This is a genomic window from Streptomyces sp. TLI_146 (genome assembly GCF_002846415.1).
In the GTDB taxonomy this organism is placed as follows: Bacteria; Actinomycetota; Actinomycetes; order Streptomycetales; family Streptomycetaceae; genus Streptomyces.
Map to the genome: position 1 here is coordinate 3930485 of NZ_PJMX01000001.1, position 57671 is coordinate 3988155.

A 57671-nucleotide genomic window follows, 5' to 3' on the forward strand; every position below is an offset into this window, starting at 1 on the left:
CCCCGACCAGGGCCTGGGCGCAGCCGAACTGGCCGCCAAGTACGGCCTGACGGTCAGCGGCGCCCGGCCGTCCCTGAAGGAGTACGTCCAGCAGCTCTGGGAGCGCCGCCACTTCATCTCGGCGTTCGCCACCGCCAAGCTCACCGCGCAGTACAGCGAGGCGAAGCTGGGCCAGATCTGGCAGCTGATGACCCCGCTGCTCAACGCGACGGTCTACTACTTCATCTTCGGCATCCTGATGGGCACCAAGCAGGGCGTCCCGGACTACATCCCGTTCCTGGTCACCGGTGTCTTCATCTGGACCTTCACCGCCAACTCGATCATGTCGGGCACGCGCGCGATCACCGGCAACATGGGCCTGGTGCGCGCCCTGCACTTCCCGCGCGCGTCCCTGCCCATCGCGCTCGCGCTCCAGCAGCTCCAGCAGCTGCTCTTCTCCATCGCCGCGCTCGCGATGATCCTGGTCGCCGTCGGCGTCTACCCGGCCGTGTCCTGGCTGATCGCCGTCCCCGCGCTGGTCCTCCAGGCCATGTTCAACACCGGTCTGTCGCTCGCCATGGCCCGGGTCGCCAGCAAGACCCCGGACATCTCGCAGCTGATGCCGTTCGTCCTGCGCACCTGGATGTACGTCTCGGGCGTCATGTGGAGCCTGCCGCAGCTGATGACCCGCAGCTCGCTGCCGGACGGCCTGGTGAAGGTCCTCCAGTACAACCCGGCCGCCGTCTACATCGACCTGATGCGCTTCGCGCTGATCCACAGCTTCAAGGCGAAGCAGCTCCCGCCGCACGTCTGGGCGGTCGCGGGCGGCTGGGCGCTCCTCGCCCTCGTCGCCGGGTTCATCTACTTCTGGAAGGCAGAGGAGACCTACGGCCGTGGCTGACAGCACCCCAACCGTGATCACCACCTCTACGAAGACCGGCGCCCCCACCGTGATCGCCGACGACGTCCACGTCGTCTACAAGGTCAACGGCGGCTCCACCAAGGGCAAGGGCAGCGCGACCTCCGCGCTCAGCCGGATCGCCTCCCGCAAGGCCACCCCGGGCATCCGCGAGGTGCACGCCGTCAAGGGCGTCAGCTTCGTAGCCCGCAAGGGTGAGGCGATCGGCCTGATCGGCTCCAACGGCTCGGGCAAGTCCACCCTCCTGAAGGCCGTCGCGGGGCTGCTCCCGACCGCCAGGGGGCGGATCTTCACCCAGGGCCAGCCCTCCCTCCTCGGCGTCAACGCGGCGCTGATGAACGACCTCACCGGGGAGCGCAACGTCACCCTCGGCGGGCTCGCCATGGGCATGTCCCGCGAGGAGGTCCGGGACCGCTACGACGACATCGTCGAGTTCTCCGGGATCAACGAGAAGGGCGACTTCATCTCGCTCCCGATGCGGACGTACTCCTCCGGCATGGGCGCCCGGCTGCGGTTCTCCATCGCCGCCGCCAAGTCCCACGACGTGCTCCTCATCGACGAGGCACTCTCCACCGGCGACGCCCGCTTCCAGCGGCGCAGCCAGGAGCGGATCGAGGAGCTGCGCGCCGAGGCGGGCACGGTCTTCCTGGTCAGTCACAGCAACGGCACCATCAAGCAGACCTGCGACCGGGCCCTCTGGCTGGAGTCGGGGGTCCTGCGGATGGACGGCCCGGCCGAGGAAGTCGTCGCCGCCTACGAGGAATACACCAAGAAGAAATAGGGCGAACCCTGCAAAACCAGTACGACTAAATATCACAAAGCGGTCTAAACTCCTGGTCGATGACGACCCAGCAGCTGCGCATCCCCGCCCCGTCCGCCGCCCCCGACCCGGGCGCCGCAGGCCGCCGCACCCGGTACGCCGCCGTCGCCGCCACCTGGCTCGCCACGCGCGCGGTGATGCTCTACCTCCTCGTCGACGACTCGATCGGCGTCGGCGGGGTGACCGGCGAGGTGTATGTCCTGTACCGCCAGTGGTACGAACAGCTGACAGCCGGTCACTTCCCATACGGCGACCCCACCTGGCAGTACCCGCCGGGCGCGGGCGCGGTGATCCTCGCCCCCTCGCTGCTGCCGTTCCTGACCTTCTTCCAGGCATTCGTCGCGCTGACCCTGGCCGCCGACGCGCTGATCGCCTTCGCGCTGGTACGGGCCGGGGCCCGGGCGGGCGGCAGCCCGGCGGGGGCGTGGACCTGGGTGGGCGGCCTGCCGCTGCTGCTGCACCTCCCGTACGGCCGCTACGACGTCCTGGTCACCGCCCCGGCCGTGGCCGCCCTGCTCTGCGTACGGCGCAGACCGCGGCTCGGCGGGGCGCTCGCGGGCCTCGGCGCCCTCGTCAAGGTCTGGCCCGCCCTGACCCTGCTCGGCACCCCGCGCGGTCGCACCACGCGCGCGTCGTGGACGGCGGCGCTCGGCGCGGCCGCCGCCCTGCTCGCCGTCCTCGCCCTCGGCTTCAGCCACACCCTCGACTTCCTGCGCCAGCAGGGGAACCGGGGTGTCCAGATCGAGTCCCTCGGCGGCACCGCCCTCCAGCTCGCGCACCTCTTCGCGCACTGGCCCGGCCGGGTCGTCTACCGGTACGGGGCGATGGAGTTCACCGGCCCGTATGTGTCGAGCGTGGCACGGCTGGCGCTCGCCCTGACCGCCGTCGCGTTCTGCTGGCTGCTGCTGTGGCGGGTCAGGGCGTGCCGGTGGACGGCGGCCACCCCGGCGGACGCGGCGCTCTGCGCTGTCCTGCTGTTCACCGTGACCAGCCGGGTGATCAGCCCGCAGTACCTGGTCTGGCTGCTCGGCCTCGCCGCCGTGTGCCTGACCTCCCGCCAGACCAGCCAGCGGCCCGTCGCCCTCCTGACACTGCCCGCCGCGGCCCTCAGCGCCCTCGCCTTCCCGACCCTGTACGACCAGGTCATGGCCGGGACCGCGGTGGGCACCTCGCTGATGGTCCTGCGCAACACACTGCTGCTCGGCGCCGCGCTGCTCTCCTGCCGCCGCCTGTGGACGGCGACGGTCGCGCGGCCCGTTGTCAGTGGGCCGCGATAGTCTCGTTCCCGATCGGCAGGAAGGCCTCGGCAGCACCGCAAGAGGCCCTGGGGGAAGGGGGATCGGGGTGTCCGACACGCGTTTCGCGCCGCTGCGCGCGGACGACCCGCGCCAGATCTCCGGCTATGTCCTCGAAGCCCGCATCGGCGAGGGCGGCATGGGCACGGCCTACCTCTCCCGCACCCGGGGCAACCAGCCGGTGGCACTGAAACTGATCCGCAGGGAGTACGCGGAGAACGAGGAGTTCCGCCGCCGCTTCGCGCGCGAGGTCGAGGCCGCCCAGCGGGTGTACGGGGCCCATGTCGCCCCCGTCCTGGACCACTCGGCGCAGGGCCCCCGTCCCTGGCTCGCCACCCGCTACATCCCGGGCATCCCGCTCGACGACGCCCTGGAGGCGCACGGACCGCTGCCGCCCGGGGCCGTGCTGCACCTGCTCGCCTGCGCGGCCCGCGCACTGGACTCCGTGCACCACGCCGGGGTGATCCACCGCGATGTGAAGCCCGGCAACCTGCTGCTCGCCGCCGACGGCCCCTGGCTGCTCGACTTCGGCATAGCCAAGGCCGCCGGGGCGGTCCGGCTCACCACCACCGGACGGCTGGTGGGCACCCCGAAGTACATGTCGCCCGAGCACGCCCTCGGACGTGAACTCACCCCGGCCGCCGACGTCTTCGCGCTCGGACTGCTCGCCGGTCTCGCCGCCACCGGGCGGCATCCGTACGGGAGGGGCAGCGCCCTGGCCGTCGCCGCGCGCATCGCCGGCACCGACCGCGAGCCGGCGGACCTCACGCCGTACCCCGAACCGCTGCGCGAGGTGCTGCGGAGCTGTCTGGCCGCCCGGCCCGAAGACCGGCCCGCGGCGGCCGAGCTGGCCGCGCTGTGCCGTCGGCTGTCCGGCCGGGGCCCGCTCGACTTCGCCGGCTGGCTGCCCGCGCCGCATCTGGCCGCGATCGCCACCAGGGAGGCGGCGGCCCGGCTGCGGATGGCGCTGCCGGACGCCCCGACGGTTCCGGCGATGCCCGCGACGGCGCCGCTGACGGTCCGTGATCCCGACGCGGCCGAGTTCATCCGGCGGGTGCGCGGGACCAGGCGTTCCGAAGCTGAGTAGTACCGGCGACCGCCGTCCGCGTAGGCTCTGCGCCCGCAGGAGTTGACGGCACGTCGGGTGCCACGATCGGGGGAGGAACCATCAGCAGATCCGGCGACACACTCAGTCCACTCGGGCCCGAGGACCCGCGCGAGACCGCCGGCTACCAGCTCCTCGCCCGTATCGGCGAGGGCGGCATGGGCACGGTCTACCTCTCGCACACCCGCGGCGGACAGCCGGTCGCGCTCAAGGTGATCCGCCGGGAGTACGGCCAGGACGCCGACTTCCGCCGCCGCTTCGAGCAGGAGGTGCAGGCCGCCCGCCGGGTGCAGGGCTACCACATCGTGCCGGTGGTGGACCACGACACCAGCGGCGCCCAGCCTTGGCTCGCCACGCAGTACGTGCCGGGCCTGTCGCTGCACGACGCGCTGACCTCGTTCGGCCCGCTGCCGCTGCCCGCCGTCTTCCAGCTCGTCGGCTGCGCGGCGCAGGCGCTGACCGCCGTGCACGCCGCCGGGGTGATCCACCGCGATCTCAAGCCCAGCAATGTGCTGCTCGGCTCCGGCGGTCCGTACGTGATCGACTTCGGCATCGCGCGCGCCGCCGACGCCACCCAGCTCACCGCGAGCGGCGGCATGATCGGCACGCCGCAGTACATGTCGCCGGAGCACGCGCTGGGCGAGCAGCTCACGCCCGCCACCGATGTGTTCTCGCTCGGTCTGATCGCCGCCGTCGCGGCGACCGGCCGCCACCCGTACGGCGACGGCGGCGCCATCACCGTGGCCGCGCAGATCGCCAACTCCGCGCACCGCCCGCCGGACCTGAGCGGCTACCCGGCCGAGCTGCGCCCGCTCCTGGAGTGCACGCTGACCGCCGACCCGGCGCAGCGCATCACCCCGGCCGACCTCGCCCCGCTCTGCGAGCAGGCGTCGGGGCGCGGTCTGCGCGACTTCACCGGCTGGCTGCCGCAGGCGGTGGCGGCGGAGATCGCCCGCAGCGAGCAGGCGGCCGCGGCGCCGCCGAAGCCCACCCCGGCCCAGCCCCCGCTGCCGCCCACGGCGGCCCCGGCGATGCCCCCGGCCCCGCCGCAGTCGGCCCCGCAGGCCCCGCCGACGGTGCCCCCGGCCGCCCATCCCCAGCCGATGCCCGCCCCGCAGACCGGCCCGCAGACCGGCCCGCAGACCGGCGCCGTTCCCGGATACGGCACGGCGGCGTACGGCGCCCCGTCCCCGTACGACACGGGATTCGGCGCGGGCTACGGCACGGCCCAGCAGCCCCCCGCGCCCACCCACCCCCAGGCCCACGTCCAGGCGCCCGCCCCGGCGCCGAGCACGCCGCAGAAGAAGCCGAAGCGCCGGATCCGTACCGTCCTCATGGCGGCCGCCCTGGTCGTGGCCGTCGGCGCGGGCGCGGCCGCGGCGGTCTGGTTCACCAAGGGCAAGAAGGACGACGACACCGAGGCCAAGGGCGGTACGACGCAGTCGCCCGCGGCGAAGAACCCGCCGAAGCAGTCCCCGGCGGCGGACTCGACGCCCTCGGACGGCGCGAGCGACGACAGTTCGGTGCCGCCCGCCAACGTCACGTACACGGTGGTCTTCCAGGACAAGCCGATCACCGTGCGGACGCCGGAGTCGCTCTCCACCACGCAGATCGACTTCGACGTCCCGGCGGTGGACCCGACCGGCAAGCTCGCCTACGACAACACCGAGTTCGAGGCGCGTGACGACCGGCTGGACTTCAAGCAGGCACTCGGCAAGGCGAACGGCACCACGCCGGAGCTGTGCCGCGAGGGCGCCCTGCAGAACCCGCTGCCCAAATCCGCCACGGCCCAGGCGCTCAACGACGACCACCTGATCAAGGCGGGCGACACCATGTGCTCGGTGACCACCAAGGGCAATCTGGCCATGTGGAAGATCACCAAGGTGACCCCGTCCACGGACAAGGACATCCCGGCGTTCGAGGGCACGGTGACGCTCTGGAAGGCGACGCGCTAGACGGGCAGCACGCCACGTACGCGTGAGGGGCGGCCACCGGTTTCCACCGGTGGCCGCCCCTCAGCCGTCAGCACTCAGCCGTCAGCCCTCGCTCAGCTGTGCGTACGCAGCAGCGTCCGCATCGTCCGCATCGCCACCGACAGGTTCGCCAGGTCGAACGCGTCCGACCCCTGGATCTCCTCCAGCGTCGTGCGCGCACGGCCGAGGATCGCCGCGTTCTTGTCCTCCCACGCCTTGAACCGCTGCTCGGGCGACGACGTGCCGTTGCCGACCGAGAGCACGTCCTGGGTGAGACCCGCGTGCGCCGCGTACAGGTCCTCGCGGATGGAGGCGCGGGCCATCGACTGCCAGCGGTCGGCCCGCGGCAGCTCGATGATCCGGTCCATCAGCTGGGTGATCCGCAGCCGGTCCGCGAGGTCGTAGTACACCTCGGCGACGGCCAGCGGGTCCTTGCCGGTGCGGCCCGAGATCGCCACGACGTCGAGCGACGGGAACGCGGAGGAGAACCCGGCGACCCGCCGCGCGAGCTCGTCCGGCACACCGGCCGCGGTGAGCTCGTCCAGGATCGACTGGTACCACTCCAGGTCCGCGCCCTTGAGCAGATTCGCCAGCTCGCCCCAGACCTTCTCGACGCCCTCGCCGAAGTCCGCGATGGTCTCGGCGATCTGGAGCGGCTGCGGCCGGTTGTTGAGCAGCCAGCGCGTGCCGCGCTCGACCAGCCGGCGCGAGTGGAGCCGGATGCGGGTCTGGACGTCGGCGTCGACCTTGTTGTCGAGCGCCTCGACCGCGTCCCACACCGCGTTCAGGCCGAAGATCTCGCGGGCCGCGGTCTGCGCCCGGACGATCTCCTCCATGGACGCGCCGGTCTCCTCCCGCAGTCGGTGCAGGAAGGTCGAACCACCGGTGTTGACCGTGTCGTTGACCAGGACCGTGGTGACGATCTCGCGGCGCAGCGCGTGCCCGTCGATGGCCTCGGGGAACTTCTCGCGCAGCTGCTTCGGGAAGTACGCGTGGAGCAGCTTCTGCAGGTACGGGTCGTCCGGCAGGTCCGTGTGGATCAGCTCGTCGGCCACCGTGATCTTGGTGTACGCGAGCAGGACGGCGAGCTCGGGCTGGCTGAGCCCGCGCCCGTTGCTGAGCAGCTCGCGGATCTGGCGGTCGGTCGGCAGGAACTCGAGGCCGCGGTCCAGGTGGCCGTCGCGCCCGAGGCGGCGCATGAACCGCTGGTGGGCGTGGAGCAGCGAGGGCGACTGCGCGACCGCGTTGGCCAGGGCCGTGTTCTGCGCGTAGTTGTTGCGCAGCACCAGCCTGCCGACCTCGTCGGTCATCTGGGCGAGGATCTTGTTGCGCTGCTTGACGGTCATGTCGCCGTCGGTGACCAGGCCGTTGAGCAGGATCTTGATGTTCACCTCGTGGTCGGAGGTGTCCACGCCCGCGCTGTTGTCGATCGCGTCGGTGTTGACCTTGCCGCCGTTGCGGTCGAACTCGATCCGGCCGAGCTGGGTCAGGCCCAGGTTGCCGCCCTCGCCGACGACCTTGACCCGCAGGTCCTCGCCGTTGACGCGGATCGCATCGTTGGCCTTGTCGCCGACGTCCGCGTTGGACTCGGCGGACGACTTCACATACGTACCGATGCCGCCGTTCCACAGCAGGTCCACCGGCGCCTTGAGGATCGCCTGCATCAGCTCGGCGGGCGTCAGCTTGGTGATGCCCTGCTCGATGCCGAGGGCAGCGCGCATCTGCGCGTTGACCGGGATCGACTTGGCGGTACGCGGGTGGATGCCGCCGCCCGTGGACAGCAGCTCCTTGTTGTAGTCCGCCCAGGAGCTGCGGGGCAGGTCGAACAGCCGGCGGCGCTCGGCGTACGAGACGGCCGCGTCCGGAGCCGGGTCGATGAAGATGTGGCGGTGGTCGAACGCGGCGACCAGGCGGATGTGCTCGGAGAGCAGCATGCCGTTGCCGAACACGTCACCGGACATGTCACCGACGCCCACGACCGTGAAGTCCTGGGTCTGGCTGTCGTGGCCGAGCTCGCGGAAGTGCCGCTTGACGGACTCCCAGGCACCGCGCGCGGTGATGCCCATGCCCTTGTGGTCGTATCCGGCGGAGCCGCCGGAGGCGAACGCGTCGCCGAGCCAGAAGTCGTAGCTGATCGCCACGTCGTTGGCGATGTCCGAGAAGGTCGCGGTGCCCTTGTCGGCGGCGACCACCAGGTAGGTGTCGTCCTCGTCGTGGCGCACCACGTCGGACGGCGGCACGACCTCGCCCGCCACCAGGTTGTCGGTGATGTCGAGCAGTGCCGAGATGAACGTCTTGTACGAGGCGATGCCCTCGGCCAGCCACGCGTCGCGGTCCACGGACGGGTCCGGGAGCTGCTTGGCGACGAAGCCGCCCTTGGCGCCGACCGGCACGATGACGGTGTTCTTCACCATCTGCGCCTTGACCAGGCCGAGGATCTCCGTACGGAAGTCCTCGCGGCGGTCGGACCAGCGCAGACCACCGCGCGCGACCTTGCCGAAGCGCAGGTGCACGCCCTCGACGCGCGGCGAGTACACCCAGATCTCGAACGCCGGGCGGGGCGCCGGCAGGTCCGGGATGGCCTGCGGGTCGAACTTCATCGAGACGTACGCGTGGGGGTTGCCCTCCGCGTTCTTCTGGAAGTAGTTCGTCCGCAGCGTCGCCTTGATCACGGTGAGGAAGGAGCGCAGGATGCGGTCCTCGTCGAGCGAGGCGACCTGGTCGAGCGCGCCGTCCAGCTCTTCGAGCAGACCGTCGATGAGCTCGGTGCCCGCGCTCTGGCGGCCCGGCGACATCCGCGCCTCGAAGAGCGAGACCAGCAGCCGGGTGGTGTGGACGTTGTCGCGGAGGGTGTCCTCCATGTAGTCCTGGCTGAAGGTCGAACCGGCCTGGCGCAGGTACTTGGCGTAGGCGCGCAGCACCATCGCCTGGCGCCAGTTGAGCCCGGCGCGCAGCACCAGCGAGTTGAAGCCGTCGTTCTCGGCGGCGCCGGTCCAGGTGGCGGCGAAGGCCTCCTGGAAGCGCTCGCGGGCGTCGTCCGCGAGGTAGTCGCCGTTGCCGTTGAGCTTCTTCGGCAGGCGCAGGCCGAAGTCGTAGATCCACGCGTGCGTGCGGTCGGCGCAGCGCAGCTCGTAGGGGCGCTCGTCGGTGACCTCGACGCCCAGGCGCTGGAGGACCGGCAGCACGGCCGAGAGCGAGACCTGCTCGCCGATGCGGTAGATCTTGAACCGGCGCTCGCCGGGCGCCGCGTTGACCGGCTCGTACAGCGAGAGCGCGAAGTCCTTGCGGCCGTGGGTGAGCTGCTCCAGGTGGACCAGGTCGGCCACGGCGGCGCGCGGCGAGTGGTCGGCCTTGTAGCCCTCGGGGAAGGCGTGGCCGTAGCGGCGCAGCAGCTCGGCGGCGCGCTCCTCGCCGCACTCGGCGTTCAGCGCGTCCGAGAAGCCGTCGGCCCAGGAGCGGGCGGCCTCCACCAGGCGGGTCTCGATGCGCTCGGTGTCGGCGTCGGTGAGGTCGGGCAGCTCGGTGCCGGCGGGCACCCGCACCACGAAGTGGAGCCGGGACAGGATCGACTCGGTGTTCCAGGCGGTGAAGTCGACGCTGGTGCCGCCGAGCTCCTCCTTCAGGATGTCGATGAGCCGCAGCCGCACGCCCGTGGTGTAGCGGTCGCGGGGCAGGTAGATCAGCGCCGAGTAGTAGCGCCCGTACTCGTCCTGACGCAGGTAGAGGCGCAGCCGGCGGCGCTCCTGGAGGTAGAGCACCGAGGTGACGATGGACCGCAGCTGGTCGGCCGGGGTCTGGAACAGCTCGTCGCGCGGGTAGGTCTCCAGGATCTGGAGCAGGTCGCGGCCGTCGTGGCTGTTGGGCGAGAACCCGGCGCCGCGCAGCACCTCGTCGACCTTGCGGCGCACGACCGGGACGCGGCGGACCGACTCGGTGTACGCGGCCGAGGAGAACAGGCCGAGGAAGCGGCGCTCGCCGACCACGTTGCCGTTGTCGTCGAACTTCTTCACCCCGACGTAGTCGAGGTAGGAGGGCCGGTGCACGGTGGCCCGGCTGTTGGCCTTGGTCAGCACCAGGAGCTTGTGCTCGCGGGCCTTGGCGCGCGCGTCGGCGGGCAGCCGCTCGAAGGACGGGCTCACCGGGTGGCTGTCGTCGCCCCCGTGCTGCGGGTCGGAGCGCAGGATGCCGAGGCCGGTGCCGGGCACGGCCGCCAGCGAGTCGTCCTCGCGCAGCTCGTACTCGCGGTAGCCGAGGAAGGTGAAGTGGTCGTCGGAGAGCCAGCGCAGCAGCTCCCGGGCCTCGTCCACCTCCTCGTCGCGCAGGTCGCCCGCCTTGGGCTCCTTGGGCAGCTCGTCGGCGATGCGCAGCGCGGAGTCGCGCATCTTCTCCCAGTCCTCGACGGCTTCCCGTACGTCGGACAGCACCCGCAGCAGGTCGGCGGTGATCTGCTTCAGGTCGGCGCGGTCGGTCTCGCGGTCGATCTCGACGTGGATCCACGACTCGGTGAGCGCGTCGTGCGGCAGGCCACTGGTCTGGGCGCCGGTGTCCAGGACCTCGATGAGCTTGCCGGTGAGGTCGCGGCGGACCACGACCTGCGGGTGGATCACGACGTGGATGCCGCGGCTCTGGCGGGAGAGCTCGTTGGTGACGGAGTCCACGAGGAAGGGCATGTCGTCGGTGACGACCTCGACGACCGAGTGGCTGCACGTCCAGCCGTTCTCCTCGACGGTCGGGGTGTGCACCCGCACGCTCGCGGTGCCCTGGGGGCGGTTTTCGGCCAGCCTGTAGTGCGACAGGGCCGCACCGAAGATGTCCTCCGGGTCGCGGCCGGTCAGGTCCTCGGGAGCGGTGTGCAGGTAGTAGCGCTGGAGGTACCCGAGGACGGCGTCCCCGCCGGGACCTTCCTCCCCCGCGGTCCCGGTAGTGGCTGCCCGGTCCTGGGGGGCGCCCCCCAGACCGCCGGGGCCCCCCACCGGGCTGTTCTCAGCTACCCGGGCGGCCCGTGCGAGCAGCTCGGCCTTGGCTTCGTCCAGCTTGGTCTGCATGTCCTCTGGCTCCTGTCGCGCGCCGTTGCGTGACGTAGGTAGAAGCAGCGCAACGCCACGACGCGGGGTGTCCGGTCGGAGTCGACGTTATGCCGCGATGAGAGATGCCCGGGTCGTTATTGGCCATTTTCGGCGAAGGGCCCGGGATACGGGAATCAGCGAGGGCCCGGGCACTGTGGCACTCCGGGCGCAGGGCAGGGGCGTCAGTGCCCCTGCGGGATATCGCGCTGATCACGGGTCAAGGCTATCGCCCCTTCCCCCCGAACCGTCATGAGCCGTATGTGTACAAAAGCAGGGCCCGAAGTTTGACACTCTGGACAGCGACGCGCGCCGTCCGCGTGCCCTCTTGGCAAACCGGCCGGGCCGGGGCACGTTTGCCCCGTACGCGCGGTGCGCCGAGCGGCACCGCGCGCCGCACCGCGCAGACCCCGAGGAACGGCGGGGCGAACAGCCCCGCGCACCCTGTACGAGCCAGGCACGCACGGTCGACTCCGGGAGCACCGATGGCAGCCAAGATCCTGATCGTGACCGGCGACGCGGCGGAGTCGCTGGAGGTCCTCTACCCCTACCAGCGGCTGCGCGAGGAGGGCTACGACGTCCACATCGCCGCCCCCGCCCGCAAGAAGCTCCAGTTCGTGGTCCACGACTTCGAGCCGGGCTTCGACACGTACACCGAGAAGCCGGGCTACACCTGGCCCGCCGACCTGGCCTTCTCGGAAGTCGATCCCGGCCAGTACGCCGCACTGGTGATCCCGGGCGGCCGGGCGCCCGAATACCTGCGCAACGACCCCGAGCTGCGCAAGATCCTCAAAGCCTTCTTCGACACGGACAAGCCGGTCGCCCAGATCTGTCACGGCCCCCTCCTGACCGCCGCGATCGGCGGCCTCAGCGGCCGCCGGGTCACCGCGTACCCCGCCCTCGAACTCGACATGCAGGCCGCCGGCGCCAGCTTCCGCGACGCGGAAACGGTCGTCGACGGCACCCTGGTCTCCGCCCGCGCCTGGCCGGACCACTCCACCTGGATGCGGGAGTTCCTCACCGTGCTGCGGGCGAAGGCGCCGGTGACGTAACCGGGGCGCGGCCCTCTCCGGGCACCCCAGGGCGCCCCGGAGGCCGGGCTCTCGCCGCCAGGCGGCCCTCAGCGCCGCGTGCGGGGCGTCTCCGGGCGTCCCGCACCACCCGGGAGCCTCCCCCGTGCCCGCAGAGCCCGCCACGTCCGTACGAGGCCGGTCAGCCCGCCAGCAGCTCCGCCGTCTCGACCGCCTCCGCCAGCGTGTCCACCACCGGCACCCCCGCCAGTGCGAGGCTGGCCCGGCTGTGCGACCCGCCGGTGAACAGCACCGCCCGCGCGCCGACGTGCGCCGCGGCCACGGCGTCGTCCACCGCGTCCCCGATCACCACGACCCGGTCGGCGGATATCCCCTCGCCCGCCTCTTGCAGCAGCGTCAGATGCCGGACCATGTGCTCGGCCTTGCTGCCGTGCGAGGGGCCGGTGCGCCCGTCGACGCGCAGGAAGTGCTCGGTGATGCCGTGCCTGTGCACGATCGGCACCAGGTGCTCGTGCGGCGCCATCGAAAGCAGCGACTGGCTGCGCCCGGCCGCGCGGCGCGCGGCGAGCAGCTCGGCCGCGCCCGCCGTGAGCGCGCAGGCGTCCGCCCGGAGCCAGTAGTGCTTGTGGAACGCCTCGTCCATCACGAGCCACTCCGCCTCGGTCGGCAGCCGCCCCATCAGCCGCTCGTAGAAGCGGGGTATCGGCACGCAGTACAGCTCGCGGTACCGCTCCAGCGTGATCGGCTCCAGGCCGAGCTCCGCGAAGGCGGCGTTGGTCGCCTCGATGACCGCGGTGATGTCGTCGAGCAGTGTGCCGTTCCAGTCCCAGACCAGATGCGTCGTGCGCTTCCCCATGCCAGAACGGTACCCACCCCCACTGACAACGGACCCCGCTCCTGCCCATCAGGTGCCCAAGAGCGCAGGTCAGCCGGGCTGTCGGCGGATCCGGCGGGGGATCTCCCGCACGCGGCCGAGGGGGTTCTGCCGCGCCCTCAGCCGATCAGGTTGGGGATCTCCTGCACCCCGAACCACAGCAGCTCGTGGTCCTCGGCGCCGTCGACCGTGAACTGCGCGTCGTCGTCGCCCCGGTCCGCCGCGCCCAGCGCGTCGGCCGCCGCGGCGACGTCGGTGACCGCGTCGTCCGCGTCCACGTGCACCGCGGCCGCCTTGGCCAGCGGCACCGGGCCGGAGACGCGCACCTCGCCCAGCGCACTCGCGTCCAGGCCGCGGTCGGGGTCCGCGGAGGCGGCCCCGTCGGGGACGTCCACGGCGACCACGACCCGGCGCCTGGCGGCCTCCGGGTCCCCGGCGAGGAGGCGCAGCGAGGCCGCCGCGGCCCGGCTCAGCGCCGCGTACTCCAGCTCCTCGATGTCGTCCGAGACGTACCACTCGCGCAGCCCGGGCGTGACGGCGTAGGCGGTCAGCGGGCCGGGGCCGAGCTCTCCCGCCGTGTGCGCCGTCGCGAGACCAGGGAGGGTCAGAGGAAGGTACACGCGCATGACAGGCCGCTCTTTTCTGGTCGGAAGACGCACTCAGGATACGTGCGGGAGTCCCCCTTCGGGTTGCCCGCGCGGCGTCCGGGATCTCGGGACGCGCGGCGCCGGATTCCCCGCCGCCACCGGCCCCGCAGGGCCCCGGATCACCCTGATAGGTGAATCTCCCGAGCCCCGCCCCGCCCGCCCCGCCGCCCTTGCGACCGGCGTCGCCGCCCCCGTACAAGATCCCCAACAGAAAGCTACTCGCCGGTATCAAAGGGGGCGACAGAGATGAACAGGACCGACAGGACGCGGGCCGACGTGCGGAGCGACAGGACCCGGCCCGCGGGGCGCAGCGACCGCGTGGGGCCCGGCAGGCCGGGCGCCGGCTCCGCGTACGCACGGCGGCAGCGGCTGCCCCGCTACTGGTTCGCGGAGCGCCTGCTCGCCGTCCTCAGCGGCCACCGCCCGGTCCACTGGATGCTGGGGCACACCGTCGGCGAGGCCTACGAGCAACTGGTGCTGCTCGCCCCGGCCAGCCCGCTGCGAGCCTCGTGCCGGCCGGTGGTGCGGCACTGCGACGAGTACGTGCCCCAGCCGGGCGTCATCGAGGCCTTCGCGCGCATCGGCGCGGGCGACCACGTACGCGCCATGGCCTTCCGTCTGGAGCAGGGCGCCGACCTGCGCTGGCGCTGTGCGGCCGTAGAAGTGGGGCCGGGCACCCGCACGGTGCCCGGCCCCACCCGGTGACTGCGCGCGCCTCTGGGACGCGCCTCGCGGCTACTTCTTGCGGCGGCGGCCGCCCGTGCTCTTCTGGGCCTTGCGGCGCTCCGCGCGGGTCATGCCGTCCGCCTCGGAGCGGGCCGGCTCGTCGCCGTTGTCGAAGTCGCCCTCGACGACACCGCCCTCGCCGTCCACCGTCGGGGCGGAGAAGTGCAGGCGGTCCGGGCGCTGCGGGGCGTCCAGGCCCTTGGCCCGGATCTCCGGACGCGCCCCGGCCGGCTCCTTCTCCAGGGACGGCTTGTCGGAGGGCGCCGCGTCCTCGACCGGGACCTCCTCGACCTGCTGCTCGACCTGGACCTCCAGGTTGAACAGATAGCCGACGGACTCCTCCTTGATGCCGTCCATCATGGCGTTGAACATGTCGAAGCCCTCGCGCTGGTACTCGACCAGCGGGTCCTTCTGCGCCATGGCCCGCAGGCCGATGCCCTCCTGGAGGTAGTCCATCTCGTAGAGGTGCTCGCGCCACTTGCGGTCGAGCACCGAGAGGACCACGCGCCGCTCCAGCTCACGCATGATCTCGGAGCCGAGCTGCTCCTCGCGCGCCGCGTACTGCTCGTGGATGTCGTCCTTGATGGACTCGGCAATGAACTCGGCGGTGATGCCCGCGCGGTCGCCCGCCGCCTCCTCCAGCTCCTCCACGGTGACCTTCACCGGGTAGAGCTGCTTGAAGGCGCCCCACAGCCGGTCCAGGTCCCACTCCTCGGCGAAGCCCTCGACGGTCTCCGCCTGGATGTAGGCGTCGATGGTGTCGTCCATGAAGTGCTGCACCTGCTCGTGCAGGTCCTCGCCCTCCAGGACGCGGCGGCGCTCGCCGTAGATGACCTCGCGCTGGCGGTTGAGCACCTCGTCGTACTTCAGGACGTTCTTGCGCGTCTCGAAGTTCTGCTGCTCGACCTGCGACTGGGCCGACGCGATCGCGCGCGTCACCATCTTGTTCTCGATCGGCACGTCGTCCGGCACGTTCGCCATCGACATGACGCGCTCGACCATCTGGGCCTTGAACAGGCGCATCAGGTCGTCGCCGAGCGACAGGTAGAAGCGGGACTCGCCCGGGTCGCCCTGACGGCCGGAGCGGCCGCGCAGCTGGTTGTCGATACGGCGCGACTCGTGCCGCTCGGTGCCCAGTACGTAGAGCCCGCCGAGCTCCTTGACCTCTTCGAACTCGGCCTTGACGGCCTGCTCGGCCTTCTCCAGGGCGGCGGGCAGCGCGTGCGCCCACTCCTCGACGTGCTCCACCGGGTCCAGGCCGCGCTGGCGCAGCTCCGCCTCGGCGAGGTCGTCCGGGTTGCCGCCGAGCTTGATGTCGGTGCCTCGGCCGGCCATGTTCGTGGCGACCGTGACGGCGCCCTTGCGGCCCGCCTGGGCGACGATCGTCGCCTCCCGGTCGTGCTGCTTGGCGTTCAGCACTTCGTGCTGGATGCCGCGCTTGGAGAGCTGCTGCGAGAGGTACTCGGACTTCTCGACCGAGGTGGTGCCGACCAGGATCGGCTGGCCCTTCTCGTGCTTCTCGGCGATGTCGTCGACGACCGCCTCGAACTTCGCGACCTCGGTGCGGTAGATCAGGTCGGACTGGTCCTTGCGGACCATCGGGCGGTTGGTCGGGATCGGGACGACACCGAGCTTGTAGATCTGGTGGAACTCGGCCGCCTCGGTCATCGCCGTACCGGTCATACCGCAGAGGCCCGGCTGTTCCTTGCCGTCGTGGTCGTGGCGCTTGTAGAGGCGGAAGAAGTTCTGCAGGGTGATCGTGGCGAGGGTCTGGTTCTCGTCCTTGATGTCCACCCCTTCCTTCGCCTCGATCGCCTGGTGCATGCCCTCGTTGTAGCGGCGGCCGGCGAGGATACGGCCGGTGTGCTCGTCGACGATCATGACTTCGCCGTCCATGACGACGTAGTCCTTGTCCTTCTTGAACAGTTCCTTCGCCTTGATGGCGTTGTTCAGGTAACCGACGAGCGGGGTGTTCACCGACTCGTAGAGGTTGTCGATGCCCAGCCAGTCCTCGACCTTGGCGACGCCGGGCTCGTGGATGGCGACGGTGCGCTTCTTCTCGTCGACCTCGTAGTCGCCGGTCTCCTCGATGCCCTTGAGCGGGTTGCCCGCCTCACCCTTGGTGAGGCGCGTGACCAGCTTGGCGAAGTCGCCGTACCACTTGGTGGCCTGGTCGGCCGGGCCGGAGATGATCAGCGGCGTACGCGCCTCGTCGACCAGGATGGAGTCGACCTCGTCTACGATCGCGAAGTTGTGACCGCGCTGGACGAGCTCCTCCTGGGACCACGCCATGTTGTCGCGCAGGTAGTCGAAGCCGAACTCGTTGTTCGTGCCGTACGTGATGTCGCAGGCGTACTGCGCGCGGCGCTCGGCGGGCGACATGTTGGCCAGGATGCAGCCGACCTCGAGGCCGAGGAACCGGTGCACGCGGCCCATCATCTCGGAGTCGCGCTCGGCCAGGTAGTCGTTGACCGTGATCAGGTGCACGCCCTTGCCGGAGAGCGCATTGAGGTACGCCGGGAGGGTGCCGACGAGGGTCTTGCCCTCACCGGTCTTCATCTCGGCGACGTAGCCGAGGTGCAGCGCGGCGCCGCCCATCATCTGGACGTCGTAGTGACGCTGTCCGAGGACGCGCTTGGCGGCCTCGCGGACGGTGGCGAAGGCTTCCGGGAGCAGGTCGTCCAGGCTCTCCCCGTTCGCGTACCGCTCCTTGTACTCGTCGGTGAGGGCACGGAGCTCGGCGTCGGAGAGGTTCACGAAGTCCTCTTCGATGGAGTTGACCTGGTCCGCGATGCGGTGCAGCTTGCGCAGGATCTTGCCTTCGCCTGCACGCATGAGCTTTGAAAGGACGGACACGGGGGTTGGTCTCCTTGCCGGTCGGGCCTGGCGCGGTCGAGTACGGTTGATTACTTCTGGGCAACGGCCATCGTATGCGAGGACCCGCCCGCGCCGGGAGGTCTGCCATGACGACAACGGACAGGGCGCCCGGAAGGTGCCGGGAAACACGAAAAGCCCTGGCGTCCGTTCCGGCCCGGCGCGGAGAATCAGCCGATGGACCCAGTCATCCTCAGCACCGAGCGCCTGCTGCTGCGCCCCGTCGGCCCGCAGGACGCGGACGCGGCGTACGCGGCCTGTCAGGACCCCGACATCCAGCGCTGGACCACCGTCCCCTCGCCCTACCTGCGCGAGCACGCCGAGGCCTTCACCGGCACCTTCGCGCCCAACGGCTGGCGGGACGACTCCGAATTCACCTTCGCGGTACTCCTCAGGGAGGCCTCCGGGACGTGCGAGGCCGAAGGGGCCACCGGGGCCGGTGAGGCTCAGGCGGCGACGCCGGAGGGCGCGCTGGTGGCGATGGTCGGCGTCATGCGCCGCGGCGAGAACGTCGCCGAGCTGGGGTTCTGGGCGGCCAAGGAGCACCGGGGCCGCGGCTATATGACCGAGGCGGCGGTGGCGGCGGCCCGCTGGGCCTTCACGTCGGCGGGCGTCGAGCGCCTGGAGTGGCGGGCGGAGGTCGGCAACACGGCCTCGCGCGCGGTGGCCGAGAAGGCGGGCTTCACCATGGAAGGCACCCTGCGCGCGGCCCTCGTCCACGGCGGCACCCGCCGTGACAGCTGGGTGGGCGGCCTGCTCCCCGGCGACCTGGGCCTGCCCACCACGCGCGCGTACTTGCCGTCCCGGGGGTGAGGCGCTTGCCCCGGCGACGGTGAGGTCGGCGAGGCGGTCCCGGGCTGGGGCTCTCCCCGGTGGATTGTCAGTGCCGCCGTCTATCGTGCGGAGCATGACCAGCCTGCCGCGTCCCGCCGCCCAACTCTCCGCCGACGAGGCCCGCCGCATCGCCCTGCGCGCCCAGGGATTCATGGGCGCCCCCGACCGCAAAGGCGGGGTGCGGGGCGTGCTGCGCCACCTGGGCGCGGTCCAGCTCGACACGATCTCGGTCCTCGCCCGGTCGCACGAGCTGATTCCGTACGCGCGCCTGGGCGCGGTGGGCCGCAAGGCGGTGGACGAGGCGTACTGGACGGACGGCCACGCCTTCGAGTACTGGTCGCACGCCGCCTGCATCCTGCCCGTCGAGGAGTGGCCGCACTTCGCCTTCCGCCGCCGCGCCTACCGCTCCCGCCCACACTGGCACCACGACCTGTCCGACGGGGCGTACGAGCAGGTGATCAAGCAGCTGCGGGCCGAAGGCCCGCTGACCGCGACGGACTTGGGCGGCGCCAAGAACAAGGGCGAGTGGTGGGACTGGTCCGAGTCCAAGGTCGCCGTCGAGCGCGCGCTGATGTACGGCGAGGTGGTGTGCACCGAACGACGCGGCTGGAAGCGGGTGTACGACCTGGCCGAGCGCGCCATCCCGGACGCCCTCCTCCACGACGAGCTGGACGACACCGAGTGCCTGCGCCGGCTCGTCGCGCTGGCGGGCCGCTCCCTCGGCGTCGGCACGCGCGCGGACATCGCGGACTACCACCGCCTGAAGGGCGAGCAGGTGGACGCGGTGATCGCTGACTCCGGGCTGGTGCCCGTCACCGTCCAGGGCTGGGACAAGGCCGCCTGGGCGGACCCTCAGGCACTGGCCACCGAGCCGCGCGGACGCCACCGCACGACGCTCCTGTCGCCCTTCGACTCGCTCATCTGGGACCGCGCGCGCACCGAGCGGATCTTCGGCTTCAGCCACCGCCTGGAGGCCTACACGCCCAAGCCGAAGCGGGTGTACGGATACTTCGCGATGCCCCTGCTGGCGGGCGGCAGGCTGCTCGGCCGCGCGGATCCGGCCCGCGAGGGCCGCACGCTGGTCGCCAAGCAGGTCTCCCTGGACACGCCGAAGGCCATAGCCCCGATGGCCCAGGCCCTGCTGGAGGCGGCGCGGTGGGTGGGCTGCGACGCCGTACGGATCGAGCGCGCCGACACCCCGGGGCTGGCCCGGGAGCTGACGGCGGCGATCGCGGCGGCCTGAGCCGAGGCGTCGCCGCGCGGTGGTGCTGCCCGAGCCGAGGCGTCGCCGCGGGCGCGGCGGCCGGGCCAGGGCGGCTAGCGGATCTCCAGGATCTTCTCGCGCATCGCGTACACCACCGCCTCCATCCTGGAGTGCAGTTGCAGCTTCTCCAGGATGTTGCGGACGTGGTTCTTCACCGTGTTCTCGGAGATGAACAGCTCCTTGGCGATGTCCCGGTTGTTCATCCCCGTGGCGACGAGCTTGAGCACCTCCAGCTCGCGGTCGGTCAGCCGCGGCGCGGGCACCAGCCGGCGCTCGTCGGTGCGCTGGATCATCGACTTGAACTCGGTGAGCAGCTTCGACGCCATCGACGGGCTGATCTGGGACTGGCCGTCCGCCACCGCCCGGATCGCGGTCGCCACCTCGTCGGTGGAGATCTCCTTGAGGAGGTAGCCCGTCGCGCCCGCCTTGATCGCGTCGTAGAGGTCGGCCTCCTCGTCGCTGATCGTCAGCATGATGATCTTCGCGCTGGGGGCCACCTCCTTGATGGAGGTGCAGGCCTCGATCCCGCCGCGCCTCGGCATCCGTACGTCCATCAGCACGATGTCGGGAAGCAGGTCAGCGGCCTTGTCCACGGCCTCCGCCCCGTCGCCCGCCTCGCCGACGACCTGGATGTCCTCCTCCGCGGCCAGCACGATCTCCAGGCCGCGGCGGAACAGCGCGTGGTCGTCGACGACCAGCACCCGGATCGGCTCCTTGCGCGATCCGGCCGCTTCCATGCCGGTGGGAGCCCCGTCAGAACCGTCCGCGGCCGACCCGTGGTGCACCGGCCCGAAGCTGTCTGCCATCGTTCCTCCCCCTGAAGGCCATGGCCCGAGTTGGTGTGGCTGCACCAACCGCGCTCCAGGGAGCAGCGGTTGGCGTGCGACGCCATGATTTCATGCCCGGCCGACAGAGCGGTGGTCCACCGGTCGCACAGTGGTGCCCCTGGGGGCGCACGCAAGCGCTCCAGGGGCATCACCGCACTCTGGTACGGCGCGCCGCACCGATCCGTTCAGCGCGCCGCCGACCTGGTCAGCCGCCGAGTGCTCCACCGGCGCCGCCCGCGTCCTCACCGGCGAGCGGGTCCGATTCCAGATGAATCACGCCGTAGTCGTAGGCGTGCCGCCGGTAGACCACGCTGGGCTGCTTCGTCTCGGAGTCGACGAAGAGGTAGAAGTCGTGCCCGACCAGCTCCATCTCGTAGAGCGCCTGGTCGAGCGTCATCGGGGCGGCCACATGGGTCTTCTCGCGGACCACCAGCGGGCCTTCGCCCTGTACCTCGACCGACCCCATCCGGGTGACGGGGACGCCCTCGTCCCTCGATCCGTCCACGAGCTCCCCGCTTCCGTTCAACTGGGCGGCGTCCGGCATCACGACGGCCACCTCGGCAGCCGACAGCCGACCGTTGCCCCTGCGGGTGTAGCGCTTGTCGTGCTGCTTGCGCAGCCGCGCCTCCAGCTTGCTGTGGGCCAGGTCGAGGGCTGCGTACGGGTCGCCTGCCGCCGCCTCCGCCCGGATCACCGGGCCACGCGAGTGCAGCGTGATCTCCACTCGGTCGGAACGGTCGGCCTGCCGCGGGTTGTGTTCCTTGGACACCTCGACGTCGAGGCTGATTACCTTGCCGTCGAGCTTCTGGATCTTCTCCAGCTTCAGCTTCTCGGCCACGTGCTTGCGGAACCGCTCGGGCACCTCTGTCTTGCGGCCCTTGACGACGATGTCCACGCAGAACTCCGTTCCCGGATCACTCCGCCTTCACTGCGGAGCATCTCCCTCTTGCACCAGACTCCGGTGACCACCGGAGTCTCGGACTGGGCGACTTTCACCTCCTCCTCCCCCGTGGGGAAGATCGCCACCCCACCGACTTCAGGGTCGGGGAAATACCCAGAAGCGGGGTCGTGCATTCAGCGAGGCCAGCTTTCGCCATTCCTCACAACCGAACATAGCTCGCTCGGACGGATGTCGGCACCCGCTACCCGCACGTACCTCCGTTCAGGTGTTTCCTCCCTCTCACTACCTGCAACGATGCAAGTTCCCTGTCAGTTCCGGTTTATTTCGAAAGATGCCGGAGTGGATGCGACGACCGCGGCTGCGGCCGTCCGTTGTGCGAATCCAGCAATTGCGTGCGCCGGGGCACCGCCGGCCGCCCGGGTGGCCACACCGCCGGCGCCCGCGACGGCCCGGGCCGCCTCCACCAGCGAGGCTCCCGTCGTCATCAGGTCGTCTACCAGGACCACCCGGCCGCCTTCCAGCAGCCTGTCACCGCCTGCCGACACCTCCAGCGCCCCGCTCAGATTCGCCAGCCGCTGCCGGGCGCTCAGCCCCGACTGGTCCGCCACCGCACGCCGCTGGCGCAGCACCGCCGCCACACGCGCGTCCGTGCCCGTACGCCGCAACTCCCCGGCCGCCGCCAGGGCGATCCGGCGCGCCGGATCATGCCCGCGGGCCCGCACCGCCCGCCGCGCCGACGGCACCGGCACGAGCAGCAGCGGCCCGTCCCGGGGCGCCGCCGCGGCCGCGCGCACCGCGCCCGCGAGCGCCTTCCCGAGGACCCCGGCCAGGCCCAGGGCGCCCCGTTCCTTGTGCGCGAGCAGCACCGCCCGCACCGCGTCCTCGTACACGGCCGCCGCGTACACCACCGGCAGTCCCGCGGGCTCGGGGGCAGGTCGGACCCGCCGTGCCCGCACACCGAGGAGCGCCGCCGCGCACCGCTCGCACAGCGCGGTACGGGGACTGCCGCAGCCGCCGCAGGCAACCGGCAGCACCAGCCCGGAGATCTCCTGCCACCATCCCCGCATGGCATCCACTCTGCCAACAGGACGGCTGCCCGGCCACCCCTGTGGAAAACCCACCGGGGCCACCGGGCCACTGCCGGAACCCTTGAGCGACCGCCCGGGCGGCGCGACCGCCGGTGCGCAGGCGAGGGTTCAAAGACAGGCTCTCAGCCCGGGTAGACGGGCGAGGATCCCTTCTTGACCGCCGTCTTCCAGTTGGCGCCCGGCGGGAGCCGGACGATGCCGTCCTCCCTGGAGTGCGCCACCAGCGGCAGCCGCTCGTCGTCCGCCGCGGCGATCTCGGTCACCCGGTTGGCGCCCGGCAGATTGCCCGCGGCCGACAGCGAACCGTCCGTCTGCATGTAGCGCAGCTGCTGCTGGAGGCCGCCGGACTCCTTGCCGACCACGACGAGACGGCTGCGACCGGCCCAGGAAACGGCCGTCACATCCTCCATCTGCGGCGCTCCGGGGCGCAGTTCCACCACGGAGACCTGCGGGTGCTCCGGGTCGCCGATCCGCTCCACGCGGCCGATCCGCAGCGTCGTGTGGCCGCCCTCGTTCACCAGGAGCGCGATGCGCACCCCGTCCGCCGACATCCGCACCTGCTCGATGCGCGCCCCGTTCAGACCGGCGACATCGACCTCCTGCGGCTGGCCCTCGCCGTTGTCGAGGCGGAGCAGCCGGGAGTGGCCCGGATCCCGGTCGGCCACCCACAGATCGTTGCGGCCGTCCCAACTCGGCGCCGAAAGGCCGTCCTTCGGATCCTTGCTCTGGCTGGTCACGAGCGTCTTCACCAGCTCGCCGTCGGACACGATCGGCGCCACGTACAGCGAACGGCCGTCGGCCGTCACTCCCGCCGCGCGCCTCTCGTCCCGCTCCACCGCGACCGTACGCAGCTGCTGACCCGTCCGGCCGAACGGCCCGGGCACCAGCTCGGTGACCACGTCCCCGTCCGTGCTGTCCGCGCCGTCGGTGCCCTCCGCGCTGTCACGCGCCCCGGCACGCATCCGCGCGAGGCGCCCCTGCTCGTCCACGAAGTACTGGCCGGGCTTGGGCGAGATGTGGTCCGGCGCGTACCCCTCGGCCTGGTCGCCGCCGAGCACGCACAGCTGCGAGCCGTTCGCCCGGTCCAGCTCCACCTGGCCGACCCGGGTGGCCGTCAGATCCCGCAGCGTGAACAGCAGTTGGGCCGCCATCTTGCGGCACTGGCTCCCGCCGACGTTGGACGCCCGCTCGTTCAGCGGCACCTTCAGCGCGTTGCGGTCGTCGAACGAGAGCGACTTGGTGCCGTCCTTCAGCGCCGTACCGCTCGGGAAGCGCGAACCCACCACCGGACGCAGCCAGTTGGTCGGCCCCTCCAGAACGGCCATGACCGTCTGGGTGACCAGGTTCATCTGCGTCTCGGGGTCGTTGCGCTGGCGCACGTACACCGGATCGGCCACCAGCCGGTCCTGCCCCGACGCGAAGTAGTACTTGTTGACGGAACGGTAGATCCGCTGGAAGTCCGACTGCCCCAGCAGCAGCCCCTCGGGCAGCGCGTCGATGCGCCACTCCTTGCCGCTGGGCGTGCTCTGCCGTACGAGGTGGATCGTCTCGTTGTACGCCGACTTCGGCCCGGCCGGCTGATAGGCGTGCTGCTTGTCCACCACGGCGACCGGCTTCCCGGTCACCGTGAAGGTGAAGCTCGAACTGTCGCCCTTGTCGTTGGTCCGGTTCGGCTGCGGGTTCGGCCCGTCCGCCAGCACCGTGGTCGCCAGATCCGGCTTCCAGGTCCGCGCGGCCTGCGGCGTCAGATACTTGCGGGCCGTCGCGAACTGCGGGTCGTCACTGGTCATCGCCTCCAGGAACCCGTCGACTATCTCGTCGGCGGCCGCCCCCTCGCGCGGCGGCACCGCGTACACCTGCACCTGCGAGTCGGCGCGCTGCGAGGCCTGTACCGCGTGCACGTCCCCGCTGTCCGGCATCGACGCGCACCCCGCCACCAGCACACCGCCGCAGCCCAGCAGCGCGGCCGACCGCAGCCGACGGCCGCGGCCCCTCCCCCGATCAGCGCCCACGAGCCGATTCCTCCTGGTCGGCGGCTGCCGGGGCAGCCGCTGTGTCAGCAGCCTGCGATGGTACGGATTCGCCCTCCACGCGCGCGTCACTGACCCGGGGCACCACTCTGGCCCCCCCGCCACCGGGCAGCGCGGTCGGATCGGCGGCCGGCCCGGACGTCCTCGGCGGGACCGGGGGCCGGGGCGGCACGGGCAGCGAGGAGCGGGTGGCGGCGGGCTGGACCGGCACGCTCGCCAGCCGCAGCCCGTTGCCCTGCTCGACGGCCTCGCCCTGGCGGGCCCGCTCGCGCGCGGCCCGTGAGTCCTCCGGCTCCAGCGGTATCGGCGATCCGCGCAGCGGCTCGTCGGCCGTACGCGGCAGCGTCAGCCGGAACTGGGAGCCGCCACCGGGCTCGCCCCAGGCCTGCAGCCAGCCGCCGTGCAGCCGCGCGTCCTCGACCGCGATCGACAGTCCGAGGCCCGTGCCTCCGGTCGTCCTGGCCCGGGCCGGGTCGGCCCGCCAGAAGCGGTTGAACACCCGGGTCGCCTCGCCCGGCTTCAGGCCCACTCCGTAGTCGCGCACCGCGACCGCGACGGCGCCGCCGGCCGTGCCCATGCGCACCACCACGTCCCGGCCCTCGCCGTGCTCCACGGCGTTGACCACGAGGTTGCGCAGCACCCGCTCGACCCTGCGGGCATCGGCCTCCGCGACCACCGGCTGGTCGTCACCGACCACCCGTATCCGGGTGCCCTTGCGCTCGGCGAGCGGCTCGGCGCCCTCGATCACCCGTCGTACGACGTCCCGCAGGTCTATCGGCTCGGCCTCCAGGGCCGCCGCGCCCGCGTCGAACCGGCTGATCTCCAGCAGGTCGGCGAGCAGCGACTCGAACCGGTCGAGCTGCCCGGCCAGCAGCTCCGCCGACCGCGCCGTCACCGGATCGAAGTCGACGCGCGCCTCGTGGATGACGTCCGCCGCCATCCGTACGGTCGTCAGCGGCGTCCGCAGCTCGTGCGAGACGTCCGAGACGAACCGCCGCTGCATCCGCGACAGCTCCTCCAGCTGCTGGATCTTGATCTGGAGGTTCTGAGCCATCTTGTTGAAGGCCTCGCCGAGCCGCGCGATGTCGTCCTCGCCGGTGACCTTCATCCGCTCCTGGAGCTTGGCCGCGGAGAGCCGCTCCGCGATCTGCGCCGCCATCCGGACCGGGGTGACGACCTGGCGCACCACCAGCCAGGCGATCGCGCCGAGCAGCACCACCAGGAACAGCCCGGCGGTCGCGAGAGTGCCCTTGACCAGGCTCAGCGTCTTCTCCTCCTGCGCCAGCGGGAAGAGGTAGTACAGCTGGTAGGCCTGGCCGTCCACGTCCTTCAGCTTGGTCCCGATGACCAGCCCCGGCTTGGGCTCCTGGCCGTCGAGGTACTTGATCGAGGCGTACGTCTTGTACGCCCCCGTCCCCTGGTCGACGTTGTCCCGCAGGCTCTGCGGGACGCTCGCGACCGGATCCACGCCGCCCGAGGCGCGCGGGCCGCGGTTGCTGGAGCCCGAGTCCTCGGAGTCGGCGCTCAGCGCGACCACGTAGAACGCGCCCTGGCCGCCACTGGCGAGCTGGGTCACCAGCTCGCTGCGCCAGGTCACCGAGCTGCCGGCCCGCCCGTCCGAGCTGCCGTCGTCCTGGCCGCCCGGCGCCGCCGGGGCGCTGGCCTTGTCCTTGGCCACGGCGAAGCCGCCCGCGGACTGGCTCTCGGACGCCTTCTCCTTGGTGACGAGGAGCCCGTTGCGCACCTGACCGATGACAACGAACCCGAGCAGCAGCACCACACCCAGCGACATCAGCAGGGTGGAGGCGACCACCCGCAGCTGGATGTTGCGCCGCCACAGCCGCACCGCGGGCAGCAGCGGACGCCGCACCCAGCGCACGAAGAGCCGCAGCACGGGGCTGCCGGGCGTGCCCTCCTGGAGGATCCGCCCGCCCCATGCCGTCGTCTTGCGTCCCACACCAGCAGCCCGCCCCCCACGGACCCCGGGCTTCCCGGGCTTCGGAGCAGCACCGCCGCGGGACATGTCAGCTCGGTCCGGCCTTGTAACCGACACCACGGACGGTCACCACGATCTCCGGCCGCTCGGGGTCCTTCTCGACCTTCGAGCGCAGCCGCTGGACATGCACGTTGACCAGCCGCGTGTCCGCCGCGTGCCGGTACCCCCACACCTGCTCCAGGAGCACCTCACGGGTGAACACCTGCCACGGCTTGCGGGCCAGCGCGACCAGCAGGTCGAACTCCAGCGGGGTCAGGGCGATGGACTGCCCGTCCCGCTTCACGGAGTGACCCGCCACGTCGATCACCAGATCGCCGATCGCCAGCTGCTCCGGCGCCGGCTCCTCCGACCTCCTCAGGCGCGCCCGGATACGGGCGACCAGCTCCTTCGGCTTGAACGGCTTCACGATGTAGTCGTCCGCCCCGGACTCCAGGCCGACCACCACATCCACGGTGTCGCTCTTGGCGGTGAGCATCACGATCGGCACACCCGACTCGGCCCTGATCAGCCTGCAGACCTCGATGCCGTCCCGTCCGGGCAGCATGAGGTCCAGCAGCACCAGGTCCGGCTTGGCCTCACGGAATGCCGCCAGTGCCTTGTCGCCGTCCGCTACGAACGACGGCTCAAAACCTTCTCCACGCAGCACAATGCCGAGCATCTCGGCCAGCGCGGTGTCGTCGTCGACGACAAGGACGCGTCCCTTCATAAACGTCATCATCCCATTAGCTAATCGTTACCTGGCGTGACCTGGCACACAGCTCTCTCAGCCCGCCCCCCGTCACGGGGGAGAGCACACCTTCCTCGGTGACGATCGCCGTCACCAACTCGGGGGGCGTCACATCGAACGCGGGGTTGTACGCCTGCGTCCCCAGCGGCGCCACGGGCAGCCCGCCGCCGGCCCCCCACCCGGCCGCGGAAACCTGCGGTCCGGTGAGCTCCGTCACCTCCTGCCCGGGTCGCTGCTCGACCTCGATCGCCGCCCCGTCGGGGGTTTCCAGATCCACCGTCGTGACCGGCGCCACCACGATGAACGGCACGTGGTGGTACTTGGCGAGTACAGCGAGCGGATAGCTTCCCACCTTGTTCGCCACCGATCCGTCGGCGGCGATGCGATCCGCCCCGATCAGAACGGCGTCCACCTCCCCCGCCGCGAACAGCGAACCCGCAGCATTGTCGGTCAGCAAGCTGTACGCCATCCCACTGCGCGCCGCCTCGTACGCGGTCAGTCTGGCTCCTTGCAGCAGCGGCCGAGTCTCGTCCACCCACAGCCGCCGCAGCCGGCCCGCCCGGTGCGCGGCCAGCGCCACCGCGAACGCGGTGCCCTCGCCACCGGAGACCAGCCGCCCGGTGTTGCAGTGCGTGAGCACCCGGTGGCGGCCACCGGGCAGCAGCTCGTCGAGCAGTGCCAGCCCGTGGGCCGCCATCCTGGCACTGGCCTCGGCATCCGCCCGGTGCAGGGCCTTAGCGGCCGCCAGCGCCGCCGCCCCGGCCTCCTGCGGGCCCCCGCCCTTGTCGAGGGCCGCCTGGTACGCCCCCAGCGCCAGCCGCACCCCGTACCCGAGGTTCACCGCGGTGGGCCGCGCCGCCGCCAGCAGGGCCGCTGCCTCCTGTACGTCGAAGCCGCGCACCCCGGCCAGCGCCACCCCGTACGCCCCGGCGATCCCCAGCAGCGGAGCCCCTCGGACGGCCAGCGTCTGGATGGCCAGGACCAGCCCCGGCACATCCGTACAGACCAGTTCGACCTCCTCGGCCGGCAGCCGCGTCTGGTCGAGGAGCACCAGCACCGGCCCCTCCGGCGGCTCGTCCCAACGAAGCTGTGCCAGTCCCGACGGCTCGGAGCCCACGGTGGATCGCACCTCGTGATCAGCCATCCGCCCAGTCTGCCCGGTGAGCCGCCGACAATTGAAGGTGCTAACGAGATACGGGGGCCGGTCCGCAGCCAGGAACCGCATGGCACGATGGCTGCCGACCCCAACGAGCCGGCTCGCCGAGCTGGTCCCACGACCAATCCACGAGGTGGACGACCGTGAACGACTCTCCGGGCTGGGCTTCGCCCGGATCGGCCCCCTCCGACGGCGAGGACTCCGGCACCCCCGGGCAGCCCGAGCCCTCCGACCGGGCCCGCGCGTCCTCGCAATGGTCCCGGAACCAGCCTCCGGCGGGCCAGTGGTCGCCTCCGGCCGCCACCCCGGGCCAGGGCACTCCCCCGCCCCCGCCGGGCCCTCCTGGGCCCCAGCAGGGCGGCTGGGGCCGGCCTCCGGCTCCCGGCGGGAACTGGAACCACGGGTGGGGACCCGCGCCGGCCGCCAAGCCCGGCGTGATCCCGCTCCGCCCGCTCGGGGTCGGCGAGATCCTGGACGGCGCGGTGTCGACGATGCGCGCCCACTGGCGCACGGTTCTCGGCCTGACCCTCACGGTCGCCGTGATCACGCAGATCGCGGACATTCTCGTCCAGCGCTACCTCCTGCCGGATCCCCCGGAGATCGACCCGAACGCCACCGGCACCGAGGCCATCGACCAGGCCTTCGACTCGCTGCGCTCCAGCCTGCTCGGCCTGCTGCCCGTCGCCGTCCTCGCACTGATCGGCACCCTCTTCGTCACGGCGGTCCTCACCGTCGTCATCAGCCGCTCCGTCCTGGGGCGGCCGGTGACGCTGCGGGAGGCCTGGGCGGAGGCCCGGCCGAGGCTGCTGCCCCTGCTCGGCCTCCTGGTGCTGCTGCCCCTGATGGCGGGCGCGATCGTCGGCATCGGCATCCTTCCGGGGGCGCTCATCGGATCCGACGGGGGTGCGGCCCTGGCCGGCCTCGGCGGGCTGGCCGCCGTCGTGGTCGTCATCTGGCTGCTGGTCCAGTTCAGCCTCGCCGCGCCCGCGCTGATGCTGGAGCGCCAGGGCCTCGTCAAGTCCCTGCGCCGGTCCGCCAAGCTGGTGCGCGGCGCCTGGTGGCGGATCTTCGGCATCACGCTGCTGACGCTGCTCCTGACGTTCATCGTCTCGATGATCATCGCGATCCCGTTCACCGTGATCGGAACGCTCGTGGACGACGGCGGCGGCAGCCTCTTCTCCGGGTCCACTTCCGACTTCGGCTGGCCGTTCCTGATCATCACCGGGATCGGCGCCGTGATCGGCTCGGCGATCACCTACCCGATCTCCGCCGGTGTGGCCGCGCTGCTCTACGTCGACCAGCGCATCCGCCGCGAGGCCCTCGACCTCGATCTCGCCCGCGCCGCGAACCTCCCGGGCTACGAGACCCCCAGGAGCTGATGCGGTGTCCGCAACGGGGGGCATGGTGCGGCTGCTGGTCCGAGCAGCCGGGGAACCACCGGTGGACACTCCGCGCGTGCCCGCCCGCGAGGCGGCCCGGCGCGAACTGACCGATCCGAGGTACCACGAGAACGACCCGAACCTCCTGGAGCGCGCCCTCAACCGCTTCTGGGACTGGGTCGGTGGCCTGTTCAACGCCGCCTCGGGCGCGGCCCCGGGCGGCGCGCTCGGACTGGTCGCCATCGCCGTGTTCGTCCTCGCCCTGGTCGCCGCCCTGTGGTGGCGGCTGGGCACCCCGAAGCGCGCTTTCTCCACTGTCGGCACCGTCTTCGACGACCGCCCGCGCAGCGCCGCCGAGCACCGCGCCACCGCCGAGGGCCACGCCGAGGCAGGCCGCTGGACCCAGGCCGTCCAGGAACGGATGCGCGCGATCGTCCGCTCCCTGGAGGAACGTGCCCTCCTCGACCCGCGCCCCGGCCGCACCGCCGACGAGGCCGCCGCCGAGGCAGGCCGCCCGCTGCCCGGCCACGCCGACCGACTCCGCACCGCCGCCCGCGAGTTCGACGACGTCACATACGGAGGCCGTACGGCGGACGAGTCCGCGTACCGCCGTCTGCGCGACCTCGACACCGATCTGGAACGCACCAAGCCGGATCTCAGCGCCCTCGCCCAACGCCCCACAGTGGAGGCGACTGCCCGGGGAGCCGCCAAATGACCGGCACCCGGGCCGCCAATACCGCCCCTCCCGCCTCCACGTCCACCGACGCGACGCCCCGTCAGATCTGGACGCGCACCCGCGGTCTGCTGCTCGCCGCCGTGATCCTCCTGGCCGCCGGGATCACCCTCGCCGCCACCCGATCCGGGGACCAGCACGGCCGCCTCGACCCCAGGTCGGCGGACCGCTACGGCAGTCGCGCCGTCGCCGAACTCCTCAAGGATCAGGGCGTCTCCACGCGCGTGGCCACCACGCTCGACGAAGCCGCCCGCGCTGCGGGTCCGGACACCACGCTCCTGGTCACCGTCCCCGATCTGCTCACCGCGTCCCAGCAACGCCGGCTCCACGCCGCCACCGCCGGGTCCGGCGGACGCACCGTACTGCTCTCCCCTGGCTCGCCCTCCCTTCCCGTACTCGCACCCGGCGTACGGGAAGAGGGCTCGTCCTCGGTCGGCAACCGCGAGCCGAACTGCTCCCTGCCGCTGGCCGTCCGCGCCGGAAGCGCCGACACCGGAGGCGTCCGCTACTCCGCCGACGGCCAGGCCGACGACGCGTGTTACCCCGCAGGCGGACTGCCCACCCTGCTCCGGATACAGACCCCCGCCCATGGGGACACCGTCCTGCTCGGCGCCCCGGACATCCTCTACAACCACCGTCTCGACAAGCAGGGCAACGCCTCGCTCGCCCTGCAACTCCTCGGCTCCCGCCCCCATCTGGTCTGGTACCTCCCCTCGCTCGGTGATGTCTCGGCCACCGACGGTGGCGACCGCAGCTTCTTCGACCTCGTCCCGTCCGGATGGCTCTGGGCCACCCTCCAGCTCGCCCTCGCGACCGCCCTCGCCGCCATCTGGCGCGCCCGCCGCCTCGGCCCCCTGGTGACCGAGCAACTCCCGGTCGCCGTCCGCGCGTCCGAGGCCACCGAGGGCCGAGCCCGCCTCTACCGCAAGGCCAATGCCCGCGACCGCGCGGCCGAAGCCCTGCGCTCGGCCACCCGCACCCGTCTTGCTCCCCTCCTGGGCGTGCCCGCCGCCTCGGCGCACGCGCCCGAACTCCTCCTCCCCGCCGTCTCCGCCCGGACCACGTCAGCCGAACAGGACCTTCAGGTCCTGCTCTTCGGCCCGGCCCCGGCCGACGACGCCGCACTGGTCCGCCTCGCGGACGAACTCGACGCCCTCGAAAGAGAGGTACGCACCTCATGAGCGACCGAACCCCGGCGACCGCAGCGAACCCGGACACCGCCCGCGCCTCCCTGGAGGCCCTGCGCACCGAGATCGCCAAGGCCGTGGTCGGCCAGGACTCCGCCGTGACGGGCCTGGTCGTGGCCCTGCTGTGCCGCGGTCATGTCCTCCTCGAAGGGGTCCCTGGCGTCGCCAAGACCCTCCTCGTGCGTTCGCTCGCCGCTTCGCTCGAACTCGACACCAAGCGCGTCCAGTTCACCCCCGATCTGATGCCCACTGATGTCACGGGCTCGCTGATCTACGACGCCCGCACCGCCGAGTTCTCCTTCCAGGCCGGCCCGGTGTTCACCAATCTGCTGCTCGCGGACGAGATCAACCGCACGCCTCCGAAGACCCAGTCCTCTCTCCTCGAAGCCATGGAGGAGCGTCAGGTCACGGTCGACGGCACACCGCGCCCGCTTCCCGAGCCCTTCCTGGTCGCCGCGACGCAGAACCCCGTCGAGTACGAGGGCACCTATCCCCTGCCGGAAGCCCAGCTGGACCGCTTCCTGCTGAAGTTGACGGTGCCTCTGCCCTCGCGCGCGGACGAGATCAACGTCCTCGCCCGTCACGCCGAGGGTTTCAACCCTCGTGACCTCCAGGCGGCCGGAGTCCGCCCGGTCGCGGGAGCCGCCGATCTGGAAGCGGCTCGTGCGGCCGTGGCCAAGACCTCGGTCTCCGCAGAGATCACCGGCTATGTCGTCGATATCTGTCGTGCCACGCGTGAATCCCCCTCACTCAGCCTCGGCGTATCCCCCCGAGGCGCCACAGCTCTGCTCTCCACCGCTCGCGCCTGGGCCTGGCTCACGGGCCGGGACTATGTCACCCCCGACGACGTAAAGGCCTTGGCCCTCCCCACACTTCGCCATCGCATCCAGTTGCGTCCCGAGGCGGAGATGGAGGGCGTCACCGCCGACTCCGTCATCACCTCGGTCCTCGCCCACGTCCCCGTCCCCCGCTGAGGCGGCGATCGTGGCTCTCACCGGACGCACTGCTCTGCTCGCTGCTCTCGGATCCGTCCCCGTCGGTGTATGGGCCCCGAGCTGGGCGGGAATGCTCGCGGTCAACGCCCCCCTCACACTCGCAATGATGTGCGACTACGCCCTCGCCGCGCCAGTGCGAAAGCTTCAATTCACCCGAAACGGTGATACATCAGTTCGACTGGGTGACGCCGCCGAGGTCGTCCTCACCATCACCAATCCCTCGGGCCGCCCGTTGCGGGCCCAGCTCCGCGACGCCTGGCCGCCCAGCAGCTGGGCTTCCGACGCCGAACAGGACGCTTCACGGCATGCCTTGACGGTTCCGGCCGGCGAACGCCGCCGCGTCACCACGGCCCTGCGCCCGACCCGGCGGGGCGACCGACACTCCCAGCAGATCACCATCCGCTCATACGGACCGCTCGGCCTCGTCTCCCGGCAAGGCAGCCACCGCGTCCCCTGGACCGTGCGCGTGCTGCCGCCCTTCACCAGCCGCAAGCACCTGCCGTCCCGACTGGCCCGGCTGCGCGAACTCGATGGCCGCACCAGCGTGTTGACCCGAGGCGAAGGCACCGAGTTCGACAGCCTGCGCCCCTACGTCCCCGGCGACGACACCCGCTCCATCGACTGGCGCGCCACTGCCCGGCAGAACGCCGTCGCCATACGCACCTGGCGGCCCGAGCGCGACCGCCACATCCTCGTCGTCCTCGATACCGGGCGTACGTCGGCGGGCCGCGTCGGCGACGTCCCCCGCATGGACGCCGCGATGGACGCCACCCTGCTGCTCGCCGCACTCGCCTCCCGCGCAGGCGACCGCGTCGACCTCCTGGCATACGACCGTCGCGTGCGAGCCCAAGTGCAGGGCCGCGCCTCCGGAGAACTTCTGCCCTCTCTGGTCAACGCGCTTGCGCCGCTCGAGCCCGAGTTGGTGGAAACAGATGCCCGAGGCTTGAGCGCCGCCGCACTCGCCAACGCTCCTCGGCGTTCCTTGATCGTGCTGCTGACAAGCCTGGACGCGGCTCCGGTGGAGGGAGGCCTGCTCCCCGTTCTCCCGCAGCTCACCAAGCGACACACAGTTCTGGTCGCAGCGATTGCCGACCCTCACATCAAGAAGATGGCGGAGTCACGTGGCACTGCGGACTCCGTTTACGAAGCGGCCGCTGCCAGCCGCACCCAGGAACAGCGTCACCGCACGGCTGAACAGCTGATGCGCCATGGCGTTACCGTCGTGGACGCGACCCCGGATGAGCTGGCACCGGCGTTGGCGGACGCGTATCTGGAGTTGAAGGCCGCAGGTCGACTCTGATCGAAAGCGAAAGGGGCCCGCGAGCCGAACGGGTCCTGAACGCAAAAATGCCTCAACCCCCGGCCCAAAAGGGCACGGGGGTTGAGGCTAAAGATTGTTCGGCGGTGTCCTACTCTCCCACAGGGTCCCCCCTGCAGTACCATCGGCGCTGAAAGGCTTAGCTTCCGGGTTCGGAATGTAACCGGGCGTTTCCCTAACGCTATGACCACCGAAACACTATGAAATTTGAACGCTGGTGTTGACACAGCTGTTCGTTATTTCAGAACTAACACAGTGGACGCGAGCAACTGAGGACAAGCCCTCGGCCTATTAGTACCAGTCAGCTCCACCCCTTACGAGGCTTCCACATCTGGCCTATCAACCCAGTCGTCTACTGGGAGCCTTACCCTCTCAAGGAGGTGGGAATACTCATCTCGAAGCAGGCTTCCCGCTTAGATGCTTTCAGCGGTTATCCTTTCCGAACGTAGCCAACCAGCCATGCCCTTGGCAGGACAACTGGCACACCAGAGGTTCGTCCGTCCCGGTCCTCTCGTACTAGGGACAGCCCTTCTCAATATTCCTACGCGCACAGCGGATAGGGACCGAACTGTCTCACGACGTTCTAAACCCAGCTCGCGTACCGCTTTAATGGGCGAACAGCCCAACCCTTGGGACCGACTCCAGCCCCAGGATGCGACGAGCCGACATCGAGGTGCCAAACCATCCCGTCGATATGGACTCTTGGGGAAGATCAGCCTGTTATCCCCGGGGTACCTTTTATCCGTTGAGCGACGGCGCTTCCACAAGCCACCGCCGGATCACTAGTCCCGACTTTCGTCCCTGCTCGACCCGTCGGTCTCACAGTCAAGCTCCCTTGTGCACTTACACTCAACACCTGATTGCCAACCAGGCTGAGGGAACCTTTGGGCGCCTCCGTTACTCTTTAGGAGGCAACCGCCCCAGTTAAACTACCCATCAGACACTGTCCCTGATCCGGATCACGGACCCAGGTTAGACATCCAGCACGACCAGAGTGGTATTTCAACGGCGACTCCACCATGACTGGCGTCACAGCTTCAAAGTCTCCCACCTATCCTACACAAGCCGAACCGAACACCAATATCAAACTGTAGTAAAGGTCCCGGGGTCTTTCCGTCCTGCTGCGCGAAACGAGCATCTTTACTCGTAGTGCAATTTCACCGGGCCTATGGTTGAGACAGTCGAGAAGTCGTTACGCCATTCGTGCAGGTCGGAACTTACCCGACAAGGAATTTCGCTACCTTAGGATGGTTATAGTTACCACCGCCGTTTACTGGCGCTTAAGTTCTCAGCTTCGCCTGGACGAATCCAAGCTAACCGGTCCCCTTAACGTTCCAGCACCGGGCAGGCGTCAGTCCGTATACATCGCCTTACGGCTTCGCACGGACCTGTGTTTTTAGTAAACAGTCGCTTCTCGCTGGTCTCTGCGGCCACCCCCAGCTCAGAGTGCAAGACTCATCACCAGTGATGGCCCCCCTTCTCCCGAAGTTACGGGGGCATTTTGCCGAGTTCCTTAACCATAGTTCACCCGAACGCCTCGGTATTCTCTACCTGACCACCTGAGTCGGTTTAGGGTACGGGCCGCCATGAAACTCGCTAGAGGCTTTTCTCGACAGCATAGGATCATCCACTTCACCACAATCGGCTCGGCATCAGGTCTCAGGCTTCATGCTGTCCGGATTTGCCTAGACAGCGCCCTACACCCTTACCCCGGGACAACCACCGCCCGGGCTGGACTACCTTCCTGCGTCACCCCATCGCTTACCTACTACAAGTCTGGTTCGTCGGCTCCACCACTTTCCTTTCCCCGAAGGGTCCGGAACGGCTTCACGGACTTAGCATCGCCTGATTCGATATTGGGCGTTTCAAAGCGGGTACCGGAATATCAACCGGTTGTCCATCGACTACGCCTGTCGGCCTCGCCTTAGGTCCCGACTTACCCTGGGCAGATCAGCTTGACCCAGGAACCCTTAGTCAATCGGCGCACACGTTTCTCACGTGTGTATCGCTACTCATGCCTGCATTCTCACTCGTGAACCGTCCACCACTAGCTTCCGCTGCGGCTTCACCCGGCACACGACGCTCCCCTACCCATCAACACACCCGTTAGGGCTATATATGTCAATGACACGACTTCGGCGGTACGCTTGAGCCCCGCTACATTGTCGGCGCGGAATCACTTGACCAGTGAGCTATTACGCACTCTTTCAAGGGTGGCTGCTTCTAAGCCAACCTCCTGGTTGTCTCTGCGACTCCACATCCTTTCCCACTTAGCGTACGCTTAGGGGCCTTAGTCGATGCTCTGGGCTGTTTCCCTCTCGACCATGGAGCTTATCCCCCACAGTCTCACTGCCGCGCTCTCACTTACCGGCATTCGGAGTTTGGCTAAGGTCAGTAACCCGGTAGGGCCCATCGCCTATCCAGTGCTCTACCTCCGGCAAGAAACACACGACGCTGCACCTAAATGCATTTCGGGGAGAACCAGCTATCACGGAGTTTGATTGGCCTTTCACCCCTAACCACAGGTCATCCCCCAGGTTTTCAACCCTGGTGGGTTCGGTCCTCCACGAAGTCTTACCTCCGCTTCAACCTGCCCATGGCTAGATCACTCCGCTTCGGGTCTAGAGCGTGCAACTCAAACGCCCTGTTCGGACTCGCTTTCGCTACGGCTTCCCCACACGGGTTAACCTCGCTACACACCGCTAACTCGCAGGCTCATTCTTCAAAAGGCACGCAGTCACGACTGCATGTGCAAGCACATACAGCGACGCTCCCACGGCTTGTAGGCACACGGTTTCAGGTACTATTTCACTCCGCTCCCGCGGTACTTTTCACCATTCCCTCACGGTACTATCCGCTATCGGTCACCAGGGAATATTTAGGCTTAACGGGTGGTCCCGCCAGATTCACACGGGATTTCTCGGGCCCCGTGCTACTTGGGTGTCTCTTAAACGAGCCGTTGACGTTTCAGCTACGGGGGTCTTACCCTCTACGCCGGACCTTTCGCATGTCCTTCGCCTACATCAACGGTTTCTGACTCGTCTCACAGCCGGCAGACTGTGAAAAAGAGATCCCACAACCCCGTATGCGCAACCCCTGCCGGGTATCACACGCATACGGTTTGGCCTCATCCGGTTTCGCTCGCCACTACTCCCGGAATCACGGTTGTTTTCTCTTCCTGAGGGTACTGAGATGTTTCACTTCCCCTCGTTCCCTCCACATGCCCTATGTGTTCAGGCATGGGTGACAGCCCATGACGACTGCCGGGTTTCCCCATTCGGAAACCCCCGGATCAAAGCCTGGTTGACGGCTCCCCGGGGACTATCGTGGCCTCCCACGTCCTTCATCGGTTCCTGGTGCCAAGGCATCCACCGTGCGCCCTTAAAAACTTGGCCACAGATGCTCGCGTCCACTGTGCAGTTCTCAAACAACGACCAGCCACCCATCACCCCACCAACAACATGGTGAGTTCACTGGGGCCGGCGACTGAAGTACAAGCGGGCCATGCCCGTGCCTTCAGACACCCAACAGCGTGCCCGGCCCGGCTCCCTCAGGTTCACGTTCCACGCCGAAGCAGTACTAGTGATCCCTCGAAAACCGTGCCGAATAGTCAACGTTCCACCCATGAGCTGACCGTGCAGAACATTTGCCTGCAATCGGTACTGTGCTCCTTAGAAAGGAGGTGATCCAGCCGCACCTTCCGGTACGGCTACCTTGTTACGACTTCGTCCCAATCGCCAGTCCCACCTTCGACAGCTCCCTCCCACAAGGGGTTGGGCCACCGGCTTCGGGTGTTACCGACTTTCGTGACGTGACGGGCGGTGTGTACAAGGCCCGGGAACGTATTCACCGCAGCAATGCTGATCTGCGATTACTAGCAACTCCGACTTCATGGGGTCGAGTTGCAGACCCCAATCCGAACTGAGACCGGCTTTTTGAGATTCGCTCCGCCTCACGGCATCGCAGCTCATTGTACCGGCCATTGTAGCACGTGTGCAGCCCAAGACATAAGGGGCATGATGACTTGACGTCGTCCCCACCTTCCTCCGAGTTGACCCCGGCAGTCTCCTGTGAGTCCCCATCACCCCGAAGGGCATGCTGGCAACACAGAACAAGGGTTGCGCTCGTTGCGGGACTTAACCCAACATCTCACGACACGAGCTGACGACAGCCATGCACCACCTGTATACCGACCACAAGGGGGGCACTATCTCTAATGCTTTCCGGTATATGTCAAGCCTTGGTAAGGTTCTTCGCGTTGCGTCGAATTAAGCCACATGCTCCGCTGCTTGTGCGGGCCCCCGTCAATTCCTTTGAGTTTTAGCCTTGCGGCCGTACTCCCCAGGCGGGGAACTTAATGCGTTAGCTGCGGCACCGACGACGTGGAATGTCGCCAACACCTAGTTCCCAACGTTTACGGCGTGGACTACCAGGGTATCTAATCCTGTTCGCTCCCCACGCTTTCGCTCCTCAGCGTCAGTAATGGCCCAGAGATCCGCCTTCGCCACCGGTGTTCCTCCTGATATCTGCGCATTTCACCGCTACACCAGGAATTCCGATCTCCCCTACCACACTCTAGCTAGCCCGTATCGAATGCAGACCCGGGGTTAAGCCCCGGGCTTTCACATCCGACGTGACAAGCCGCCTACGAGCTCTTTACGCCCAATAATTCCGGACAACGCTTGCGCCCTACGTATTACCGCGGCTGCTGGCACGTAGTTAGCCGGCGCTTCTTCTGCAGGTACCGTCACTTTCGCTTCTTCCCTGCTGAAAGAGGTTTACAACCCGAAGGCCGTCATCCCTCACGCGGCGTCGCTGCATCAGGCTTTCGCCCATTGTGCAATATTCCCCACTGCTGCCTCCCGTAGGAGTCTGGGCCGTGTCTCAGTCCCAGTGTGGCCGGTCGCCCTCTCAGGCCGGCTACCCGTCGTCGCCTTGGTAGGCCATTACCCCACCAACAAGCTGATAGGCCGCGGGCTCATCCTTCACCGCCGGAGCTTTCCACCCAGAAGCATGCGCTTCCGGGTCGTATCCGGTATTAGACCCCGTTTCCAGGGCTTGTCCCAGAGTGAAGGGCAGATTGCCCACGTGTTACTCACCCGTTCGCCACTAATCCACCCCGAAGGGCTTCATCGTTCGACTTGCATGTGTTAAGCACGCCGCCAGCGTTCGTCCTGAGCCAGGATCAAACTCTCCATGAATGTGTACCGGTAATCCGGTGCGCACACACGAAAGAGCGGGACAGTCACGTCGGAATAAGACCGACCGTCCTCAGCGTCCTCGCTGTGTTGTTGCCTGCCGACCGTGAAGGTCAGCAGGACTTTTCAAAGGAACCTCCAACCCAACCGACAAGCGGTGGGCCGGGGTTGTCAATCTGGCGTTGACTTTTGGCACGCTGTTGAGTTCTCAAGGTACGGACGCTTCCTTTGTTCCCGTTTCCGGGCCCTCCGGGCGCTTCCTTCGTTTCCGACTCTATCAGACCGTTTCCCGGTCCGACTTCCTCGGTGCTTTCCAGGTTTCCGCTTTCGCGTTTCCCTTTCCGGCGATTCCGACTCTATCAGAAGCATTTCAGCCGAGCTAATCGGCTTCGTGATTCAAATCAATCGGAGGTGGCTCTTCAGGAATTCAATTCCCGGTGAGAGCGAGAGAGATACTAGCCAGTGCGCCCGAACCTGTCCAGTCCGGCGCAACCGTTTGAATCTACCTCCCCACGCGAACCGTGTCAACGGTTTTTGTGGGCGAAGAGGACAGTACCAGGTCAGAGGGGTCGTACGCACATCACGCGGCGGTGGGCTGGGCCGCGCTGCGGTCCGGTTCGTCGACGTCGCCCGTCTCGCCCTCGCGCACTGCTCTGCCGCCGAGCACGTAGACGTACACGAGAAATGCCAGCTCGGCGGCGATTCCGATGGCGATGCGGCCCCAGGTGGGGAGGTCCGACGGCGTGACGAAGGCTTCGATCAGGCCGGAGACGAACAGGACCAGGGCCAGGCCGATGGCCATGCCCAGGGCCGCGCGGCCCTCTTCGGCGAGGGCGTCGCGGCGGGTGCGCGGACCGGGGTCGATGACCGTCCAGCCAAGGCGTAGCCCTGTACCCGCCGCCACGAAGACGGCGGTGAGTTCGAGAAGGCCGTGCGGGAGGACCAGGCCGAGGAAGGTGTCCAGGCGGCCGGCCGAGGACATGAGGCCGATGCCCACGCCCAGGTTCAGCATGTTGGAGAACAGGACCCAGAGGACCGGCAGCCCCAGGAAGGCGCCCAGGACCAGGCACATCGCGCTTGCCTGTGCGTTGTTCGTCCAGACCTGGGCCGCGAAGGAGGCCGCGGGGTGGCTTGAGTAGTACGTCTCGTACTCCCCACCGGGTCGCGTCATGTCCCTGAGCGTCTCCGGAGCGGCGATCGACGACTGGACCTCGGGGTGGGTGCCGATCCACCAGCCGATGATCGCGGCCAGGGCGGTCGAGAGCAGCGCCGCCGGAATCCACCATCTACGCGCGCGATAGACGGCTGCCGGGAATCCGGCGGTCAGAAAGCGCACGGCGTCGCGCCAGGAGGCGCGGCGGGTGCCGGTCACCGTGGCGCGGGCACGGGCCACGAGCTGGGTGAGACGGGCCGTGAGCTGCGGGTCCGGCGCCGAGGACTGTATCTGGGAGAGGTGTGTCGACGTGCGCTGATAGAGGGCGACGAGTTCGTCGACCTCGGCGCCGGTCAGACGGCGGCCGCGGCGCAGCAGCTGATCGAGTCGGTCCCACTCGGGATGGTGGGCGGTGACGAAGACGTCGAGGTCCATGGTCGGCTGCTGCTCCAGGCACTGGGTGCGTACGGTCCGTACTACTGCGGCGCGCTGCGGGCCAGCTTGGCAGACTGAGGTTTCCGAGGGTCGGGGAAGGTCGCCGCTACGGCGGCCTCTGTAAAGAAGCGTCGCTTCGGCGGTGTCGGTGAAGGGTGGGCAACGGTGAGTGCGCTGGTCACGGGGGATGCGGTCGTGCTGGGGCTGCGGCCCGCGCGGCTGCCCAGTCGCGCGCTCGCTCTCCTCATCGACATGGTGGTGGCCTGGGCCGCCTACTTGATCGTGTCCTTCGCCCTGTTGCTGGCGACCGCGTCGCTCGACGATGCCGCGCAGGCGGCGATAGCCGTCGCCCTCTTCGTCCTCGTACTCGTGGGGGCACCCATAGCGGTCGAGACGCTGACGCACGGGCGCTCCTTGGGGAAAGCCGCGTGCGGTCTGCGAGTGGTGCGCGACGACGGCGGGCCGATCCGCTTCCGGCACGCGCTCGTGCGCGGGGCCATGGGCGTGGTGGAGGTCCTACTGACCTTCGGGGTCGTCGCCTGTATCGCGTCGCTGGTTTCGGAGCGCGGGCGGCGGATCGGGGACGTGTTCGCGGGGACCCTGGTCGTACGGGAGAGGGTGCCCGCCGGGCGGGCCGCCTCCGTGCCGCCTCCTCCGCCCTGGCTGCTGGGACGTTTCTCCGGGCTTGATCTGTCGGCGGTGCCGGACGCTCTGTGGCTGTCGATACGGCAGTACCTGACGCGGATGGGGCAGCTCGACGCGCAGGTGAGCTGGACGATGGCGGTCCGGCTGGCCGACGACCTGGTGGCGCGGACGGGGGCGCCTGCGCCGGAGGGTGTGCCTCCGGCCGCGTATCTGGCGGCGGTCATGGCCGAGCGGCAGACGCGGGACGCGCGGCGGGCGTTCGGGACGGCGCACGAGAGTGCGGCGCACGCGAGTTGGGGTGGCGGTGGCCGTGGCGTCGCTGGAGTGAGTGCTTCCGCTACGGCGATGGGCGGGACACCCACGGCTGGGCCCGTCGCACCGGGCTCCCTCGGTGAGACGCGCCTCCCTGACGCGCCTACCCGGGCCGCCACTCCCCCGCGTACAGCCGCTGCCCTCGGGGCCCCGACGGCCGGGCCCGGGGCCGAGCCGGATTCGCCGCCCGTCACGGGCTTCGCGCCGCCTGCCTGAGCCGCACGCCGGGTACTTCGGGGACGCCGGCCCGACTGGTCGGCGCACCCGCTTCCGCGCTGCCTAGGGCGCCCAGACCGACGGCGGGCTTTCGAGGGATTCGAGCTCGATTCCGGGAGCCGCGAGGACCACGTCACCGGCGATGTGGACGACGTGCTGTTCGCCTGTGTCCAGGGCGCTGACCTGGTACTCGTCCACGGTCAGGGGGCCGTTGTCAGTGGCGTGCGCTTCACTGTTCACCAAGGCCCAGGACTGGTCGAGGGTGCGGGGGGCGAGGACCGGGTCGGTGAAGGCGACGAGGCGTACGCGGGTCGCGGGGGAACCGGGGGTGAGGCGGAGCAGACGTGACGTGGCGATGAGGAATGCCGGGGACATACCGGTGAAGGCATGGGCGGGGACGTTGCCTTCGGTGGCATGAGTGCCGGTGGGGTCGGTGCGGACCCAGGTGACGCCGTCGAGGGCGGCACCGCGCACCTGCCAGTTACCGGCGTGCAGTTCGAGGCGGATAGGGCGGCCGAGCTCGTCGAGGGCGAGGTCGACGGAACCGGCGGGGTCGCCGGAGGGGGTGATGATCTGGGAGACATAGCGCCAGCCGGACGGGCCGGGCGCGCAGTGGAAGTGTTCTTCGCCGAGGGGGGTGTGATCGTGCGGATCGTGAAGCGAATACCGGCCGCGGGGCATGGGGTCCTGTGGTCCTCGGGGGCGTAGGGGTGGACCGTTGTACGGAGCGGGGTACGGGGCAGGCCCCCGGCACGGGGGTCCGGGGGCCTGCCTTGTACCACTGCTCTCGGTACGACGTTCTCGTTACCGCGGCTGGTGAGTCCGCCAGCTGAGCCCGTCAGTCGAGTCCGTCGGTTACGGAATCAGTAGCGGTAGTGGTCCGGCTTGAACGGGCCCTCGACCTCGACGCCGATGTACGCGGCCTGCTCGGGGCGGAGCGTCGTGAGCTTCACGCCGAGCGAGTCGAGGTGGAGGCGGGCGACCTTCTCGTCGAGGTGCTTGGGCAGCACGTAGACGTCGGTCGGGTACTCCTCGGGCTTGGTGTACAGCTCGATCTGGGCCAGGGTCTGGTCCGCGAACGAGTTGGACATCACGAACGACGGGTGGCCGGTCGCGTTGCCCAGGTTCAGCAGGCGGCCCTCGGAGAGGACGATGAGGACCTTGCCGTCGGGGAACGTCCAGGTGTGGACCTGCGGCTTGACCTCGTCCTTGACGATGCCGGGGATCTTGGCCAGGCCGGCCATGTCGATCTCGTTGTCGAAGTGGCCGATGTTGCCGACGATGGCCTGGTGCTTCATCTTGGCCATGTCCGCGGCCATGATGATGTCCTTGTTGCCCGTCGTGGTGACGAAGATGTCGGCCTTGTCGACCACCTCGTCGAGCGTGGTGACCTGGTAGCCGTCCATCGCCGCCTGCAGGGCGCAGATCGGGTCGATCTCGGTGATGATCACTCGGGCGCCCTGGCCGCGCAGGGACTCCGCGCAGCCCTTGCCCACGTCGCCGTAGCCGCAGACGACGGCGGTCTTGCCGCCGATGAGGACGTCGGTGGCGCGGTTGATGCCGTCGATCAGGGAGTGGCGGCAGCCGTACTTGTTGTCGAACTTCGACTTGGTGACCGCGTCGTTGACGTTGATCGCCGGGAAGAGGAGGGTGCCGTCGCGGTGCATCTCGTACAGACGGTGGACACCGGTCGTGGTCTCCTCGGTGACGCCGCGGATCTCGGACGCCAGCTGGGTCCACTTCTGCGGGTTCTCGGAGAGGGTGCGGTTCAGCAGGGTGAGGATGTAGCCGTACTCCTCACTGTCCGCGGTGGACGGGTCCGGGGCCGCGCCGGCCTTCTCGAACTCGACGCCCTTGTGGACCAGGAGCGTGGCGTCACCGCCGTCGTCCAGGATCATGTTCGGGCCGCCGGTCGGGGAGTTCGGCCACGTGAGGGCCTGCTCCGTGCACCACCAGTACTCCTCGAGGGTCTCGCCCTTCCAGGCGAAGACCGGGACGCCCTGGGGGTTCTCGGGGGTGCCGTTCGGGCCGACCGCGATGGCGGCGGCGGCGTGGTCCTGGGTGGAGAAGATGTTGCAGGAGGCCCAGCGGACCTCGGCGCCGAGGGCGACGAGGGTCTCGATCAGGACGGCGGTCTGCACCGTCATGTGCAGGGAGCCGGTGACCCGGGCGCCGGCGAGCGGCTGGGTGGCGGCGTACTCCTTGCGGATCGACATCAGGCCGGGCATCTCGTGCTCGGCGAGGGTGATCTCCTTGCGCCCGAAGGCGGCGAGGGAGAGGTCGGCGACCTTGAAGTCCTGGCCGGCGTCGACAGTCGTCATGGCGAGCTGCTCCTCGTGAGTGGGTCGAGGGTGGGTACGGAAGGTCTGCGGGCACGCCTGGGCACGACGACGGCCACGCGGGCACCAGCGGGTGCCCGGGCGGACATCGCGATGTCCGGGTGGACACCGGAGTGCCCGTGGGCACCAAGGGGTGCCCGTCGCGCTCACAGCGCAGTCCGTCGGAGGCCCTCTCTCCCTCGGCCGGTGCGCGTGGCGTACCGACCGACCGCCATCAGCAGCGACGTCTGGCTCTGGTCACGAATCTACACCGATCGGCCCAGCCGCCCCCAGCCCGTCCCGGATGGCGAGGTGGCGAAGTTCAGGGGCGAGAGCCTTACCAAAGAGGGGCTTTCGGGACTTCTGATGCGGTCGGCGCCTGGTGCAGGATGCGGGGGGACCGGGAACACCCGCCCGAAGCGTCTGCGCGACGGAGCGCGATGCGGGAAGCGTTAGGAGAGCCACGTGACGAGTCCGGCGAACGAGCGGCGGAAGGTGAAGCTGCTCGCGGTGACCGCGTGCCCGACCGGCATCGCCCACACCTATATGGCGGCTGAGAAACTGGCGCAGGCGGCCGAGGCCCTCGGCGTCGAGATGAAGGTGGAGACGCAAGGCTCCATCGGGGCTGAGAACGTTTTCTCTGACAACGATGTCAGAGACGCCGACGGCATCATCATCGCGGCCGACAAGGACGTCGACCGCAGCCGGTTCGTGGGCAAGAAGGTGCTGGCCGTCGGCGTGGCGGAGGGCATTCGCCATCCGGAGCGGCTGATCGAGCAGGTCCACGGCGCGCCGGTGCAGTCGGGCGACGGCGGACGCGGGGCCGGGGGTGCTGCGGCGCCGGGGGTGCTGCGGCGCCGGGTGCCGGGGGCGGCAAGGAGCGGAGCGTCACGTACAAGGCGCTGATGAACGGTGTCTCGTACATGATCCCGTTCGTGGTGGTGGGCGGGCTGCTCATCGCGATCTCGCTGGCGCTGGGCGGGCACACGGATGCCAAGGGCGGTCTGGTGATTCCGGACGACTCTTTCTGGATGCACGTCAACCAGATCGGGGTCATCGGGTTCACGCTGATGGTGCCGATCCTTTCCGGCTACATCGCGTACGCCATCGGGGACCGGCCGGCGCTGGTGCCGGGCATGATCGGCGGCTGGATAGCCAACACCGGTTCGCTGTACGACTCGAAGGCCGGGGCCGGTTTCATCGGGGCGATCGTGACCGGCTTCCTCGCCGGGTACCTCGTCCTGTGGATCAAGAAGGCCAAGGTTCCCAAGTTCGTCCAGCCGATCATGCCGATCATCGTGATCCCGATCGTGGCGACGACGGCGCTCGGACTGTTCTTCATCTACGTGATCGGGAAGCCGATCTCGTGGGTGTTCACGCACCTCACCGACTGGCTCAGCGGGATGACCGGGACCAGTGCGGTTCTGCTGGGCGCGATCCTCGGGCTGATGATCGCGTTCGACATGGGCGGGCCGGTCAACAAGACGGCGTTCCTGTTCGGCGCGGGACTGATCGCGACCGGCAACCAGAGCGTGATGGGCATGTGTGCGGCGGCCATTCCTGTCATGCCGCTGGGGCAGGGGCTCGCGACGCTGCTGCGGCGCAGGTTCTACTCCGAACAGGAGCGCGAGACCGGTATGGCCGCGTTGTTCATGGGCTTGTTCGGAATCTCGGAAGGAGCCATTCCGTTTGCTGCGGCCAGGCCGGCCCAGGTCATCCCGGCGAACATGCTGGGCGGCGCGGTCGCGGGTGCGATCGCGGGGCTGGCGAGCGTGAAGGACGCGGTGCCGCACGGCGGCCCGATCGTGGCGCTGCTCGGGGCCGTCGGTGGCGTACCGATGTTCTTCCTGGCGGTGGCGGCAGGCACGGTGGTGACGGCTGTGACCACCAACGGGCTGATCGGGGTCAAGGAGCGGCGGCGGGACGCTGCGCTGCCGCAGAACGTCTCCGGGATGGAGACATCGCTGGCCGTGGACGCTGCGCTGGCCGTTGGCCGGGATCCGTTGGAGGCGGTCCCGGTTGGGGCGGCTGCGACCGGTTCGACCGGTGCGGTGGCCGAGGGTGCGGTGACCGACAGTTCGGGCGGCGAATCCGCGGTCGGTCGTGTGGACGGGTCTCCTGATGAACGCCCGGGCGGCTCCAGGAGTTCCGGCCGATCCCAGACTCCCGAAAACTCCTCCGACGCCACAGGATCCGACCGCTCCAGTGACCCCGGTAACTCCGGTGACTCCCGCGAAGTCCTCTCCGGCTACCTCACGCAGGACACCGTGAAGGTCGCCCTGGCGGCGGGCGAGAAAGAAGCCGCGATCCGGGAGATGGCCGAGCTGCTGGCCCGTACGGGCAACGTACGGGACGTCGACGAGCTCGTACGAGTCGCGTTGGCGCGTGAGGCACAGGGCACCACCGGGCTCGGTGAGGAGATCGCGATTCCGCATGCCAAGACGGATGCGGTGGCGGCGCCGACCGTGGGGTTCGCCCGTTCCTCCGAGGGGATCGAGTGGGGCGCCCTGGACGGGACGAGGGCCAAGCTGATCTTCATGATCTCGGTGCCGGAGGCGGCGGCCGGGGACGAGCACCTGCGGATCCTGTCGCTGCTCTCGCGCAAGCTCATGGACACGGAGTTCCGGGCTCGACTGGCGGAAGCGCCGGACGAGGCGGCCGTACTCGCGGTGCTGGGCGAGATCCAGTAGGCCTGTGCCTGTGAGGCGGCGTGTGAAGCACGTGGACGTGCGGGCCCCATAGACGTGTGGACGGGGCGGGATTCCTCTCCCGCCCCGTCCACACTCGCCTCTCAGGGCCTCAGCCTCAAACCTGCTTCGCAGGTAACGGAGCCGCGTACTCAGTGCCCCGTGCCGCCCGGCGTGGCCGCCGGGTCCGGGCCCGCCGCGGCTTCCGCCGCGCTGTAGATGTCCGGCTCCAGGTAGATCACCCGGGCGATCGGAACCGCCTCGCGGACGCGCGCCTCGGCGGCGTTGATGGCGTGGGCGACCTCTGCGGCCGTGTCGTCGTGCTGGACCGCGATCTTGGCCGCGACCAGCAGCTCTTCCGGCCCCAGGTGGAGCGTACGCATGTGGATGACGGAGGTGACCGTGTCGCCGTCGACGATCGCCGTACGGATCTTCGCCACCTCCTCCGTACCGGCGGCCTCGCCCAGGAGGAGCGACTTCGTCTCAACGGCCAGAATGAGGGCGATCAGGATCAGCAGCGCGCCGATGCACAGGGTGCCGACGCCGTCCCAGACGCCGTCGCCGGTGGCCAGGGCGAGACCCACGCCACCGAGGGCGAGGACGAGACCGATCAGGGCGCCCGCGTCCTCAAGGAGGACTACAGGGAGCTCCGGGGCCTTGGCCCGGCGCACGAACTGCGACCAGGAGAGCGAGCCCCGCGTCTCGTTCGACTCCTTGATGGCCGTACGGAACGAGAAGCCCTCGGCGATGATCGCGAAGACCAGGACGCCGACGGGCCAGTACCAGGCCTCGATCTCGTGGGGGTGCTTGACCTTCTCGTAGCCCTCGTAGAGGGCGAACATGCCGCCCACCGAGAACAGCACGATCGAGACGAGGAAGGCGTAGATGTAACGCTCCCGGCCGTAGCCGAAGGGGTGTTGGGGCGTCGCCTCACGCTGTGCCTTCTTGCCGCCGAGCAGCAGCAGGCCCTGGTTGCCCGAGTCGGCCAGCGAGTGGACGCTCTCCGCGAGCATCGACGACGAACCGCTGAAGAGGAACGCCACGAACTTGGCTGCCGCGATCGCGAGGTTGGCGCCGAGCGCCGCCACGATCGCCTTGGTTCCGCCTGACGCACTCATACGTGCACGTGTTCCCTTCGTCGGTGTCGCGGCCGCCCGGGTGCCGCCATACGGCCGCACATTGTTGCATCAGGCCACGACGGTGGCGCGAAAAGCAGTGCCCGTTCCGGACAGTTCGGCCTTTTCGCCCGCCCGGACGAAGGCCGCCTGGCCCGGGGCGAGCCGCAGGTCACCGAGCTCCACCGCACCCGCCGTGCACAAGACGATCTGCGGGGTCCCGGCGGTCAGGTCCGTCGGATCCGCGCCTTCCGCGCGTACGAAACGGGACAGGCGGAACTCGTCGATCGGGGTGTCGTAGAGCTCTTCGCCCGTCTCCGACGCCTCGGGGCGCAGCACGCCCGGGTCGCTGGCCTCGAAGCGGACGACCCGGAGGAGTTCGGGGACGTCCACGTGCTTCGGGGTCAGACCGCAGCGCAGCACGTTGTCCGAGTTGGCCATGATCTCCACGCCCAGGCCGCTCAGATAGGCGTGCGGGACGCCGGCGCCGAGGAACAGGGCCTCACCGGGCTGGAGTTGGACGTAGTTGAGCAGCATGGCCGCGATGACGCCGGGGTCGCCCGGGAAGTGGTGGGCGAGCGAGGCGTGGGCCCGGTAGGCGTCGCCGCCGAGGCGGTCGCAGGCGGCCGCGGCCTCGGTCACCGTCGCCGCCATCTCCTGCGGATCGGCGGTCAGTACGGCCGTGAGGACCTCGCGCAGCGCGGCCTCCTCGGGGTGGGCGCGCAGGAGGTCCACATACGGCTTGAGGGAGTCCACGTCGAGCGCGGCGAGAAGTTCCGCGGATTCCTCCGGAGCCCGGAACCCGCACAGGCCTTCGAACGTTGTCAGGGCACAGATCAGTTCGGGCTTGTGATTGGCGTCCTTGTAATTGCGGTGCGGGGCGCCGAGCGGAACGCCCGCGCTTTCCTCGTCCGCGTAACCCCGCTGCGCCTGGGCGAGATTGGGATGCACCTGAAGCGAGAGGGGGGCGCCTGCCGCCAGCAATTTGAGAAGAAAAGGAAGACGGGGGCCGAATTTGGCGACGGCCGCGTCACCGAGCTCCGCCGTCGGGTCCGCTGCGATGACGTCGGAGAGCGGGGTCCCGCCCGCACCCCGGTCGATACGGGACGGGGCGCCCGGATGCGCACCCATCCACATCTCGGCCTGCGGCTCGCCGGTGGGGGCGGTGCCGAGCAGATCCGGGATCAGCGTCGTGGAGCCCCAGGCATAGGGGCGCACGGTGTTGGCGAGACGGTCCATGGTTCGCGTGGTCTCTTTCGCGTGGTCTCGTACGGGTTCGGTCGCCGCGTGCCCCGGTAGCCGCAGCAACTGTCGCAGCTGTCGGCCATCGGTCACCGGTGTCCTCGGCACTGATGTCCTCGGTGTACTCGGTGTCCTCGGCCACCGGCCGCGTCGGCGTCGGGCCGCACCGGCGGTGCCCTACGTCGGGGGCGGCGTCGATGCGAGGGCGAGGTAGGCGGTCGCGAAGTCCGTGAGGGCGAGGAGTTCCGCCAGGCACTCCAGCTCCGTGCCCTCCTCCGGCTCCAGTTCGCTGATCTGCGCCTCGTGGCTCAGGGCGAGTTCACGCGCGGCCGGGGCGGCGGAGAGGCCGCCCGCCGGGCGGTCGCGCAGCAGGACGACCCGGGCGTGCAGCGTCGCGGGCTCGTCCACCCGGTCGCGGAAGAAGTCGTCCGGGTCGGCGCCCTCCCCGAGCGAGCCCGCGAGCAGGATGCCGTGCGACGCCAGCGTCTCCGGCAGCTCGCCCGCGAGTGCGGGGCGGCCCGCGAGCTCGGCCAGTACGGTCGCGAAGCGGCGGCCCGCCGGGGCGGCGCTCTCGCCCTCCGTCCAGACGAGGGGGAGGGCGTCGGCGAGCTCCGTCGCGAGGGTCTTGGCCGGGTTGCTGTAGGTGGCGATGGCCGGGCCGCAGCGTTCCGCGGTGCGGTCGAGGCGGTCGGCGATCTTCTCCAGCGTCTCCGGAGGCGCGGCCGTCAGCCCCAGCCGGTCGAGCAGGGCCAGGATGGGGGTGAACAGCGCCCACAGCGCGCTCGGGGAGGCGGCCGGGGTCGTCCCGTCCTCGTACAGCTCGTGCGGGGCCGTCGCCAGCGGCACCACCAGGCCGTGCACCCCGTCGACGGCCTCGGAGAGCGGGGAGCCCTTCGGGGCGACGGCCACGACCGTGCAGCCCCGGCGGTAGGCCTGCTCCGCCAGGAGCGCCAGGCCGGGCTCGCTGCCGTCCGTGGTGGTGATGAGCAGGAGGTCGACCGAGCCTGCCCAGCCCGGGAGGTTCCAGCGCAGGGCGCCCGCCGCGGCGGCCACCCCGGTCGAGACGAGCCGGGAGACCGGCGCGGAGGCTCCGGCCAGCGCCGTGACCAGGTCGGCCACGCCCTCGGCGGCGGTGCCGGGGCCCGCGACGAGCACGGCCCGGGGGCGGCCCTCGGGCTGCAGTTCCGCGATGCCCGCCTCGATGGCGTGCCGGGCGGCGGTACGGACGCGGGCGCCGGCTTCGGCGGCTCCGCGCAGCAGACCGCGGCGGTCCGCGCGGGCCAGGGCTTCCGGCGCGTCGAGCAGCGACTCATCGAGCATGTGCGGCAGCCTCCGGGGCGATCGGGGTTCCGGGTCACTCGGGTTCCCGGCTGTGCGCCGGGCGGGCTCCGCGGGACGGGATCCGCGCGGGGCGGGGTTACGCCGGGCGGCGGGCCTCGTCCACCAGGAGCACGGGGATGCCGTCGCGAACCGGGTACGCAAGGCCGCAGTCCGCGCCGGTGCAGACCAGCTCGGGCATCTCCTCGGCCGTGGCGTCCTTGAGCGGGGCGTGGCACGCGGGGCAGGCGAGGATGTCGAGGAGGCCGGCTTCGAGCGGCATGGGGGTCCTTCCGGAACGTCTTCGTCGTCTTCGTATACGTGGATCGGGTGCCTGGATCAGGCCTTGTCACCCTACCGCCGGGGTGGGATGCGGGCTTGCCGGGTGGCATGGCCGGACCGGTGGTGGCGAACGCCCGGCACCGGTCCGCGAGGCCGCCGGGGCCGGTCCCGGCGGACGGCCGGGACCCGGGCCCCGGCCGTGCCGGTGCGGGACTACGCCCGTACCAGCGCCAGGACCTCGTCCCGCAGCTTCGCCATCGTCGGTTCGTCGCGCGCCTCGACGTTCAGCCGCAGGAGCGGCTCGGTGTTGGAGGGACGCAGGTTGAACCACCAGTCGGCGGTGGAGACCGTCAGGCCGTCCAGCTCGTCCGTGGTGACGCCCTGCCGCATCGCGAAGGCCGCGCGGACCGCCTCCGTGCGGGCGGCCTGGTCGGTCACCGTCGAGTTGATCTCGCCCGAGCCCGTGTAGCGGTCGTACGCGGCCAGCAGGCGGGAGAGCGGGGCCTTCTGGGTGCCCAGGGCGGCCAGGACGTGCAGGGCCGCCAGCATGCCGGTGTCGGCGTTCCAGAAGTCCTTGAAGTAGTAGTGCGCGGAGTGCTCGCCGCCGAAGATCGCGCCGGACCGCGCCATCTCCTGCTTGATGAACGAGTGGCCGACCCGGGTGCGGACCGGGATGCCACCGTTCTCGCGGACGACCTCCGGGACCGACCAGGAGGTGATCAGGTTGTGGATCACCGTGCCGCCCGGGTGCTTGGCCAGCTCACGGGCCGCCACCAGCGCGGTCACGGCGGACGGGGAGACTCCCTCGCCGCGCTCGTCGACCACGAAGCAGCGGTCGGCGTCGCCGTCGAAGGCGATGCCCAGGTCGGCGCCCTCGGCGCGGACGCGCTCCTGGAGGTCGACGATGTTGGCGGGGTCGAGGGGGTTGGCCTCGTGGTTGGGGAAGGTGCCGTCAAGCTCGAAGTACATCGGCACCAGCGTCAGCGGCAGACCGTCGAAGACGGTGGGGACCGTGTGGCCGCCCATGCCGTTGCCCGCGTCCACGACGACCTTGAGGGGGCGGATGCCGGCGACGTCGACCAGGGACTTGAGGTGGGCGGCGTAGTCCGCGAGCGTGTCGCGCTCGTCGAGCGTGCCGGTCGTCGCCGCCGCTTCCGGAGCGCCAGACTCCGACCAGGCCTCGACCAGGGCGCGGATGTCGGCGAGGCCCGTGTCCTGGCCGACCGGGGCGGCGCCCGCGCGGCAGAGCTTGATGCCGTTGTACTGGGCCGGGTTGTGGGACGCCGTGAACATGGCGCCGGGCAGGTTCAGCTTCCCGGACGCGTAGTACAGCTGGTCCGTGGAGCACAGGCCGATCAGTGTGACGTCCGCGCCCTGGCGGGCCGCGCCGCGCGCGAACGCCGCCGACAGGCCGGGCGAGGAGGGGCGCATGTCGTGCCCGACCACGATCGCGTCGGCGCCCACCACCCGTACGAACGCCGCCCCGAACAGCTCGGCCAGGGACTCGTCCCACTGATCCGGCACCACCCCGCGGACGTCGTACGCCTTCACGATCTGCGACAGATCAGCAGCCACGGCCCAACCCTTCTGAAATCACCTGCGGAGACATGCGGCCCCCTGGACCGAGGCTACCGGCTGGGGCTGTCAGGGCTGCGGTGCCTGTGGACAACGCGGGGGCCGGGGACACGGGGGCCGTGAAGAGCGTGGTGCCTGTGGAGGGCTCCGAAGGGCTTCGGAGTGCTCGGGGCCTCACTGCTCCGGGGAGCGCAGTACCCGCAGGTGGCCTCGGCGGGCGACCTCCATGGGGTCGGCCGCGCGGGCGCCGCCGGCCTCGGCGGCGCGTTCGTGGGGGCGGGCCGCTTCCCGTACCGCGTTGGCAAGCGCTTCCAGGTCGTCGCCGCTGGGGCGGCCCGGAGCGGACGCGTCGGTGAGGCGGACGACCTCCCAGCCGCGGGGCGCGGTGAGGCGCTCGCTGTGCTCGGCGCACAGGTCGTAGCAGTGGGGCTCGGCATAGGTGGCGAGCGGGCCGAGGACTGCGGTCGAGTCCGCGTAGACGTACGTCAGTGTCGCGACGGCAGGGCGGCCGCACGCAGTGCGCGAACAGCGACGTACAGGGCTCACGACGTTGGACGGTACCGCACTCTTGAGCGGGCCGCGACGACTCTCCACCGGGTCACTCCACCGTGTCGCGGTGTGAGCTCGGGCACAGCGGCCCCGTGAGCAACTGGGCTGACCTGCACGGGAGGAGAGCCGCACGGTCCGTGACGGGGCTGTTCACGTTCCGTACTTGAGAATCTTCCGGTCAAACGTCGCAAAAACCACTGTCTCGTATGGGCCGGTAATCGCTCTCAAGCGAGAGGGAAACGGTCATCCCACGACATGCCATGGAACGGGCCGCCGCCGCGATCGCACGGCGCTCCGGAGGGCTACGCTGCGTCAGTGATGGACAGTTCCAGTTCCGGCATCGGCACCGGCCCCGACTCCGTACCCACCGGCCCGCGGCCGCGCCGCCGCGACCGGCACGGCAGGGGCATGCGCGGCCCCGTGGCGCCACCCCAGGTGCCGCTCTCGGCGAGCCGCGCGGAGAGCTTCCGCGATCTGGTGCGGGACTCGGTGGAGCGGCTGGAGCGGCGCTGGCCGCAGCTGGCCGACGTCGACTTCCTCGTCTCCGACGTGCCGCTGCCCGAGTCCGACGAGGACGGGTGGAGCGACGAGGCCGTGCCGCTGGGGCGCGCACTGCCCGCCTCCAAGGGCTCGCCCGCGCGGATCGTCGTCTACCGGCGGCCCGTCGAGATCCGCACCAAGAGCCGGGACGAGCGGGCCCTGCTCGTCCACGAGGTCGTGGTCGAGCAGGTCGCCGAACTCCTCGGCCTCGCACCGGAGTCGGTGGATCCCCGCTATGGACAGGACTGATCAGGGCCGAAACGGACAGGACTGAACCGGACCGACTCCGGCTCCGGCTCCGTCCTCAGTCGTCCAGTACCGACAGATCCTGCTGCGCCGCCGGGACCGCCACTGTCCCCTTGTCGTCGGGGAGCGTCTGCACGGTGAACATCGGGATGCCGTCCTGCGGCAGCGCCAGCGTCCGGGAGGCGTAGACGGGGCCGCTGCCCGGCTGGGTCTCGACCGTCAGCGCGTACGAGCCCTTGAGCCCGGACGGGACCGGCGGCTCCACCGCCAGCGTGGTGCCGGGCTTCACGGTGTACGTCTTGGTCTGCGGCTCGCCGCCCTCGGTGCCGGGCGACGCGGTGACCTTGACCGTGGCCGCGGCGGCCGGCGCGGTGAACGCCAGCGTCGAGCCCTTGGCCCGGTTGTCGGCGGCCGTGGACCGGTCGCCGACCGCCGCGGTGGCCGGAATGTATGCGGTCTCCTGCTTGTCACCCGTGCCGCGCACTACGCGCAGCGCCGCCACGATGGGCGTTTTTCCGCCATCCGAAGTCGGGGCGAGCAACAGGGAACCCGCCTCACCCCTCGTGACGTTCTTCAGATCAAAGGCCGCCGTCATCCCCGACTTCACGTGGACGGTGTCCAGACCAGCAGGGGTGAAGCTGCCGCTCGCACCGGCGAGGCGCACCTTGAGATCGGCGTCGTCGGCGCCCTTGGCGTACACCACCAGGCGTACGTCGGTGGCGTCGCCCGGGATGCCCGGGATCACCTGGTTCGCCGCCGGGTCGGCCGACGCGGCCAGCCAGTCCGCGCCCGCCTTCGCGTCCGATGCCTGCACGACCGCCCCGACCCGTCCGGAGCGGGTCGTGACGTGAACGGTCAGGTCGTCGGCCGCCGCCGAGGTCAACGTTGACAACAGAACAGGGACGCTGGATTTCGCGGGGACCGTAATGCCCTCCCCCACCTCCGACTTGATGGCGCCGTCCTTGCCGAACAGCTCGATGTCGGCGACCGCCGCGGTGTCGTCGGGGTTCGTCAGATGGACGTAGTCCTGACGGGTCTTGGCGGTGGAGGCGCCGGGGAACCAGAAGTCGGTGTCGGGTTCGGTGCAGCGGGTGCCGAGCACCGCGCGCGTGTCGCCCGCCGAGACCACCGTGGTCTGCTGCGCCGCCCAGCCGGGCGCCAGCGGGCCGTCGGCGGACCCGGCGAGCGCGGGTGCGTCGGAGCCGTCCGCCGTGGCCGACGCGGGCTTGCCGGGCTCCTTGAGGGTGATGACCGCCTTGTTGGGGTCGGGCTTCTCGGGGGTCTTCCCCTTCTTGCCCTTCTTGTCCTTGTCCGGCTTGTCGGTGGACTTGGCGGGAGTGCCGTCGGGGAGCGGGGTGACGGCGGGCTTCAGCACGGCGCTGCCCGCCGCGCCCGCCTTGGCGCCCGCGTCACCACTGCCCTTGGGGGTGTACGCGGTGTACGTGGTCTCCGCCAGGTCGGACAGGCTGGGCGCCGGGCACAGCAGGCTGGAGCGCTCGACGGGCAGCCGGGCCGGACCCTTCGCGTCGGCCTTCGCCGAGTCGCCGCCCGGCGCGGTGACCGCCGCGAAGCCGGTGACGGCGGCGAGGGCGACGGCGGCCGCGATCAGGGAGAGGGTGCTGCGGTTCACTGGTTGCTCCCGTCGGGGCGGTGCGGCTGCTCGGTGTCGTGGCCCTGGCCGTCATGGCTCTGGCCGGGGATGCGGCCGTCTACGCCCTGCCCCTGGTCCGGGGCGCCCGGAGCCTGCTCCCCGCCGTAGCCATAGCCGTAGGGGTCGTACGCGGTCTCCTGCGGCGGGTACTGCTGCTGTTGGTACGGGTCGTACTGCTGGTACTGCTGCTGGTACGGGTCGTACTGCTGCTGCGGGTACTCGGCGTTGGTGTACGCCGACTGGTCCCACTGTCCGTAGGACTGCTGCTGGGGCACCTCGGCGTACGGGGAGGTGGCGTACGGATCGTGCTCGGGGGCCGTGGGGGCGGTGGCCGGCGGGGGCGGGAAGTCCTGTCCGGCCGGGGCCTCGGGCTCCGCTGACGGCTCGGCGCCGGCCGCCTCGGCCTCCGCCTGGGCGCGCAGGCGGCGGGCCCGGCGGCCCTCGCCGTCCCGGGCCGGGGGCAGCACCGGCTGCTCCTCCTCGGGCAGGTCGTCGTCGATCCGGCGGCGTCGGCCCGGCAGGGCGAGCACGACGAGCACCAGGGCGAGGAGCGACTGGGCCCAGATCCACGCGGTGTGGGTGAAGGGAGCGTCGTAGGTGATGTCCAGGCGGCCGCCGTCGGCGGGGAGTTGGAAGCCCTGGGCCCAGCCGTCGACGGTGGTCTTCTTCAGCGGCTTGCCGTCGAGGGTCGCGGTCCAGCCGGGCGCGGCCCGGTCGGCGAGCCGCAGGACGCGGTCCACCGGACCGGCCGGGATCTTGGTGTGGACGTCGACCTGGTCGGCGGCGACCGCCACCGACTCGGCGCCCGACTGCGCCGAGCCCGCGGGGGCGGTGGGCGGCACGATGACGGCGCGGGCGACCTGCCGGTCGACCCGCCACAGGGCGCTGCCGTCGAGCTGGCTCAGCCTGCTGAGGCCGGGGGTGATGTCCAGGACCCGGCCGAAGGCGCGGGGCGCTCCGTCGCGTACCAGCACATAGCGCACGGCGAAGCCGCTGAGCTGGGACGACTGGTCGGCGCCGGAGCCGGCGACGAGGTTGGCGACGACCTTGTCCAGGCGCGGGTCGCTGCCTCCGGAGGCGGCGAGTTCGGCGTCGCCGAGGCGGCCGCCGGAGCCGCGGACCAGGGTGTAGGAGACCTTGGCGGCCGAGGTGCCGTCCAGGACGAGGGTGCGGGCCTGGTCGCGGGTGCCGCTCTCCTCCGCGACGAACGCGGGCACCTGCACCGGGTCGCGGCGCTCCAGCGGGCCGTCGGCGCCGCTCAGCATCCAGCCGCCCGCCGCGATCAGCGGAGCGGCCGCGGCGGCCAGCGCGATCAGCGCGGCGACCGGCTGGCGCCAGCCGAAGCCGTGGGCGGCGACGCGCTCCTTGGCGCCTTCGGCGCCGAGGACGGCGGCGGCGATCAGGGCGAGGCCGTAGAGGAGGGTGGCCGGGCCCGCCCAGCCCTTGTTGTTGGAGAGGGCGGCGAAGAGGGAGCCGGTGAGGGCGACCGCCCAGGAGGTGCGGATCGCGAACTCCCGCTCGCCGCGCAGCAGTGCGGCGAGCGCGGCCAGCACCAGGCCGACGAGGAGCAGTCCGCCGACCGTCTTGGGGCCGCCGGGGCTGGCGCCGAGCAGGTCGAGCGCGGAGGCCGAGCCCTTGCCGTACTCCAGACCCGCCTCGCGGAAGAAGCCGGACGGGCTGGTGAGCAGGGTCAGCGACCAGGGGGCGAGGATCAGGAGGGGGGTGCCGACGGCGGCGAGGAAGCGCAGTCCGTGGGCGGTGAGGTCGTCGCGGCGCAGCGCCAGGACCGCCAGGCCCAGAAGTACGGCGACGGGCCAGACGACGGGGGTGAACGCCATGGCGGCGGTGAGCAGCAGCGCGTACGTCCAGGTCGCCCGCCCGCCCGTCACCCGACCACCGCCCCTCACCGACGTGCTTCGCACGGCCCCTTCTTGATCGCCGCGGCCCTCGCCGCGGAAGCCCGCGGCGGTGATGCCCGCGCGGGCGATCAGCGGCAGGAGTACGGCGAGGACGGCGGTGCCCAGCCGGCCGGTGGCGAGGGCGCCGGTGGCGGCGGGCAGGAAGGCGTAGGCGACGGCGGCCCAGGCCCGCAGCAGGCGCGACTCGACGAGGGGCCGCGAGGCGAAGTAGGCGGTGAGTCCGGCCAGCGGGACCGAGCAGACCAGGAGGAGGGTGAGGGCGGTGCCGGTGGAGCCGAAGCAGAGGGCGGAGAGGGCGGCGATGGCCGCGAGGTAGGGCGGGGCGGTCTGGGTGCCGCCGGTGCCGACGGGGTGCCAGGCGTCCGCGTAGCGGCCCCACAGGTCGCCGACGCCCGAGGGCGCGGGCAGCAGGGCGCCGCCGGACAGGGCGCCGCCGCCGAGGAGTTCGCGGCAGGCGGCCAGCGAGATCAGCAGGAGCAGGGCGAACAGGACGGGCGCGGGCTTGCGGGCGATCTTCTTCAGCCGCGCGA

The 57671-nt window shown here is 70.2% G+C and carries 40 protein-coding genes and 3 rRNA genes (2 of these 43 running past the window's edge); 18 read left to right on the forward strand and 25 right to left on the reverse strand.

Annotated elements, in window-relative coordinates; translation table 11 throughout:
• The 5 genes from BX283_RS17730 to BX283_RS17750 form a co-directional block, all read left to right on the forward strand.
• On the forward strand, positions 1 to 880 hold the 3' portion of the coding sequence (locus BX283_RS17730; protein ID WP_373979184.1) for an ABC transporter permease. It extends 62 nt beyond the left edge of the window; 880 of the gene's 942 nt are visible here — the last part of the coding sequence; its start codon lies off the left edge, out of view; its stop codon occupies positions 878 to 880.
• Positions 873 to 1679: an ABC transporter ATP-binding protein gene (locus BX283_RS17735; protein WP_257583039.1), complete on the forward strand. Its 807-nt coding sequence runs from the start codon at positions 873 to 875 to the stop codon at positions 1677 to 1679. Before BX283_RS17730 ends, BX283_RS17735 begins: the two co-directional genes overlap by 8 nt.
• 59 nt (positions 1680 to 1738) lie before the next feature.
• A complete protein-coding gene (locus BX283_RS17740; protein WP_101388559.1) occupies positions 1739 to 2995 on the forward strand; it encodes a glycosyltransferase family 87 protein in 1257 nt (418 codons plus the stop codon).
• A 67-nt stretch (positions 2996 to 3062) separates the two neighbouring features.
• The gene (locus BX283_RS17745) at positions 3063 to 4100 is read left to right on the forward strand and encodes a serine/threonine-protein kinase (RefSeq protein WP_257583040.1); all 1038 of its coding nucleotides are present in this window, start codon (positions 3063 to 3065) and stop codon (positions 4098 to 4100) included.
• Between the two features lie 80 nt (positions 4101 to 4180).
• Positions 4181 to 6073, forward strand: coding sequence for a serine/threonine-protein kinase (locus BX283_RS17750; RefSeq protein WP_257584325.1), 1893 nt, complete (start codon positions 4181 to 4183; stop codon positions 6071 to 6073).
• Positions 6074 to 6165: 92 nt separating this feature from the next.
• On the opposite strand, the gene BX283_RS17755 is transcribed toward BX283_RS17750, so the two are convergent.
• Positions 6166 to 11136, reverse strand: a complete 4971-nt coding sequence (locus BX283_RS17755; RefSeq protein ID WP_101388561.1) for an NAD-glutamate dehydrogenase — start codon at positions 11134 to 11136, stop codon at positions 6166 to 6168.
• Between the two features lie 503 nt (positions 11137 to 11639).
• Here BX283_RS17755 and BX283_RS17760 point away from each other — a divergent pair.
• Positions 11640 to 12206, forward strand: a complete 567-nt coding sequence (locus BX283_RS17760; RefSeq protein ID WP_101388562.1) for a DJ-1/PfpI family protein — start codon at positions 11640 to 11642, stop codon at positions 12204 to 12206.
• Between the two features lie 160 nt (positions 12207 to 12366).
• Here the strand turns inward: BX283_RS17760 and BX283_RS17765 are convergent, their stop codons facing one another.
• Both BX283_RS17765 and BX283_RS17770 read right to left on the reverse strand, forming a co-directional pair.
• Positions 12367 to 13041: an HAD family hydrolase gene (locus tag BX283_RS17765; RefSeq protein ID WP_101388563.1), complete on the reverse strand. Its 675-nt coding sequence runs from the start codon at positions 13039 to 13041 to the stop codon at positions 12367 to 12369.
• Between the two features lie 137 nt (positions 13042 to 13178).
• The gene (locus tag BX283_RS17770) at positions 13179 to 13685 is read right to left on the reverse strand and encodes a hypothetical protein (protein WP_101388564.1); all 507 of its coding nucleotides are present in this window, start codon (positions 13683 to 13685) and stop codon (positions 13179 to 13181) included.
• A gap of 267 nt (positions 13686 to 13952) precedes the next feature.
• Between BX283_RS17770 and BX283_RS17775 the strand changes: the two genes are divergently transcribed.
• Positions 13953 to 14411, forward strand: coding sequence for an Rv3235 family protein (locus tag BX283_RS17775; protein ID WP_257583043.1), 459 nt, complete (start codon positions 13953 to 13955; stop codon positions 14409 to 14411).
• Between the two features lie 30 nt (positions 14412 to 14441).
• On the opposite strand, the gene secA is transcribed toward BX283_RS17775, so the two are convergent.
• Positions 14442 to 17288, reverse strand: a complete 2847-nt coding sequence (gene secA / locus BX283_RS17780; RefSeq protein ID WP_101388565.1) for a preprotein translocase subunit SecA — start codon at positions 17286 to 17288, stop codon at positions 14442 to 14444.
• Between the two features lie 195 nt (positions 17289 to 17483).
• On the opposite strand from secA, the gene BX283_RS17785 reads away from it, so the two are divergent.
• Entirely contained in the window at positions 17484 to 18119 is a 636-nt protein-coding gene (locus BX283_RS17785; RefSeq protein WP_101388566.1) for a GNAT family N-acetyltransferase, read from the forward strand.
• Between the two features lie 94 nt (positions 18120 to 18213).
• Positions 18214 to 19383 carry a winged helix-turn-helix domain-containing protein gene (locus tag BX283_RS17790; RefSeq protein ID WP_101388567.1) on the forward strand — a complete coding sequence of 390 codons (1170 nt, stop codon included), beginning with the start codon at positions 18214 to 18216 and terminating at the stop codon, positions 19381 to 19383.
• 74 nt (positions 19384 to 19457) lie between these two features.
• On the opposite strand, the gene BX283_RS17795 is transcribed toward BX283_RS17790, so the two are convergent.
• The 7 genes from BX283_RS17795 to mtnA form a co-directional block, all read right to left on the reverse strand.
• Complete coding sequence (locus tag BX283_RS17795) at positions 19458 to 20210, reverse strand: response regulator transcription factor (RefSeq protein WP_101388568.1); 753 nt, start codon at positions 20208 to 20210, stop codon at positions 19458 to 19460.
• Between the two features lie 226 nt (positions 20211 to 20436).
• On the reverse strand, positions 20437 to 21126 hold the full coding sequence (hpf, locus tag BX283_RS17800; RefSeq protein WP_101388569.1) for a ribosome hibernation-promoting factor, HPF/YfiA family: 690 nt from the start codon (positions 21124 to 21126) through the stop codon (positions 20437 to 20439).
• Positions 21127 to 21440: 314 nt separating this feature from the next.
• Positions 21441 to 22199 (reverse strand): ComF family protein, encoded by a 759-nt coding sequence (locus BX283_RS17810; RefSeq protein WP_101388571.1) that lies wholly within the window; start codon positions 22197 to 22199, stop codon positions 21441 to 21443.
• Positions 22200 to 22342: 143 nt separating this feature from the next.
• Positions 22343 to 24232, reverse strand: a complete 1890-nt coding sequence (locus BX283_RS17815; RefSeq protein WP_101388572.1) for an LpqB family beta-propeller domain-containing protein — start codon at positions 24230 to 24232, stop codon at positions 22343 to 22345.
• Positions 24222 to 26273 carry an MtrAB system histidine kinase MtrB gene (gene mtrB, locus BX283_RS17820; protein WP_101388573.1) on the reverse strand — a complete coding sequence of 684 codons (2052 nt, stop codon included), beginning with the start codon at positions 26271 to 26273 and terminating at the stop codon, positions 24222 to 24224. The genes BX283_RS17815 and mtrB overlap by 11 nt, the downstream gene beginning before the upstream one ends.
• Before the next feature lies 1 nt (position 26274).
• The gene (gene mtrA / locus BX283_RS17825; protein ID WP_188278465.1) at positions 26275 to 26964 is read right to left on the reverse strand and encodes a two-component system response regulator MtrA; all 690 of its coding nucleotides are present in this window, start codon (positions 26962 to 26964) and stop codon (positions 26275 to 26277) included.
• 4 nt (positions 26965 to 26968) lie between these two features.
• On the reverse strand, positions 26969 to 28117 hold the full coding sequence (mtnA, locus tag BX283_RS17830) for an S-methyl-5-thioribose-1-phosphate isomerase (protein WP_101388574.1): 1149 nt from the start codon (positions 28115 to 28117) through the stop codon (positions 26969 to 26971).
• Positions 28118 to 28272: 155 nt separating this feature from the next.
• Between mtnA and BX283_RS17835 the strand changes: the two genes are divergently transcribed.
• Genes BX283_RS17835 through BX283_RS17855 form a run of 5 tightly spaced genes read left to right on the forward strand, consistent with a single transcriptional unit; the run spans position 28273 to position 33723 of the window.
• Entirely contained in the window at positions 28273 to 29508 is a 1236-nt protein-coding gene (locus BX283_RS17835) for a glycerophosphoryl diester phosphodiesterase membrane domain-containing protein (protein WP_101388575.1), read from the forward strand.
• 22 nt (positions 29509 to 29530) lie between these two features.
• Complete coding sequence (locus tag BX283_RS17840; RefSeq protein ID WP_101388576.1) at positions 29531 to 30223, forward strand: DUF4129 domain-containing protein; 693 nt, start codon at positions 29531 to 29533, stop codon at positions 30221 to 30223.
• Positions 30220 to 31422 carry a DUF4350 domain-containing protein gene (locus BX283_RS17845; protein ID WP_101388577.1) on the forward strand — a complete coding sequence of 401 codons (1203 nt, stop codon included), beginning with the start codon at positions 30220 to 30222 and terminating at the stop codon, positions 31420 to 31422. The genes BX283_RS17840 and BX283_RS17845 overlap by 4 nt, the downstream gene beginning before the upstream one ends.
• Positions 31419 to 32402: a MoxR family ATPase gene (locus BX283_RS17850; RefSeq protein ID WP_101388578.1), complete on the forward strand. Its 984-nt coding sequence runs from the start codon at positions 31419 to 31421 to the stop codon at positions 32400 to 32402. Before BX283_RS17845 ends, BX283_RS17850 begins: the two co-directional genes overlap by 4 nt.
• Positions 32403 to 32412: 10 nt before the next feature.
• The gene (locus BX283_RS17855; RefSeq protein WP_101388579.1) at positions 32413 to 33723 is read left to right on the forward strand and encodes a DUF58 domain-containing protein; all 1311 of its coding nucleotides are present in this window, start codon (positions 32413 to 32415) and stop codon (positions 33721 to 33723) included.
• A 96-nt stretch (positions 33724 to 33819) separates the two neighbouring features.
• Here BX283_RS17855 and rrf read toward each other — a convergent pair.
• From rrf to BX283_RS17880, 4 genes are all read right to left on the reverse strand, one after another.
• Positions 33820 to 33936: ribosomal RNA gene (gene rrf / locus BX283_RS17860) — 5S ribosomal RNA — on the reverse strand.
• Between the two features lie 76 nt (positions 33937 to 34012).
• Positions 34013 to 37136: ribosomal RNA gene (locus tag BX283_RS17865) — 23S ribosomal RNA — on the reverse strand.
• A 280-nt stretch (positions 37137 to 37416) separates the two neighbouring features.
• A 16S ribosomal RNA gene (locus tag BX283_RS17870) occupies positions 37417 to 38942 on the reverse strand.
• The 16S, 23S and 5S rRNA genes sit together here, the layout of an rRNA operon.
• A 577-nt stretch (positions 38943 to 39519) precedes the next feature.
• Positions 39520 to 40527, reverse strand: a complete 1008-nt coding sequence (locus BX283_RS17880; RefSeq protein ID WP_101388581.1) for a stage II sporulation protein M — start codon at positions 40525 to 40527, stop codon at positions 39520 to 39522.
• Positions 40528 to 40692: 165 nt separating this feature from the next.
• Between BX283_RS17880 and BX283_RS17885 the strand changes: the two genes are divergently transcribed.
• A complete protein-coding gene (locus BX283_RS17885) occupies positions 40693 to 41700 on the forward strand; it encodes an RDD family protein (protein WP_101388582.1) in 1008 nt (335 codons plus the stop codon).
• 63 nt (positions 41701 to 41763) lie between these two features.
• Here BX283_RS17885 and BX283_RS17890 read toward each other — a convergent pair whose 3' ends face one another.
• A complete protein-coding gene (locus BX283_RS17890) occupies positions 41764 to 42381 on the reverse strand; it encodes a hypothetical protein (RefSeq protein WP_101388583.1) in 618 nt (205 codons plus the stop codon).
• A gap of 182 nt (positions 42382 to 42563) precedes the next feature.
• Positions 42564 to 44021: an adenosylhomocysteinase gene (ahcY, locus tag BX283_RS17895; protein WP_101388584.1), complete on the reverse strand. Its 1458-nt coding sequence runs from the start codon at positions 44019 to 44021 to the stop codon at positions 42564 to 42566.
• Between the two features lie 462 nt (positions 44022 to 44483).
• On the opposite strand from ahcY, the gene BX283_RS42460 reads away from it, so the two are divergent.
• On the forward strand, positions 44484 to 44924 hold the full coding sequence (locus tag BX283_RS42460; RefSeq protein WP_257583062.1) for a PTS fructose transporter subunit IIB: 441 nt from the start codon (positions 44484 to 44486) through the stop codon (positions 44922 to 44924).
• Entirely contained in the window at positions 44924 to 46708 is a 1785-nt protein-coding gene (locus BX283_RS42180; protein ID WP_373979185.1) for a fructose-specific PTS transporter subunit EIIC, read from the forward strand. Before BX283_RS42460 ends, BX283_RS42180 begins: the two co-directional genes overlap by 1 nt.
• Positions 46709 to 46857: 149 nt before the next feature.
• Here the strand turns inward: BX283_RS42180 and BX283_RS17905 are convergent, their stop codons facing one another.
• The 6 genes from BX283_RS17905 to BX283_RS17930 all read right to left on the reverse strand — a co-directional run bounded on the left by BX283_RS17905 (position 46858) and on the right by BX283_RS17930 (position 52830).
• Positions 46858 to 47823, reverse strand: a complete 966-nt coding sequence (locus tag BX283_RS17905; protein ID WP_101388585.1) for a cation diffusion facilitator family transporter — start codon at positions 47821 to 47823, stop codon at positions 46858 to 46860.
• Between the two features lie 69 nt (positions 47824 to 47892).
• A complete protein-coding gene (gene manA / locus BX283_RS17910; protein WP_101388586.1) occupies positions 47893 to 49059 on the reverse strand; it encodes a mannose-6-phosphate isomerase, class I in 1167 nt (388 codons plus the stop codon).
• Positions 49060 to 49239: 180 nt separating this feature from the next.
• The gene (locus BX283_RS17915; protein WP_101388587.1) at positions 49240 to 50382 is read right to left on the reverse strand and encodes an SIS domain-containing protein; all 1143 of its coding nucleotides are present in this window, start codon (positions 50380 to 50382) and stop codon (positions 49240 to 49242) included.
• Between the two features lie 97 nt (positions 50383 to 50479).
• Positions 50480 to 50662 (reverse strand): Trm112 family protein, encoded by a 183-nt coding sequence (locus BX283_RS17920; protein WP_101388588.1) that lies wholly within the window; start codon positions 50660 to 50662, stop codon positions 50480 to 50482.
• Between the two features lie 212 nt (positions 50663 to 50874).
• A complete protein-coding gene (locus BX283_RS17925) occupies positions 50875 to 52236 on the reverse strand; it encodes a phosphomannomutase/phosphoglucomutase (protein WP_101388589.1) in 1362 nt (453 codons plus the stop codon).
• 174 nt (positions 52237 to 52410) lie between these two features.
• Complete coding sequence (locus BX283_RS17930; RefSeq protein WP_101388590.1) at positions 52411 to 52830, reverse strand: DUF3499 domain-containing protein; 420 nt, start codon at positions 52828 to 52830, stop codon at positions 52411 to 52413.
• 273 nt (positions 52831 to 53103) lie between these two features.
• Here BX283_RS17930 and BX283_RS17935 point away from each other — a divergent pair, with 273 nt between their 5' ends.
• Positions 53104 to 53574: a metallopeptidase family protein gene (locus BX283_RS17935; protein ID WP_180357183.1), complete on the forward strand. Its 471-nt coding sequence runs from the start codon at positions 53104 to 53106 to the stop codon at positions 53572 to 53574.
• 55 nt (positions 53575 to 53629) lie between these two features.
• Here BX283_RS17935 and BX283_RS17940 read toward each other — a convergent pair whose 3' ends face one another.
• On the reverse strand, positions 53630 to 55201 hold the full coding sequence (locus BX283_RS17940; protein WP_101388592.1) for a DUF5719 family protein: 1572 nt from the start codon (positions 55199 to 55201) through the stop codon (positions 53630 to 53632).
• Positions 55198 to 57671: the 3' portion of a glycosyltransferase family 2 protein gene (locus tag BX283_RS17945; protein ID WP_101388593.1), read on the reverse strand. Its footprint extends 1309 nt past the window's final position; the window shows 2474 of its 3783 coding nt (coding positions 1310-3783); its start codon lies beyond the right edge, outside the window; its stop codon occupies positions 55198 to 55200. Before BX283_RS17945 ends, BX283_RS17940 begins: the two co-directional genes overlap by 4 nt.

What these genes read in the sequence shown, in the direction of transcription:
- BX283_RS17740 (WP_101388559.1), top strand. Translation starts at nt 1,739, where the DNA reads ATGACGACCCAGCAGCTGCGCATCCCCGCCCCGTCCGCCGCCCCCGAC.
- BX283_RS17755 (WP_101388561.1), bottom strand. Translation starts at nt 11,136, where the DNA reads ATGCAGACCAAGCTGGACGAAGCCAAGGCCGAGCTGCTCGCACGGGCC.
- BX283_RS17760 (WP_101388562.1), top strand. Translation starts at nt 11,640, where the DNA reads ATGGCAGCCAAGATCCTGATCGTGACCGGCGACGCGGCGGAGTCGCTG.
- BX283_RS17765 (WP_101388563.1), bottom strand. Translation starts at nt 13,041, where the DNA reads ATGGGGAAGCGCACGACGCATCTGGTCTGGGACTGGAACGGCACACTG.
- BX283_RS17770 (WP_101388564.1), bottom strand. Translation starts at nt 13,685, where the DNA reads ATGCGCGTGTACCTTCCTCTGACCCTCCCTGGTCTCGCGACGGCGCAC.
- BX283_RS17775 (WP_257583043.1), top strand. Translation starts at nt 13,953, where the DNA reads ATGAACAGGACCGACAGGACGCGGGCCGACGTGCGGAGCGACAGGACC.
- BX283_RS17785 (WP_101388566.1), top strand. Translation starts at nt 17,484, where the DNA reads ATGGACCCAGTCATCCTCAGCACCGAGCGCCTGCTGCTGCGCCCCGTC.
- BX283_RS17790 (WP_101388567.1), top strand. Translation starts at nt 18,214, where the DNA reads ATGACCAGCCTGCCGCGTCCCGCCGCCCAACTCTCCGCCGACGAGGCC.
- BX283_RS17795 (WP_101388568.1), bottom strand. Translation starts at nt 20,210, where the DNA reads ATGGCAGACAGCTTCGGGCCGGTGCACCACGGGTCGGCCGCGGACGGT.
- BX283_RS17810 (WP_101388571.1), bottom strand. Translation starts at nt 22,199, where the DNA reads ATGCGGGGATGGTGGCAGGAGATCTCCGGGCTGGTGCTGCCGGTTGCC.
- mtrB (WP_101388573.1), bottom strand. Translation starts at nt 26,273, where the DNA reads ATGTCCCGCGGCGGTGCTGCTCCGAAGCCCGGGAAGCCCGGGGTCCGT.
- mtrA (WP_188278465.1), bottom strand. Translation starts at nt 26,964, where the DNA reads ATGATGACGTTTATGAAGGGACGCGTCCTTGTCGTCGACGACGACACC.
- mtnA (WP_101388574.1), bottom strand. Translation starts at nt 28,117, where the DNA reads ATGGCTGATCACGAGGTGCGATCCACCGTGGGCTCCGAGCCGTCGGGA.
- BX283_RS17840 (WP_101388576.1), top strand. Translation starts at nt 29,531, where the DNA reads ATGGTGCGGCTGCTGGTCCGAGCAGCCGGGGAACCACCGGTGGACACT.
- BX283_RS17845 (WP_101388577.1), top strand. Translation starts at nt 30,220, where the DNA reads ATGACCGGCACCCGGGCCGCCAATACCGCCCCTCCCGCCTCCACGTCC.
- BX283_RS17850 (WP_101388578.1), top strand. Translation starts at nt 31,419, where the DNA reads ATGAGCGACCGAACCCCGGCGACCGCAGCGAACCCGGACACCGCCCGC.
- BX283_RS17880 (WP_101388581.1), bottom strand. Translation starts at nt 40,527, where the DNA reads ATGGACCTCGACGTCTTCGTCACCGCCCACCATCCCGAGTGGGACCGA.
- BX283_RS17890 (WP_101388583.1), bottom strand. Translation starts at nt 42,381, where the DNA reads ATGCCCCGCGGCCGGTATTCGCTTCACGATCCGCACGATCACACCCCC.
- ahcY (WP_101388584.1), bottom strand. Translation starts at nt 44,021, where the DNA reads ATGACGACTGTCGACGCCGGCCAGGACTTCAAGGTCGCCGACCTCTCC.
- BX283_RS42180 (WP_373979185.1), top strand. Translation starts at nt 44,924, where the DNA reads ATGAACGGTGTCTCGTACATGATCCCGTTCGTGGTGGTGGGCGGGCTG.
- BX283_RS17905 (WP_101388585.1), bottom strand. Translation starts at nt 47,823, where the DNA reads ATGAGTGCGTCAGGCGGAACCAAGGCGATCGTGGCGGCGCTCGGCGCC.
- manA (WP_101388586.1), bottom strand. Translation starts at nt 49,059, where the DNA reads ATGGACCGTCTCGCCAACACCGTGCGCCCCTATGCCTGGGGCTCCACG.
- BX283_RS17915 (WP_101388587.1), bottom strand. Translation starts at nt 50,382, where the DNA reads ATGCTCGATGAGTCGCTGCTCGACGCGCCGGAAGCCCTGGCCCGCGCG.
- BX283_RS17920 (WP_101388588.1), bottom strand. Translation starts at nt 50,662, where the DNA reads ATGCCGCTCGAAGCCGGCCTCCTCGACATCCTCGCCTGCCCCGCGTGC.
- BX283_RS17935 (WP_180357183.1), top strand. Translation starts at nt 53,104, where the DNA reads ATGGACAGTTCCAGTTCCGGCATCGGCACCGGCCCCGACTCCGTACCC.